Genomic DNA, 57671 nt, shown 5'->3' on the forward strand with positions numbered 1-57671 from the left:
GCATTAGATGATATCATAACTTCACCTGCCTTTGCTGAAATGAAGTTTGTTCTCGCATCAAATACCTTTCTTGGTCTATGTATTGACTTGAACTCATCTTTATCGGGTATTATCAAGGATTCATAGAGTCCGTTTCTATTTCCCATATACAAATGCATTCCATGTGCTTTTATATCAAAAACTGGTGCATCTGGAATTTGGAAATGTCTCTTAGTATTGTTGTCTATTCTAATGGTAAACTCATTGTTCGATGCTTTTTTCCAAAAAGCATCGAATTTGCTTTTTATTCCATTTAAGTTTATTGTGGTTTTGCTTTGTTCATTCAAAAGCCAGTCGTTTCTTAAAAAAGCTAATTTTAAGAGGTTGTAATATTCTGAATTAGAAAAGGGCTTAATAAGGTCATCCATTAATACCGAGCATACATCTCCTTCTCTGTTGATCAAAAATAGTCTTCCTAGATAGATGTATCCATCTACAAATTTGTTGTCTATTTGTAACGTCAAAGGTTTCATAAGACTGATTTTTCTATGCGAATTCTAGTTGCGTAATCAATTATATTGTTTTGTTCCCATAAATCTAGTAGATCTGAGCTAGGTCTTTTATTAGAGGAGAGTACTGGAAATCCATGCCAAACGTCGAATAAGTTTTGTGGTCCATCAAAGTAACTCAATACTTCGTCATCTTTGCCAACTATATACGTGCCATTTTCCACTATTGAGAAAAGTGCTTCGTTTTCTTGGCAAAACCACCATCCTTCATCTGCTAACTTAAATACGCCGTATTGTTCATATTCTTTTATTGACCAAATGGATTTTATTTCGTGTGCGCGCTCTTCCTTTTTTCTATTCGTTTTCCTGCTTTTGTTGTGTCTATGTACAGCTGTGTAAAAGTGTCTATTGCTCGTTGGGCCAAAATTGCCATTTTTGTCCCTCGCTAATTTTGGAAAATTAGGCATTTGAGAAAAACTTGATTTGTGGACGTGCTAGCTTATGAAAGTGAGTTTGAATAAGCAGTGTTTGCAATCTATAGCATTTCAAATGAAAAAGCCGCCCCGCCGGAGCCTCCTTTACCTAGAGGCCCCAGCGGGGCGGCGTCAGTTTCAGTAGCTGCTAGCGCCACTTACCCCTCGTCCTCGTCATCCGACACGGTAGCCGCGGCTACCACCGGCGGCATGGATTCCACGGCCAACTCGTTCATCAGCTCGCGGGCGGGCAGCACGCCCTGCACCTCGGCGATGGTGACGGCGTATTTTTACGGGGAATATCCCTGACATCGTATGAAGCAATTCATTTTTCTAGCACTACTAAGCGTGTCAGTGGCTAGCTATGGGCAGAAGACCAAGAAAGTCACCGAGCAGCAGGGCAGCTCCAAGGAGCAGTACCACGTCTTAAGCACGGATCCGAAAGTCAAGCACGGAGCCTATGCCAGATACGATGGGCGGTCCGGTCACCTGGTGGAGCGGGGGCAGTACCGCAACGGCGTGCGGGACAGCGTGTGGACCGAATACCAGTGGGGCGGCCGCAAGGTGCAAGCCCGCGGCAAGTACCGCAACAACGAGAAAGTCGGAGAATGGGAAGCCTACGGCTACGAGGGTGAACTGGTCCAGCGTTTCGATTATACCAAGCGCCAATTGCTGTTTGAAAAATCCGGCAAATGGGCGGAAAAAGTCACCGCCAAAGCGTTGGAAGCCGACGTGTCCCTTGATGCCAAACCAACCTATCTAGGCGGTTGGGATGCGGTTTTTCGAACGGTCGGGATGAATATCCGATACCCGGCACTGGCATTACGGAGCCAAGTCGAGGGTTATGTGTGGATTGCCTTTACGATTGATGCCGCCGGTAAGGCATCGAACTTCCGGGTGGCCAAGGGCATTGGAGCGGGCTGCGACGAAGAAGCGTTGCGGGTGATGCAACTGGTTCCGGCTAGTTGGTTTCCGGCTCAGGCTGGAGGTCGTTCGGTAGCAGCGGAAGTAGAAGTACCGGTACTATTTGCTATCCGCTAAGCGCAGCAACGACGAGGCCCGTCCCATTGGAGCGGGCCTCGTCGTTGCGGTGCCTGACGTTTGTGCTAACCGCTAGTCTTCGTCATCATCCGACACCGTCGCCGCGGCTACCACCGGCGGCATGGATTCCACGGCCAGCTCGTTCATCAGCTCGCGGGCGCGGAGCACGCCCTGCACCTCGGCGATGGTGATGATGAGCTGCTCCTTGCGCTCCTTCATGCTGGCGCGGCGGGGGTGGGTCTGCACGAAGTTCAGGATCTGGCCGAACTGCTCGCCCTGGAAGTAGGGCTCGTGGCCTTCGCCCGCGTCGAGGTAGCCCTTGAGGGTGTCCTTCTTGAGCGAGACTTTGCTGAAGCCCACGCGGCAGGCCTGCCAGCGCAGGCGCACGATGTCGGCCAGCTGCTCCACCTCGGGCGGCAGCGGGCCGAAGCGGTCCGTCATGCTGGCGAGCAGGCGGCGCAGCTCCTCGGGCTCCCGGGCGCGGTCCAGTTTGCTGTAGAGCTGCAGGCGCTCCGAGACGGAGGTGACGTAGGTATCGGGGATGAGGATTTGCAGGTCGGTTTCCACGTTGCACTCGCGGGGGCGGGCAAAGTCGGCGGCGTCCTTGAGGCGGCCGGTGGTGTCGCCCAGGAACAGGTCGCGGAACTCGGTTTCCTTGAGCTCCTGCACGGCTTCGTCGAGGATCTGGTGGTAGGTTTCGTAGCCCAGGTCGTTGATGAAGCCCGACTGCTCGCCGCCGAGCAGGTTGCCCGCGCCGCGGATGTCCAGGTCGCGCATGGCCACGTTGAAGCCCGCCCCGAGGTCCGAAAACTCTTCCAGGGTGCTCAGGCGCTTGCGGGCGTCGCTCGGGAGGCCGGCTACGGGCGGGGTGAGCAGGTAGCAGTAGGCTTTCTTGTTGGAGCGGCCCACGCGCCCGCGCATCTGGTGCAGGTCGGAGAGGCCGTGCATGTGGGCGCGGTTGATGATGATGGTGTTGGCGTTGGGAATGTCCAGGCCCGACTCGATGAGGTTGGTCGACACCAGCACGTCGTAGTCGTGCTCCACGAACTGCATCATGCGCTTTTCGAGCACGTCGCCCTCCATTTGGCCGTGGATGCTGGTGATGCGGGCGTCGGGCACCAGGCGCTGAATCAGGGCGGCCTGCTCGTCGAGGTCCTTCACGCGGTTGTGCACGTAGAACACCTGCCCGCCGCGCTTCAATTCGCGGGCAATGGCGTCGCGCACCAGGTGCTCGTCGAACACGGCCAGCTCCGTTTGCACCGGCTGGCGGTTGGGCGGCGGCGTGCTGATAACCGACAGGTCGCGGGCGCCCATCAGCGAGAAGTGCAGGGTGCGCGGAATGGGCGTGGCGGTGAGCGTGAGCGTGTCCACGTTCACCTTCAGCTCCTTGAGCTTGTCCTTGGTCTTGACGCCGAACTTCTGCTCCTCGTCGATGATGAGCAGGCCGAGGTTCTTGAACTGAATGTCCTTGTTGGTGAGCCGGTGCGTGCCGATGAGGATGTCGGTCTTGCCCTGGGCTACCTTTTCCAGGGTCGCCTTGGCCTGCTTGGTGGTCTTGAAGCGGTTGATGTAGTCGACGGTGACGGGCAGCTCGCCCAGCCGGTCGCGGAAGGTCTTGAAGTGCTGCATGGCCAGGATGGTGGTGGGCACCAGCACGGCCACCTGCTTGCCGTCGGCCACGGCCTTGAAGGCGGCCCGAATGGCCACTTCCGTCTTGCCGAAGCCCACGTCGCCGCACACCAGGCGGTCCATGGGGTGGGGCTGCTCCATGTCGTGCTTCACGTCCTCGGTGGCCTTGGCCTGGTCGGGCGTGTCCTCGTAGATAAAGCTGGATTCCAGCTCGGCCTGCATGAAGGAGTCCTTGGCGAAGGCATGGCCGGGCGCGGTTTTGCGCTTGGCGTAGAGGCGGATGAGGTCGGCGGCAATGTCCTTGACCTTCTTCTTGACCGCCTTCTTCTTGTTTTCCCACTCCGGCGAACCAAGCTTGCTCATGGTCGGCGGCGTGCCCTCGGCGCCCGAGTACTTGGCAATCTTGTGCAGGGCGTGGATGCTCACGGTCAGCACGTCGTCGTCGCGGTACACCAGGCGGATGGCTTCCTGCTGGTGCCCGTTGATTTCCACCTGCGTCAGGCCGGCGAAGCGGGCAATGCCGTGGTCCTGGTGCACCACGTAGTCGCCGGGCTGCAGGGTGCGCAGCTCCTTGAGGGTAAGCGCCTTTTTCTTGGAAAACTTGCGCTTTTCCTGGGCGCGGTAGTAGCGCTCAAAAATCTGGTGGTCGGTATACACCAGCAGCTTCCGCTCTTCGTCGATGTAGCCCTCGCGGAGGCCCAAAGCCAGGTGCTGAAAACGGATTTCGCGGCCCAGCTCGTCGAAGATGGTGCGCAGCCTATCGAGCTGCCGCATGGATTCGGCGGTGAGGATGGTGGTGAAGTCGCGCTGCTGGTTTTCGAGCAGGTTCTTCGTGAGGCGCGAGAAGTCCTTGTTGAACGAGGGCTGCGGCTTGGAGGTAAACTGCACCTGCTCGGCTTCCTTGTAGTAGAAGCGCTTGCCGAATTCCAGCACCGGAAACCGCTCCAGGTGCTTCTTGAGCGCCTTGGTCGTCTCGAACAGCTCCTCGGGCTTCGACACGATTTTGACGCCGTGGCCTTCTTCCAGCACGGTTTTGAAGTTCTGCTCGGCCTTGTCGAATTGCTCGCCTACCACGTCCAGCAGCTGGCGCACGTCCTTGGTCCAGATGGCGGTGTTGGCCGGCAAAAACTCCAGGAACCCCTCGCGCTTCTCCGTGAGCAGCTTCGTCTGCACGTTCGGCACGATGCTGATCTGCTCCTTGCGCTCCACCGACAGCTGCGACTCGGGGTTGAACGTGCGGATTGAGTCGATTTCGTCGCCGAACAGCTCGATGCGGTAGGGCAGCTCGTTGGCGTAGCTGAACACGTCGACGATGCCGCCGCGCACGGCGTACTGCCCCGCCTCGTACACGAAGTCGGTGCGCTCGAAGTCGTACTCGGCCAGCAGCTCGCCCAGAAAGTTCACGTCCAGCCGGTCCCCGACCTTGGTGGAGAAGGTGTTCTGCACGAGGCTCTGGCGGTTAATTACCTTCTCACTCAGCGCCTCGGGGTAGGTCACGATGAGGGCACCCTTGGGCAGCGGCTCCCCGTCCTGCTTGGCCTTGGCCTTGGCCTTTTCGTCCGCCGTCTTGCCCTTCTCGCCCGATTTGCCGGAGAGGCGGTTTAGCACCTCGGCGCGCATGAGCACGTTGGCGTTTTCCGTCTCGTCAAAGGAGTAGGAGCGTTTGTAGGAGCTGGGGAAGGTCAGCACTTCCTCCCGCTCACCCACCAGGTGCTGCAGGTCGGAGGCGAAGTAGGCGGCTTCTTCCCGGTCGTGCAGGATGAACACGAGGTGCTCATCGGGCCGCTCCAGGTGCAGGGTGGCGGCCACCACCGCATCCTGGCTGCCGACGAGGCCGCGCAGGTGGAAGCGTTGGCCGGCACCGCCTTCCACCCCGGGCTTGAGGTTCAGGGCCAGGGTCTGGATGTCGGTGTCGAGCGAGTAGAGGCGGAGGAATTCGGAGGTCTGCACGGTATAGCTGCTTCGGCGGGGAGCAAAGGTAGAAGCCCGGCCGGATGCAATTCCGGTCGGGCGCGTCTTACAATACCACGGCGGTGGGGCGAAAGTTTCCGCGGAAGGACGGTGGGCCGCAACATTGCCGGGGCCCCACCGTCGAAAGCCGCGCAACGACGCCGGCAGACTTACTTAACTCCGGCGGCCCAGGCGTCCAGGCGCTTTTCCAGCACGGTCAGCGGCATGCTGCCGCCCAGCAGAATTTCATCGTGAAAAGCGCGCAGGCTGAACTTCGGGCCGAGCTGCTTTTCGTAGCGGGCCCGCAGCTCGCTGAGTTTGAGCTGCCCGATTTTGTAGCTCAGCGCCTGCCCCGGCACGGCCATGTAGCGCTCCACCTCCGCCGTGGCCGCCTGCTCGCTGATGGGTTCGTTGGCCATCATGTAGGCAATGGCCTGCTCGCGGGTAAACGTGCCGGTGTGCAGGCCCGTGTCGATAACCAAGCGCAGGGCCCGGTGGATTTCGTTGCCCAGGTGGCCCATCAGCTGGTGCAGGTCGGTGAACAGGCCCAGCTCCGGGCCCAGGCTTTCGGCGTACAGCCCCCAGCCTTCGGCAAACACCGCATAGCCGCCCATGCGCCGGAAAGCCGACAGGTCGGGGTTTTCCTGCTGCAAGGACAGCTGGAAATGGTGCCCCGGAATGGCTTCGTGCAGAAACAGGGTTTCCATGGCCGGATTGGCGGCTACGTTGAACTGAAGCGGGTCCAGAATCGGGACGTAGAACACCCCTGGCCGCCCGCTGGCCAGGTCGCCCACGCTGTATTGGGGCGCGGCCGAGGCGGCACGGAAGGCTTCCGTCGCCCGCACTTCAAACCGGCTTTTGGGCACGCGGCCAAACATGCGGGGCAGCGCCGGCGCAATCCGGGCCTGCACCGCGCGGAAGGCCTCCAATACCTGCTCCTGGGTTTGGAAAGGCCGGAACTGCGGGTCGGTCCTGACGAATTCAAAGTAGGCATTCAGGTCGCCCGCGAAGCCGATGCGGGCTTTCACGCGCTCCATTTCCGCCCGGATGCGCGCTACTTCGGCCAGGCCGAGCCGGTGAATCTGCTCCGGCGTGAGGGTGGTCGTGGTATTGGTTTGCACGGCGTAGGCGTAGCGGGCCGCGCCCTGCGGCAGCGCGCCGTAGCCCGCGCTGCTACGGGCCCGGGGCAGGTATTCGGTTTCCAGAAAATCGGCCAGCTTCTGATAGGGCGCCACCACGTCGCGCCGGATGGCTTCCTGGTAAAGCGCCGTCAGGCGGGCCTGGTCGGCCGCTGAGAAATCGGCCGGAAAGGCGGCTATCGGGCCGTAAAACAGGCTCTTGGTCGGATCGGTCACCACCATGGCACGTAGCTGGGGCACCATCCGGGCCACCACGGCTTTGGGCAGCACCACGCCCGCCCGCATGCCCCGCCGGAAATTGCCGATGGCCGAATCGACCAGCACCGGGTAGTGGTGCAGCCGGGCCAGCCACCGGTCGTAGTCGGCCACCGTCTTAAAGGGTTGCGCGCCCTTGCCCGAGCCGTGAATGGGCAGGGTGTTGGTCAGCGACCAGACAAATTGGTTGAAGGGCATCATCCAGTTGTTGAATGCAAACCCCTGCAGGCGTTGCGTCAGCTCGTAGTCCAGGATGTCGTAGCTCACCTGGTCGGTGGCGCTGAGCCGGGCCCGGTCGAAACGGCGCAGCCGGGCGCGGTAGTGGCGGTAGAAGCTGCGCACCGTGTCGCGAAAGGCCTGGGTCTGGTCGTTGGGCAGCTGGTCGTCGAATTGATGGTCACCCCACGCGGTAGCGGTCAAGGGGTACAACTGAAACCGGCGGTGGTTGAACTGCTCCAGCAGCGCTGCGAGTGTTTCCGTCGTGCGCGCCGCCGCGGCCCCCGAAGCCTTGGCCCGGGGCGGTTGCGCGCCGGCCCCCAGGCTCCAGCACGCAGCGAAGACAATGAGCAGGTACTTCATACCAATAAGATCAGGCTATTTGTAACTAAATCAGTCGGTAATAGACTTATTTTTATCCAATATGTTGAGTACACCCCCAGGCGGTCCATGCCGGGACAACGTGTCCGATTGGGTGGGCCGCCGATGAAAAGCCAAATGCCGCCGATCCAGGCAGAATGCCATACCGGCTAGAGCCAGCGCATAGCGGCACTAGGCCGGTGGGCGTTGCAGACCGTCGCGCAAGACGTTGTTGGGCGACCATTCCGCCCCATCCGTATGGGAAACGCCGGAGTTGGTCGGAAATACTTGCGGCGGTAGCCTCACGCGGCCGTACCTTCGGGCTATACTTCACTTCCAGTTCAATTAGTGCGCGGTTCTTCTCACTTAGCTATTGGCCTGATTACCGGCGCCGGTATTGCGGCCGTCACCTCCGATGTGCGCTTTTCCCTGCCCGGCATTGCCCTGGCCGGCTTTTCCTCCCTCGCCCCCGACCTCGACCACCCCAACTCGCGCCTGAGCAAGCGCATGGGCTTTCTGCAGAGCTACGTGCGCTGGGCCTTTGCCATGATGGCGGCCATGCTCGCCATTTTCGCCTACCTGAACCTGCCGCCCGGCCCCAACCAGCGCGTGGCCTACACCGCCGCCCTGGCGACGTTTCTGATTGGCATGGCCATGCAAAACCAATCGGTGCGCAAGCTGGCGCTGCTCTTCACCGGCGCGGCCTCGGTGCTGATTGGCCTCTACGAGCAAATGATCTGGCTGAGCCTGCTCGGCGCCTTCGTGACGGTGGCCCCGTACACCTCGCACCGCTCCTACACCCACACCATTTGGGCCGCCGCGCTCTGGACCTACATCGGCCATCTGGCCAACGAAGACTTGGGCTGGCACGGAGTGGCCGCCTACGCCGGCGCGGGCTACCTCTCGCACCTGCTGGCCGATACGCTTACCAAGTCCGGAGTGCGGTATTTTTTGCCGCTATCGGACAAAGCATTGAAAGTGCCGCTGATTTCAACCGGCACGACCAGCGGCAACCTGCTGGAAGTGGGGATATGTGCCGGCTACGCCCTGCTGGTGGCGCTGCTGTGGTGGCAGCGGTACAATTTAAGCTAAACTAGTTTTTTTCCAAAAATGGGAATAACTCCATCATACCCACCTACAACAATATACACCTTAAGAAATATCGGTGTAAAGTGGGCGGGTATCGGCTGGGATTTGTAACATTGCAACCTCAGACGAAGCCATGAGGAGGGGCGCATCGTCGGCCGCTCTTGCTACTACCGGGTAGCAGGCCGCGGTTGCAACCTCTGCCCGGCGTAGTGAGTCAGTAGCTGCACGGACCGTTAGTCAGCTATTGCTTTTAGCACTATTATTGGGTAAATTATGGTATTAGTTTGAGGCATCTTGCACCCTTATTCCAGCCCACTTCCTTATGTCTTTGTACCTTTGGCCACTTCCGGCTACCGGGCCTGAAGCCTCCGCACCCTTCTCTTACCCTCTTGCACACCTCTCGCAATCATGAGTCACATCAATAGCCCGCTGATCCGGATAGGCGTCTTCTATGACGGCAACTATTTCCTCAAGATCAGTGATTACTACTACTTCCAGCACGACCGTAAGGCCCGCATCAGCCTGGAAGGTCTGCACGAGTTCATTCGCCACCAAGTGGCCGAGGACGAAGACGCCGACGTGCGTCTGTGCCAGATAACCGAACCCCACTTCTTCCGCGGCCGCCTCTCGGCCACCGAAGCCCGCGACAAGGACCGCCTGTTCCACGACCGTCTGCTCGACGACATTCTCATGAATATGTCGATCCAGACCCACTACATGCCCCTGAAGACGCGCGACGGCCGCCTGCAGGAAAAAGGCGTGGACGTGTGGCTGGCCCTGGAAGCGCTGGAACTCTCGATGACCAAGCACCTCGACGTAGTGGTGCTCATCGCCGGCGACTCCGATTACGTGCCCCTGATCAAGAAGCTCAACACCATCGGCACCCGCGTGATGCTGCTGAGCTGGGACTTCAAATACACCGACTTCAAAGGCGAAAACCGCGTAACGCGCCCCTCCCAGCTGCTGCTGGAGACGGTGAACTACGCCGTGGCCATGAACGAGGTCATCGACAACAACCGCGGCGGCGACCTGGTAGACAACCTGTTCGTGAGCCAGCCGGAGCCCTCGCCCTACCCGAACGTAGCTACGCCGAAGCCCTACGTGCCTTCGGCTGCCGGTCCGGAAGGCTCGATTGGCATCAGCACCATCAAGAACCTGAAGAACGGCTACGGCTTCGTGGTGATGCCGCCCAACAACCTCTTCTTCTCGTACGCCGACATGGCCGAAGGCCAGGACTTCAACGAGCTGCACGAAGGGGATTGGGTTGAATTCACCGTCGGCCGCAACCACCGCAACGAAGACTGCGCCCGCAACGTGCGCAAGGTAGAGGCACCCGCCGAAGGCGAGTACCAGCACGAGCCCGAAGGGGCCGAGTCGGAAAGCCTCTAACCGCTACTACCTACCCACTTCGGCCCGGAGCCTTCCGCCGCCGGACCGGTCGATTTCCGCCGCAGGAAACGGCCGCGTCCGGCGGCGGTGCGTTTGGGGCTCGGCTATTCCTCGGCGGGCTTCTCCAGGCCGAGCTGCCCGGCTACAGCCTGCACAAACTCGCGCTTGGTGGCCGGGTAGCGGTTGAAGGTGCCCAAGCCGCGGGCCACTACCAGATTGCGCGCCGGGCACTCGATGCGGCCGCCCACCACCACGAGGCTCTTGCCGTGGTGCTCCACCTCGGCGTGGGCCACGAGGGCGTCGTGCAGGTGCACGGGGTGCAGGAAGTTGAGCTTGAACTCGACGGTGGACACAAATTCCTGGTCGAGAAAGGCCTGGGTGAGGGCGGCGGCGCCGAGCACGGCGTCCATCAGCCCGGCGATAATGCCGCCGTGGGCGGTGCCGGGGGAGGAGAGGTGCTGCTCCTGCACCGTCATGGCGTAGCTCACGCGGCCCGGGGCGTGCACGCTGAGCTGCATGCCGTTGGTGCGGCCGTAGGTATTGATTTGGTCGTAGAGGGCCACCAGGGTGGCAACGTCGGGCAGGGCGGCCATAAGGCAACGATGGGCTTGGGAATGGCCGAAAAGTTAGGGTTCTTTCCTCAGACCCTAACCCCCTCGCCCGATGGACCCGCAGCCCCTGCCCACCCGCCCCACGTTTGCCGATTTCTACCCGTACTACCTGCGGGAGCACCGCCGCCCGGGGACCCGGGTGCTGCATTTTGTGGGTACCTCGCTGTTTTTGGCCGGCGTGGCCGGGGCCGTGGCCACGCGGCGGCCGGCGCTGCTGCCCGCGGGCATCGTGGCGGCGTACGGCTTTGCCTGGTTGGGGCACTTCTTCGTGGAGCACAACCGGCCGGCCACCTTCAAGCACCCGTTGCTCTCGTTGCGCGGCGACTTCCGCCTGTACTGGGACCTGCTGCGCGGACGGGAGCGGTTTCAGGAGTAGCGGCGGTTACAGCGCCTTGCGCATCAGAAAGTGCGGAACCGTGCCGAAGAGCGTGTGCGAAGGCTCTACCACAGCGTAGCCCAGCCGCTCGTAAAAGCCCACGGCCGACTGGCGGGCGTGCAGCACGATTTCCGTCAGGCCCTGCTGGCGGGCGGCGGCTTCGAGGTAATCGAGCAGCTGCCGGCCCACGTGGTGGCCCTGCCAGGCGGGGCTGACGGCCATGTAGCGCACCTGGCCCTGGCCGGGGCCACTGGGGTGCAGGCGGGCCACGCCGGCCACCGCGCCGTCGGGGGCGCGCCAGAGCACGTGGGTGGTGGTCGGCGCATCGTCGTCGGCGGCCCGCTCCGAGCCGGGGGGCTGCTGCCAGGGCTGGCGCAGCACTTGGTAGCGCAGTTGATAGTAGGCAGCCCAGTCGGCGGGGGTGCGGGGTGTATCGAGGGAGGCGGTCATGCGTAGAAGGCCGGAGGCGCGGCGGGGCGCAACGGAGTAAGGGTTGTGCTTCGGCCCAAATTAGCCAACTTTGGCCTCCCGAACGGCCCCGCGCCGCGCAGTACCCATTCCCCACCATCCGACCATGGCTTCCTTCGACATCGTCAGCAAAATAGATCCGCAAACCCTCGAAAACGCAGTCAACAACGCCAAAAAGGAACTGCTGACGCGCTACGACTTCCGCGACACCAAGGGCGGCATCGAGCTGGACAAGGCCAACAACATCATCACCGTTTCGTCGGAAAACTCGATGAAGGTGAAGTCCCTGGAGGATATCCTGATGACGCGCATGGTCAAGCAAAACATCGACCCGACCAGCCTCGACTTCACGGCCGAGGAGGAGCCGAGCGGGGCGCTGATCAAGAAAAAGCTGAAGGTGCGCGCCGGCATCGACAAGGACCTGAGTCGCAAGATTCAGAAGCTCATCAAGGACTCCAAGCTGAAGGTGGAAGCCCAGATTCAGGGCGAGCAGCTGCGCGTGACGGCCAAGAAAATCGACGAGCTGCAGGCCGTCATTGCCCTGCTGCGCCAGAACGCGGCCACCATCGGCCAGCCCCTGCAGTTCGTGAACATGAAATCCTAAATGTGGAAAATGTGGGGAAACGTGAATAATGCGGAAAGGCTCTGGCCTGAGCGCATCAAGTCATGTTCCGCATTCCGCACATTCTGACACATTTCGCACATCCAATCCAGTGTTTGACTTCTCCGTTTTTGCCAGTGCCCAGGCGTGGGTGAGCTTGCTGACCCTCACGTTCATGGAAATCGTGCTGGGCATCGACAACATCATTTTCATCTCCATCGTCGTCAATCGGCTTGACCCGGCCCAGCAGAAGCGGGGCCGCACCATCGGCCTGCTGCTGGCCCTGCTGATTCGCATCGGGCTGCTGATGAGCATTTCGTGGATTGTGGGGCTGAAGAACCCGCTGTTTCACGTGGATGTGCCCTGGGCCGAGCACGACTTCGGCGTGACCGGCCGCGACATTATTCTCTTCATCGGCGGCCTGTTTCTGATCGGCAAGAGCACCACCGAAATCCACACCAAGCTGCAGGGCGAGGAAGAAGTCGACGGCCCGGGCAAGACCTATAGCTCCATGGGACGCATCATCGTTCAGATCGTGCTCATCGACATCGTGTTCAGCTTCGATTCCATCCTGACGGCCGTGGGGCTGGTGGACAACGTGCTGATCATGATCCTGGCCGTTATCCTCTCCATGTGCGTGATGCTGGCCTTTTCGGGCGTGGTGGCTGGCTTCGTCAACCGCAACCCCACCATCAAGATGCTGGCCCTGTCCTTCCTTATTATGATTGGGGTGATGCTGGTGATGGAGAGCTTCCACAAGGAAATCGAAAAGGGCTACATCTACTTCGCCATGTTCTTCTCCTTGGTGGTGGAGCTGCTGAACATGCGCCTGCGCAAGCAAGCCGAGCCCGTGCAGCTGCGCGACTCGCGCTTCGACTAGCACGCCGGCCCTATCCGCGGTATGCAAACGCCCGCTGCAGTCATGCTGCAGCGGGCGTTTGGCTTTGGTGCGGGGCCTAGAGTCGTACCAGCAGGTACACGGCCATGATGGCAATGATGGCGGCAACGGCGGCCGCGTCGCAGGTGGTTTTGGCCGAGCTATGGCGGCGGTTGCCCCAGGCCGCAATAGCGCCCACCACCCCGGCAATCAGGGCCAGAGCGCGGGAAAACCAGTCGTCGGCGTAGCTCAGGGCGCGCTCGGGGTCGGTGCCGCTGAGGTAGTAGGCCCGCACCCGCCCGAACAGCGCGCTGCGGCGCAGGTGCAGGTCGGTGCCCGGCGGGTAGGTGTAGTCGGCCCGAAACGACACGCTGGGCGTGACAATGTGGTAGTACGAGTCGATGACGCCGCGGCGGTCTTCCACCTGCCGCAGCTCGATGCGCTGCACCACTTCGTGCGGGTAGTCGCGCAGCCACACAAAATCCAGCAGCAGCGCCGCGGCAAACGCTAAGAGCAGCCGGCAGATCAGCCGGGCCTGGGGCGCATAGCGGGCGTAGAAAGCCGCTTCGCGGTCGAGCCCGCTCGGCGGTTGCTGCTGGAGCCGAATTAAGTGTTGACGGCGTAGCTCAGCCGACGTAAGCGTGGCGTAGGCGTGCTCCAAGTCGGCGCGCTGGCGCTGCATGGCCGGGTCGGCGGCTGGGGCCATGTGGAGCACACGGTACCAGTGCCGGTAAGCCCGCTCGATCTGGGCCGGCGTAGCCGAGTAGGGCACGCGCAGCACCTGGAAGGCATTGCCGCCGAATGGCTGCGCGTACACCGGGCGCGCCGGTTGGCGCCGGGCCTGCAGCTGGGCGTCGTAGCGGGCGCGCAGGGAGGGCTGGCGCAGCGTGTCGTAGGCTTCGTTGACGAGCAGGTAGCGGCGGTGCGCCGCCGGGTCGGGCGTGCGGTCGGGGTGGGTCAGGCGCACCAGCCGCAGGTAAGCCCGGCGAATGTCTTCGGCCGAAGCCTGCTCGGGCAGCTCCAGCACCTGGTACAGCGTGGTCACGGGGTGGCGTCGGTGGCTAGGGCCACCACGGCCGGTACCTGCGTGGCCACGCGCTGGCGCAGCAGCTCCAGCAGGCGGCGGTTTATTTCGGGGCGGTGCCGGCGGTAGTAGGCGTATTCGGGGGCGGTCAGCAGAGCCGTCACCAGGCCCACGGCCGTGTGCTGCAGGCGCTGGTTGCGGCGCAGCAGCTCGTCGAGCAGGCGGGCTTGGTCGGCGGGGGCGGCGCTAGGCAGCGGCAGGCGGTAGTCGCGGGCAAAATCGGCCGTCAGCTGCAGCAGGCGCAGGTTGAGCAGCTTCAAGATGGGGCGCAGCGCCCCGTGCAGCAGCGCGTCGGCGGTAAGCTCGGGCGTAGCGGCGGGCTGGGCGTCCACGGCCGGGCGCAGGCCGCGCAGCACCGCGTCGGTGCGGTCAGAATCGGTCATAACGGGCATAAATCGGGGGAATGTAAACAACAAACGCCCGACCCACCAGGGGCCGGGCGTTTGCCTAACACTGCGGCGGGCCGATTAGTGGCGCACCACCAATTTCTGGCTTGTGGTGCCGGCCGAACCGGTCAGGCGTACCACGTAGATGCCGGCCGGCAGCGCGGCCGTGCTTAGCTCCACGCCTTCGGTCTGCAGCTGGGTGGCGGGCACCGTCTGGCGCTGCACCACCTGACCGAGGTTGTTCACCAGCTCCAGCTGCACCGGGCGCTGCGAGGCGGCGTACTGGCGCACCGTCACGCGGTCCTGGGCGGGGTTGGGGTACACGGCCAGGGTTTCGGTGGCCTGCTTGGGCTTGCTGGCCAGCACGGTGGTGGGCAGGTCGTAGGCCACCGTCTGGTCAGTGAGGACGGCCGAGGAGCCCTGGCTGGCGCTGGCGCCCATGCCGCGGCGGGCAAACACCTGCCAGATCAGGGCCGCGTTGGCGGCGTTGTTGTTGATGGAATCCGCCTTCAGAATGCCGTTGCGGCCGGCAATGAAGCCGGGCGAGCAGCCCTGGTACTTGCAGCCGTCTATGACGAGCTTCAGGGCAATGTTGTTGCCGCCGGTGCTGCCGTAGAGGTCCGTGTTGTAGCCGTAGCGCTGAATCAGGGCCCAGTTCAGGTCCCAGAGCGTGGCGCACCAGATTTCCCCGTTGTTGTGCGACTCGGTGTAGGGCGACACGCCCAGGTTGGCGTAGGTCAGGTTGTTCACCGTCATGTCGGTGGAGTAGGGCTTGGTGCGGATGCCGGCGCCGGTGGCCGGCTCCGAGCCGGCGTAGGTCCCAATGCCGCGGGCCGTGGTGCCCACGTCGGTGGGTTTGGTAGTCATCCACAGGGCGAAAAAGTCGCTCCAGCCTTCGCCCATCTGCTCGGCGTTGCTCAAGCAGCCCGAGCCGGTGCCGGTCAGGCGGTTGGTAATGCCGTGGCCGTATTCGTGGGCGATGATGCCGTTGTCCAGGTCGCCGTCGCGGTCAATCATCGAGGCCGTGGCCGACACTGCGCCGGAGTTCAGGTAAGCCAGCAGCTGCTCGCCGTTGGCGCGCGTGATGAAGATGGCCGGGATGTGAATACCGTTCGAGTCGGGGGCAGCGCCGCTCATCGTCACCAGCTGCGTGGTATTCTGGATGCTGTCCATCACGATGACCATGCGGGCCCCGGCGGCTTCGGCGGCCTTCACCTTGGCGGTGAAGTTGCAGCCGCCGCGCTTCATCAGCGCGATTTTGCCGCTCACGGCCGCCGCGTTGGGCAGCGGCGTGGTGCAGCCCGGGCCGGCGTACACGAGCGGTGCGCTCAGCGGCGACACCATGGCCAAGCGGCGGCCAAACCCGGCCGGCGCGAAGGTGAACGGCCCGATGGTGGTGCCGCCCGGCACCGCAAACGTGAGTGACTGTTCGTTCGTCTCCCACAGGTACATCTGCATGCGCGGCTGGTTGCCTTCGCGCGGCGAGGCAAAGTTGGCGTTGTTCAGCCCGCCGCCGTCCTGGGCTTCGGCCTGCACAAAGTCGTTGCCCAGGCCCGAGCCCGAGTAGTTGGTCATCTGGAAGTTGCGGGCCGCCTCGGTGAAGCCGTGGCGGGCCGTCACGTCGTGCATGACGTTGTTCCAGTAGAAGAGGTTGGTGACGGCCACGGCCTCGTTGGAGTTGGCCGAGTTGGTAGCCGTGTACGGGAAGTCGAAGGTGAGCTGCGCGGTACCGTCGGGGTTGAAACCGGGCGTGTAGGTGTTGCTGGTCGAGCCGGAATTGCGCGAACGGCGGTCCTCGTAGGCGTGCGCGTTGTTGCCGCGGGTAATGGTGTATTCCGCGCCGGCTACGCCGTTGGTGTCGTGCCAGCCGAAGGGCGAGGCCGCGGCGTTAGCCGGGTCCACCACCAGCTGCCGGGTGCCGTGAATGGGGCTTTCCACGGTTAGCGGCCACACGTTGTAGCTGTTGGGCACGTTGGTGCGGCCAGCCGTGGCGGGCGTTGCGGCGGCCACCGTTGCCGGGCGCTGGGCGCTGCTGGGCAGGGCCTGCCGCTGCCGGCGCTGCACCATGGCCGCAAACGAGGCTTCCTCGCTCACCACGAAGTCAGTGCGGTCGAGCAGCTGGCCGGTCGTCGCGTCGATGCGCGCGTCCCAGTAGTGCTGGGCGTCGAGCGGGTAGAGCGTCACGTTCCACACCAGAGCCAGGCGGCCGTCGGGGCGCAGGGAGTACATCAGCTGCACCGGAATCTTTTCCAGCGAAATGCCGCCGTCCGAAAACGTCAGGCCTTCCGTGATGCTGCCGTCCTTTTCCACGCGCAGGCCCTGCGGAGCGGGCATGTTCAGGGCGCGGGCGGCGGCGGCCACGGCCTGCACCGGCGAGAGGCCGGGCGTGGCCGCGTTGGCCACGGCGGCCGCGTTCGGCACGAAGGTGTTGTGCGACTGCACCACCTTGCCGTTGCGGTCGAAGTGCACCTCAATCACGGCGCCGTATACCTCCACGCCCTGCACGCGCTGGCGCAGGTAGAGGTGGGTCACGCCGTTGTCGGCGTCGGTGTACTCGGAGGCCACGGCCGGGTTGCGCAGGTCGGCTTCGCTCAGGCCGAGCTTGACGCGGCGGGCGTTGAGGTATTCCAGGCCGCGCGTCAGCGACGAGGAGGTGACTTGCTGAGCCAGGCCCAAGCTCGGCAATGCCAACAAGGTGGCCAGCGTGAGCGTCCGGCCAAGGTGCGTAAACGTGTGTTTCATGCAGGAAAATGAAGGGGCAAAAGATCAACGTGCCTCTCGTCTGCGGAAAAGCAGATTAAAGGCCCGTTAAAAATACCATTTTGCCGGGTGATTTCCGCATGAAGACGCGCGCTGCCCGGCAATTATGTCGCCGAGGTCACGCCCCACTTCGTGAGCACGTCCCACACGAGCACGCCCACCGTCACCGACACGTTCAACGAATGCTTGGTGCCGAACTGCGGAATTTCCACCGCCGCGTCGCAGTGCGGGAGCACTGCGTCGTCCACGCCGAACACCTCGTTGCCGAACACCAGGGCCAGCGGCCGGTCGGGGGCGGGCTGAAACGCGGGCAGCGGCACCGAGCCGGTCGTCTGTTCCACGGCCACCACCTGCCAGCCCTCGGCCCGCAGCCGCGCCACCAGGGCCGGCACGTCGGGCGCGTGCTCCCAGGGCACCGACTCGTCGGAGCCCAGCGCGGTCTTGGTGATTTCGCGGTGCGGCGGCCGGCCGGTGATGCCGCCGAGCCAGAGCTTGCTGACCGCAAAGGCGTCGCAGGTGCGGAAGGCGGCGCCCACGTTGTGCAGGCTGCGCACGTTGTCGAGCACCACGCACAAGGGGAATTTCTCCGTATTTTTGAAGTCCTCGACCGTGAGCCGGTTCAGCTCGTGGATGGTTAGTTTCCGCATGAGAAAGGGCGTAGGCTTCGCCGAAATCCTGTTTTGCAGCCGCCCGCGCAGCTAATAGAACGATACCGCCCGAACCCGTTGTTCCGACGAAAGCGCAAGCTACGGCTCACCGCTCTTTTTTGCCCGATCCGCCGGGCCGCGCGCCGGCCCGCTCATTACCTATTGCCGCTCCTCCGCCGTGAAGACTGCTACCGATAAGCCCGATAAGAAAGCCGTGCGCACCCACGGCACCCTCGGCCCCGCCCCCGTGGCCGATACCCCGCTGATGAAGCAGTACCACCAGCTCAAGCAGCAGCACCCCGGCGCGCTGCTCCTGTTTCGGGTGGGCGACTTCTACGAAACCTTCGGCGAGGACGCCGTGACGGCCGCCCGCATCCTGGGCATCGTCGAAACCAAGCGCGGCGCCGGCACCTCGGCCGAAACCGCCCTGGCCGGCTTCCCGCACCACTCGCTCGATACCTACTTGCCCAAGCTGGTGCGCGCCGGCCAGCGCGTAGCCATCTGCGACCAACTCGAAGACCCCAAGCAGGCCAAAGGACTCGTCAAACGCGGCATTACCGAGCTGGTGACGCCCGGCGTGAGCTTGCACGACAACGTGCTGGAGCGCCGTTCAAACAACTACCTGGCTGCCGTGTACTTCGGCCGCGGGCAGCAGGCGGGCATCTCCTTCCTCGACATCAGCACCGGCGAATTCCTCGTGGCCCAGGGCGACATGGGCTACCTCGGCAAGCTGCTGCAAAACTTTGCGCCCTCGGAGGTGCTGCTCTGCAAAAACAGCCGCCGCGACTTCGAAACCGCCTTTGGCCCCGATTTCTGCACCTACGCCCTCGACGAGTGGGTGTTCGGCGGCGACTACGCCCACGAAACGCTCACGCGCCACTTCAAGACCACCAGTCTCAAGGGCTTCGGCGTCGATAACCTGACCGACGGCATCATCGCCGCCGGCTGCATCCTGCACTACCTGGCCGAAACCAAGCACAACGACATCGGCCACATCAACGGCATCGGGCGCCTGGAGGAAGACAAGTACGTGTGGCTGGACCGCTTTACCGTGCGCAACCTGGAGCTGCTTTCGGCCCAGCACGCCGGCGGCGTCCCGCTCATCGACGTACTCGACCAGACCCTCACGCCCATGGGCGCCCGCCTGCTGCGCAAGTGGGTGGTGTTGCCGCTGAAGGAGCCCGCCCAGATTCAGCGCCGCCTCGACACGGTGCAGGCCCTGCACGAGCAATCCGAGCTGCTGGAAGCCATCCGCGACCAGCTGCGCCAGATCAACGATTTGGAGCGCCTGATTTCCAAAGTCGCCGTGCGCCGCGTGAATCCGCGGGAGCTGCTGCAGCTCAGCCGTGCCCTCGAAGCCCTGGCGCCCATGCGCGAGCTGCTGCACGCCAGCGGCGTGCGCGCCCTGCAGAAGCTGGCCGATCAGCTCAACCCCTGCGACACCTTGCGCCGCGAAATCCAAAGCAAGATCCGCCCCGACGCCGGCGTGCTCACCAACCAGGGCAACCTCATCCTCGACGGCATCGACGCGGAGCTGGACGAGCTGCGCGCCATTGCCTACACCGGCAAGGATTACCTACTGCAACTGCAGCAGCGGGAGCAGCGCAACACCGGCATCAGCTCGCTGAAAGTGGCCTACAACAAGGTGTTCGGCTACTACCTCGAAGTCACCAACGCCCACAAGGACAAGGTGCCCACGGAGTGGATTCGCAAGCAGACCTTGGTGAATGCCGAGCGCTACATCACCGAGGAGCTGAAAACCTACGAGGAGAAAATCCTGCACGCGGAGGAGCGCCTGTTCGTCATCGAGCAGCGCATCTACGACGAGCTGGTGCTGACCGCCAACGAGTTTGTGAGCCAGGTGCAGCAGAACGCCCGTACCGTGGCCGTGCTCGACTGCCTGGCCTCCTTCGCCAGCACCGCCCGCCAGCACCGCTACGTGCGCCCCACCGTCGACGACGGCAGCCTGCTCGACATCCGCCAGGGCCGCCACCCGGTTATCGAGCGGCAGCTGCCCCCCGGCGAGCAGTACATCCCGAACGACATCCGCCTCGACCGCGACGAGCAGCAAATCGTCGTTATCACCGGTCCGAACATGGCCGGCAAATCGGCCCTGCTGCGCCAGACGGCCCTCATTGCCCTATTGGCCCAGATCGGCTCCTTCGTGCCCGCCCAGGCCGCCCATGTCGGCGTCATCGACAAGATTTTCACCCGCGTCGGCGCCTCCGACAACCTCTCCAAGGGCGAGAGTACCTTCATGGTGGAAATGACCGAAACGGCCTCCATCCTGAACAACCTCTCCGACCGCAGCCTGGTGCTGATGGACGAAATCGGCCGCGGCACCAGCACCTACGACGGCATCAGCATTGCCTGGGCCATCGTGGAGCACCTGCACAATCACCCCAAGGCCCGGGCCAAAACGCTGTTCGCCACCCACTACCACGAGCTGAACGAACTGGCCGAGCAGTGCCCGCGCGTGCGCAACTACAACGTGGCCGTGAAGGAAGCCGACGGCCGCATCCTGTTCCTGCGCAAGCTGCAAGAAGGCGGCTCCGAGCACAGTTTCGGCATTCACGTGGCCCGCATGGCCGGCATGCCGCCCGCCGTGGTGCTGCGCGCCAACGAAATCATGCACCATTTGGAGCAGGAGCGCACCAGCGTCGGCGCCGAAGAAGGGGTAGGGGAGGAGGCCGAGTTGATCGATGCCGATGCAACGGCAAAGCCAAGCCGCAACGGCAAGGCCCAGCCCCACGCCCGCCCGGTCGCCACGGCCAGCGCCCCGCGCCCCACGCTGCAACTCAGCATGTTCGAGCCCGCCGACCCGGTTTTGGAAGGCATCCGCGACTTGTTGCAGCACCTCGATGTAAACACGCTCACGCCTATCGAAGCCCTGCTAAAGCTCAACGAACTAAAGCTGGCCCTCAGTCGCAAAAGCTAGCGCCCAACATTGGGCTTTCGTCGGTGACCTTAACTGCGCACCGCAGCACTATTTCCAGTCAACTGACTTCTGGATGCCTCCCAGAACGGTTAAGTTTGCTGCTCTTTTTAGAGAATGATTTGAAAAAAAGTGCCTGAGAATGAAAAGGAAGCGGTTTTGCTGCGGAAAAAATGAGCGCCGGGGCTTGACTTCAGAAATTCTTGCGTTACCTTTGTGTCATCAATTCGCCAGCACGGTGAATGATGACCTCAAGCGAGAGTAGCTCAGTTGGTAGAGCGCGACCTTGCCAAGGTCGAGGTCGCGAGTTCGAACCTCGTCTCCCGCTCAAGAAAGGATGCTGCTTCGGCAACATCCTTTTTTATTTTTGTGCAAGCCCTTTGCACAGGCCAGAGTGGTGTAATGGTAGCCACGAGGGACTTAAAATCCCTTTTCCGCAAGGAAGTACGGGTTCGAGTCCCGTCTCTGGTACGACATAAGTGCGGCCCCTCTGCCACCGGCGGAGGGGCCGCGCTCGTTTGGTGGTTGCCGTAGCTGCCACCTACTCCGGCCCGTCTGGGGCGGCGGGCTGAGCAGCCGCGTAGTGCCAGCGTAGCAGCGGCACCAAGGCAATAACCGGCAAGGGCGACACGATAAAGTCGATGAGGCGCCGGCCCAGCTGGTACGCCCAGGCGACGTCGCCGGCAAGCTTGCCCCCAAGCAGCAGCAGTGCGCTCAGCGCGAATACAGCGAGGTAAAGGCCAAGAGCGGTGCGCACGGCGCGACGCGGCACTAGCAGGGCCAGTATCAGCAGGCAGATACCGGTGTAGGCCAGGCCGTAGGTGAGCATAGCCGGCAGGCTACGGGTGGTCACTTGGCCGCTGATACCTTGTTGGATGTGCTGGACTAGGTCGCTCAGGCCGATGGCGGCCAAGATACGCTGCCAGCCGGCGGTGAGCCAGGTAAAGACAGTGACGTCGTACGTGCCGACCCAGAAGAGCAGGGCCGCCAGCAGGCCCGCCAGCAGCAGCCGCGTGCCCCAGGGCAGCGCGCGGGGGCGGGACAACTCAGGCAGCTGCATGGGGTTGCACGGCGTAGCGGCGCACCCACAGCATCCAGAGCAGGAAAATGCAGCCGTACACGACAAAGGTGAACGTGTAGTGGTGGTTGAAATCGACGGTGCTGCGCGAGTAGAGGTGATTCAGCGCCAGCGCCCCAACGCGCAGAATGTTGAGCAGGTAAATCAGCAGGACCCCGCCGGCCATGAACGGCACCTTGCGGCGCCAGCCGCCGCCCGGAAACGCCACGATAAACCCCACGAACAGGGCGTACAGCACCAGCCCGTTGCAGGCGTCGAAGACCAATACGGCCTCCTGTCCATCGACCGACACGGTGCGCCCGGCGGCCGCGCCGGCCCAGCCCAGCAGGCGCAGGGTGGCGGCACTGGCGGCGGCAATGTTGAGCGAAAGGGCTTGATCGAGGTGGCCGAGGGGGCGCAGCCACTGCTCATAGCCGAAAAACCAGAGCAGGTAAAGGCCAGTGGCGGTGAGCAGGAAGCGGCGCAGCAGCCGGGGATTGGTCGCGTAAGCTTGCATGAGGTAAAGCTAGCACCGGAAACGCGGCACTTGCTAGCGCGCCCGGCCACATAATCATGGGAGCGGTCCGGTCGATTCGGGGCTGCGGCTAGTCGGGTAAAGTTGAACGTTAGGCGAATTTCAATATAAACTACGGGGAAATATAAAACCATTGTGTAGCTTTCCAGGAAATTCCCCCCGCCCAATCCGATTAGTCGGATAATCTCTCTTTCAGTGCTTTACATTACTGGCTAGCTGCCCGCCTGCGTAGTCGACCGTCACCTGACCTATGGTCCGGCGCGGCCTGCTTGCGGGTGGAGGGCTGGCTTTTCGCTTTTCCCTCTTTTTTACCACCTAACCCTTTTTTCATGCACACACCTTTACGTGCTGCGCAGCCTGCTGGGCTGCGCCGGTTCGCGGGGGCTGGCGCCGGAAACTGGTTGCCGCGGGTATTGGCAGCGCTGCTGCTAACCCTGCTGGGCAGCTCGTCGGCGTGGGCCCAGCTCACGGGAACCAAGGCCATTCCTGGTGACTACGCCTCGCTGAGCGCGGCCATCACCGACCTGAACACGGCCGGCGTTGGCGCGGGCGGCGTCACGTTTAACGTGGCCGCGGGCTACACCGAAACGGCAGCCAACCTGACCATCACCGCCACCGGCACGGCAGCTAACCCGATTGTCTTCCAGAAATCGGGGACGGGCGCCAACCCGCTGCTGACGGCCGGCGTGGGCACCAGCACCAGCCTCGACGGCGTCATCCGCCTCTCGGGCGCGGACTACGTGACCTTCGACGGCATTGACGTGGCGGAAAACGCGGCCAATACCACGGCCACCACGCAGATGGAGTTTGGCTACGCGCTGATGCGCGCCTCGGCCACCGACGGCAGCCAAAACAACATCATCCGCAACTGCGTGGTGACGCTGAACAAAACCAACACGGCCACCATCGGCATTGCGGGCGTGTCGTTCACGACGGCCAGCAGCACGGCCGTGGCGGCCACCAGCCCGGCCGGCGCCAACTCCAACAACCTGGTGTACGGCAACGTGGTGAGCAACGCCGCGAAAGGCATCGACTTCTCGGCTTCGTCCTCGTCGACCACCGGCAACTACGACACCAACAACCAAGTGGGCCTGACGCCCGCGGGCGCCGCGGCCGGCAACACCATCGGCAACTTCGGTAGCCTGACGACTTCGGCCTGGGGCATCGGGGCCAACTACCAGACGGGCTTCAAGGCCTCGGACAACACCGTCAACAGCACGCTGAACTACACGTCGGCCACGGCCTCGACGCCGGTGGCGGCCTCGACGGTGACGGCGACCATCCGCGGCATCTACGCCAACGCGGGCTCGGCGGCCACCAGCATCGACATCACCAACAACACCATCACGCTGGCCAGCGGCGCTACCACGTCGCAGATGTCGGGCATCGAGAACGGCATTGGCTCGTCGACGGCTACGGTGAACATCACCGGCAACACGGTGACGAACTGCACCTACGCCACGGCCACGGCCGCTACGTTCTACGGCATCTACAACTCGGCCGCGGCGGGCACGGTGACGATTTCGGGCAACACGGTGAGCAACAACACCGTGCCGGGCACCAGCTCGTTCTACATGATTTCGGGCGGCAGCCCCGCCACGCTGAACATCACCAACAACCAGCTGACGGGCAACACCAAAGGCGGGTCGACGGCCAGCACCAGCGGCACGATGTACGGCATCCAGGCCCTGACGGCGGCGGTGACGGTGACGGGCAACACCATCAACAACAACACCATTGCCTCGTCGGGCACGAGCAGCGCCTCGCTCTACGGCTACACGGATACCAGCTCGCCGACCTCGGAAGTGGTGACGGGTAACACCATCACCAACCTGAGCATCACGGGCACGACCACCTCGACCTCGTCGGTGGTGTACGGCATCTACTCCAACCCCATTGCAACTACCACCAAGACCTACGCCCAGAACGTCATCGGCGGGCTGAGCAGCAGCGTGGCGGGTACGGTGTACGGCATCTATACCCTGACCGGTGCCACGGTGGGCGTATCGCGCAACAAGATTTACGGCCTGACGGTATCGGGCACGGGCGGCACGGCCTACGGCCTCTACATCAGCTCGGGCACCACGGTAACGGCCAGCAACAACCTGATCGGGGACGTGACGGCGCCGGCTGCCACCGGCACCGCCGCTCTGGGCGGCGTGTACGTGGGCGGGGCTACCACCGTGAACCTGTACTATAACACGGTGTACCTGAACGCCGCGTCGACCTCGACGACCACCTTCGGCAGCTCGGGCATCTACGTAGCCTCGACCACGCCCGTGGTGGACCTGCGCAACAACGTGGTGGTGAACAACTCCACGCCCGGCGCTACCGGCGCCACCGCGGCCCTGCGCTACACCAGCGCCCCGGGCAGCAGCTTGGCTAGCACCACCAACAACAACCTCTACTACGCCGGCACGCCGGCCGCCAACCGCGTGATTTACGTGGAGGGCACCACCACGCTGGCCAACGCCCAGCAGACGCTGGCGGCCTACAAGACCTACATCGGCTCGCGCGAGCAGCAGTCGGTAACCGAAAACCCGCCCTTCGTGAGCACCACGGGCACGGCCACCACCTTCCTGCACATCAGCCCGAACACGGCTACGCAGATTGAAAGCGGCGGCACGCCCATCAGCGGCATCACGGTGGACTTCGACGGCGACACGCGCAATACCACCACGCCCGACCTGGGCGCCGACGAAGGCACGTTTACGCCGCAGGACCTGAGCGGCCCGAGCATCACCTTTACCCCGCTGGGCAACACCCCGAGCACGACCAACCGCACGCTGGTGGTGACCATCGTGGATCCGAGCGGCGTGGCTACCGGCACCAATGCCCCGCGCCTGTACTTCCGCAAGGGTACGACCGGCGCCTTCGTATTCGTCAATGCCACCACGGTGAGCGGCAACAGCTACACCTTCACCTTCGATTACTCGCTGGTGGGCGGCGTGACGGGCTTCGACCCGGTTCAGTACTACGTGGCGGCGCAGGACGTGCCGGGCAACGTATCGACCAACCCGGCGGGGGGCAGCGGCGCCACGCCGCCCGGCACCACCACGCCGAACACGGTGTACCAGTTCCTGATTCAGGGCGCGCTGTCGGGCACCTACTACGTGGGCACGGGCACCTCGCCCGACCCCACGCGCACCTACGCCACGCTGACGGCCGCTTTTACTGCCTACAACAACAACACCCTGGGCGGCGCCGTCACCTTCGCGCTGCTGGACGCCAGCTACTCGACGGGTGAAACCTTCCCGCTGGTACTCGGCAACAACGCCGACGCCAGCGCCACGAACACGCTGACCATCAAGCCGAACACGGGGGTGACGAGCACCATCACCTCGACTACCTCGGTGCTGGCCCTCTCGAACGCGCGCTACATCATCATCGACGGCTCGAACACGGCCGGCGGCACCACGCGCGACCTGACGCTGACCACCACCGGTACCGCCACCGGCACCTACAACGTGGGCCTGATCAGCACGGCCACCACCGGCCCGGGCAACCAGAACATCACGGTGCGCAACCTGAACACGGTGGGCGCGCTGAACACGAATACCAGCTTCGGTATCTACGTGGGCAACGGTCCGGACAACGACAACGTGACCATTCAGAACAACTACGTGCGCGGCGTGTACTACGGCATCTACACCTTCGGCTCGGCCGTGGTGTCGGCCGGCGGCATGGACAACCTTGTCATTGCCGACAACGTGGTGGGCCCGGTGACGGCCGCTACGGCCAGCAACATCGGCCAGTGGGGCATCTACGTCTCGAACGCGGTGTCGCCCTCGGTGACGCGCAACGAGGTGCAGAACGTCATCAGCGCCAGCAGCACCAACGTCTACGCCATTTACGTGGCCGACAGCCGCAGCGCCGTGGTGAGCCGCAATTCGGTGCACAACATCTCGTACACGGGCACGAGCACCACCAAGGTATGGGCCATCAACACGCTGATGACCAACCTCTCGACGGCGGCCAACCCCAGCGCCCTGCGCCTAGACAACAACCTGGTCTACAACATCAACTCCACGGCTACCAGCTCGACCTGGAATACGGCCGGTATCAACCTGAACGCCGGCTACGGCGACAAGGTGTACTTCAACACGGTGTACCTGAGCGGGCAGCTGAGCGCCGCCAGCGGCACGGCCGGTTCGGCCGCGTTTAGCAACGGCAACCCGAGCGTGACGTCCACGTCGACCAACCTCGACGTGCGCAACAACATCTTCAGCATCATCGACGCGACGGGCGGCACGACCACCACGCCGTTCTACGCCCACTACGAGCAGGGCGCCAACGTTACCGGCAGCACGCTGGACAACAACGACCTGTTCGTGGCGCCCGGGGCCACCGGCGCGGCCCGCATCGGCCGCCTCAACGGCACCGACTACGCCACCCTGGCCGACTGGCGCACCGCCACCGGGCAGGAAGCCAACTCGGTGAGCGTGAACCCGGACTTTGCGCAGACCACGACCGTGCCGTACGACCTGAAGCCGACGGCAGTAGCCCTCAACAGCGCGGGCAGCACCACCACGGGCATAACGGTGGACTACACCGGCACCACCCGCGGCACCACGCCCGACATCGGCGCCTACGAGTTTACGCCGGCCACCATCGACGTGGCAACCACGGCCCTGGCTAGCCCGGCTACCGCCGGCTGCTACGGCGCCACCGAAACCGTGTCGGTGACCATCAGCAACAACGCCACCAACGCGCTGAACTTTGCGGTCAACCCGGCCACGGTAACCGTGACCGTGACCAAGCCCGACGCCACCACGCAGACCTTCACCACGACGGTGAACACCGGTACGCTGGCGGCCGCGGCAACCCAAACGGTGACCCTGCCCGGCACGCTGAACATGACGGCTGCCGGCACGTACTCGTTTGCGGTGCTCACCACCACGGTGGGCGACGCCAACACCGGCAACAACGACCTGACGGCCACGCGGACCGTGACGGCCACGGCCGTGCAAGGCCAGGTGGTGACCTTCACCGGCTTCACCGGCTCGAACCTGAGCACGGTATTCCCGGGCTGGACGGAAGCCACCGGCGCCACGGTGCCCACCGGCACGACGGCGGCCTGGACCAGCGGCACTATTCCGACTGGCAACACCACGGCCAAGATCAATCTGTACGATCTGGGTAAAAACGACTGGATTGTGTCGCCGAAATTCCTGGCCACCAGCTCGACGGTGCTGACCTTCGACGCGGGCCTGTCGGACTACAACTCGTCCAGCGCCGACCCGGCCGGCATGACCGGTACCGACGACTTCGCGGAAGTGCGCATTTCCACGGACTGCGGCCTGACCTTCACCCGCATTCCGGGCTTTGCCCAGTTCAACGCCGCGAACCAGCCCTCCAACGGCTCGCTGACCAGCTACAGCATCAACCTGGGCGCCTACGCCGGCCAGCAGATCATCGTGGCCTTCTTCGCTTCGGAAGGCACCGTGAACGATACGCCGGACTACGACTTCCACGTGGACAACGTGCGCGTGAACAGCCCGGTGGCCATCGACCTGGCGGCTACCGCCCTGGCGGCCCCCACGGCTACCCAAGGCTGCTACTCGACCGCGGAAGCCGTGACGGTGACCGTGCGCAACGAAGGCACCCAAGCCCTGGACTTCGCCGTGAACCCCGCGACGGTAACGGCCGTGGTGACCACGCCGGCCGGCTCGCAGACGCTGACCGGCACCGTGTCGACGGGCACGCTGGCCGTGGGTGCTACCCAGAACGTGACCCTGACCGGCACGCTGGACATGAGCGCCGCCGGCACCTACTCCTTCGCCCTGACGGCGACAGTAACCGGTGACCTGAACACGAGCAACGACGCCCTGACGCCCGCCGTGACCCGCACGGTGGCCGCGCCGGTGGCCGGCACCGCCACGGCTTCGCGCCGCAACGTGTGCGTAAGCGGCACGACCACGCTAACCCTGGCCGGTGCCGCCAACGGCAGCGTGCAGTGGCAGCAGTCGACCGACAACACGACCTTCACCGACATCAGCGGCGCTACGTCGGCTTCCTTCACCACCCCGGTGCTGACGGCCACGACCTACTACCGCGCCCAGGTGCGCTGCTCCGCCCAAACGGCGGCTACCAGCAACGTACTCACCATCACGGTGACGAACCCGACGGTGACGACCACCAACACCCCGGTGGCCGTGTGCTCGGGCAATACGGCGACGCTGACGGCCACGGCCCCCACGGGCACCAGCCTGCGCTTCTTCGACGCCGCTACCGGCGGCACGGCCCTGGCCACGGGCAGCTCGTTCACCACGCCGGCCCTGACGGCTTCGCGCCAGTACTTCGTGGAAGCCTTTGCGGGCGTTAACGAAACGACCGGCCGCCCGGCCCCGACGTCGACGTCGAACACCACGGCCTCGAACTATGGCCTCGTGTTTGACGCCACCAGCGACTTTACGCTGACTTCGGTGGACGTGTACCCGACGAGCACCGCCGGCAGCATGGTGGTGCAGGTGCAGGACAACACCGGTACGCTGATTCCGGGCCTGACGGCTACGGTGGCCGTGCCGGCGGGCAACAGCACCACGCCGGTGGCCTTCACCGTACCGCTGAACTTCAACATCCCGGCGGGCACGGGCATGCGCCTGATTGCCGTAAGCAGCCCCTCGCTGGTGCGTGAGTCGGCGGTAGGCGGCTTCCCGTACACCTCGCCGAGCGGGTTGGTGAGCATCACCAACGGTTACATCAGCGGTACGTCGACGACTTACTACTTCTTCTACAACTGGCGCGTAACGAGCGAATGCGCCAGCGCCACGCGCACGGCCATTCAGGTGGACGTGAACACTCCGGCCACCGCCACGTTTAGCTACCCGGCTACGGGCAGCAACTGCGCCGGCGCCACCGGCAGCATTGCCGCTACGCTGGGCACCGGCGCTACGGCCGGCACGTTCTCGTCGACCACGGGCCTGACCCTGAACGCCACGACGGGCGCCATCAACCTGGCTACCTCGACGGCGGGCACCTACACCGTGACCAACACGGTGGCGGCGGCCGGTGGCTGCGGCCCGGTAACGGCTACGGCCACGGTGACCATCAACCCCACCCCGGCCCAGCCGACGGTGACGGTACGCTACGCCGCGCCCGGCACGGCCGTGCTCACGGCCAGCGCCGCTCCCACGGGCGGTAGCTACCAGTGGTACCTGGGCACCACGGCCATTACGGGCGCCACGAGCCAGACCTACACCGCCAACGGCACGACGAGCCCCGGTGCCTACACCGTGGTGGTGACCTCGGCCCAGGGTTGCGCTTCGCCGGCCTCGGCCGCGCTGACGGTAACGGCCAACAGCAAGCCGCTGGCCGGCTCTTCGCTGACGCTGTTCCCGAACCCGACGCCCAACGGCCAGCTCACGCTGCAGCTGAGCGGCTACACCAAGGCGGTGGAGCTGACGGTGCTCGACGCTACCGGCCGCGTGGTGTACACCCACAAGGTGGCCGCCGGCCAGACCCAGCAGGTTATCGACCTGAGCCAAGTGGCCCGGGGCGTGTACTTGCTGCGCGCCGTGACCGAAGGGGGCACCGACACCCGCCGCATCGTGCGCGAGTAACGGGCCCTGACGCCTACTGCCAAAAGCCCCGCCGGTCCTACCGGCGGGGCTTTTTGTTTGGCCGCGCCGCCCGAACTCCCGCGCGGTCCAGAGGACCCGTTCGGTAGGGCAGGCGAGGCGAAAAATCCAGGGCTGCGGGCTTTTTTGCGGGCCGGGCAGGCCGTGGCGCGGCGTCAATCACGTATTTTAGCCGTCTGCCTAGCGTTTTTCCCATGCCCGAGCCTCTTGCCCCCGCCGACCTTACCCAGCACTACCAGCAGAAAATCCGGCAGGTCACGGCCGAGGTTGGCAAGGTGGTGGTCGGGCAGCAGTACATGCTCAACCGCCTGCTCATCGGCCTCTTCACCGGAGGGCACATCCTGCTCGAAGGCGTGCCGGGCCTGGCCAAGACGCTTACCATCAGCACGCTGGCCCGGGTGCTGCACCTGCATTTTCAGCGCGTGCAGTTCACCCCCGACCTGCTGCCCTCCGACCTGGTGGGCACCATGATTTACAACCAGGCCAAGTCGGACTTTGAGGTGAAGAAAGGCCCCATCTTCTCCAACCTGGTGCTGGCCGATGAGGTGAACCGCTCCCCGGCCAAGGTGCAGTCGGCGCTGTTAGAGGCCATGCAGGAAAAGCAGGTGACCATCGGCGAAACCACGTTTCCGCTGGATCTGCCCTTTTTGGTGCTGGCCACCCAGAACCCGGTGGAGCAGGAGGGCACGTACCCGCTGCCCGAGGCGCAGGTCGACCGGTTCATGATGAAGGTGTTTGTCGACTACCTCAAGAAGGCCGAGGAGCTGGAGGTGATGCGCCGCATGGCCAACCTCTCGTATTCCAGCGACGTGCAGGCCGTGCTCACCAAGGAGGACATCTTCGGCATCCGCGGGCTGATCAACCAGGTGCAGATTTCCGATACGCTAGAGAAGTACATCATCGAGTTGGTCTTCGCCACGCGCAAGCCCGCCGAGTACGATCTGGCCGAATTTGCCCAGTACGTGCAGTACGGCGTGAGTCCGCGCGCCAGCATTGCCCTGCACCGGGCCGCCCGCGCCGTGGCCTTCTTCGATGAGCGCGACTACGTGCTGCCCGAGGACATCAAGGACGTGGCCGCCGACGTGCTCAACCACCGCATCATGCTCACCTACGAGGCCGAAGCCGACGGCGTGCGCACCCAGGACCTCATCGAGGCCATGCTGCGCAAAGTGCCCATCAGCTAGGGCGCTGAATTTCAAACGACATTTCGCCGACGTGCTCATAAAAAAGCCCGCGCCATACCGGTGGCGCGGGCTTTTGGCAGTAGATAAGAACAGCGCGTAAAGAATAAACCGGGTAGCTAAAAGTGGAAGTATCGGCTACTGGCGCACCACCGAGCGGGAAGTGGACAGGCCCTGCGCCGTGCGCAGGCGCAGCAGGTACAGGCCCGCGGGCAGCTCGTGCACGTCTAGCGTGTGGCGCAGCGCCCCGCTGGGCACGGCCACCGGCTGCTGCCGTACCGGGCGGCCGAGGGCATCGAGCAGCTCCACGGTGACGCGGCTGCCAGCGGGCAGGTCGGCGCTGATGGTCAACGCATCGGCTACGGGGTTAGGGTAGGCTTCCCACGCCAGAGCCAACTGGCCCGAGCGGGCAGCCGTGGGCAGCAGCACGGTGGTGGTGGCCGTGTTGGTGCGCACCGGGGCGTTGTAGTCGAAGAGGATGCGGGCTGAGTTGGGAATGATGGCCCCGGCGGTCAGCGTGGCTTGGGGCCGCACCCGGAAGCGCACGAAGCCCTGCGAGGCAATGACGTTGGTGGCCCGCGGCGGCAGCTTGATGTTGGGGAAGCGCACCGCCAGCACGCCGCGGCCGCTCAGCGTCCACTGGCAGTTGTGCGACTGGGCAATGAGCTGCACCGAGCCGGCCATCAGGTGCGAGGCCAGCAGCGTGTCTTCCAGCACGGCGGTGAAGGCCGTGTCGGTGCCCATGTTCTGGAAACGGATGGTGTAGTCGAGCGGCTGGCCGGCGGCAATCTGCTGGGCCGACAGCTGGGTGAAGTTGACGGCAATGTCGTTCGGATCAAACGAGCTGGTAACCGTCTGCGGCGTCGTGGCCGTGTTGTCGTCCGGGACTAGGTCACCGGGAAGCAGGGCCTCGGCCGAGCTGCTGAGCACGGTGCCCGCCGCCACGTTCAGGGCCACGCTGAACTGCACGTCGAAGATTTGCCGGCCGAACGGGGGCAGGCTGGCGTAGTTCCAAGTGAGGGTGCGGCCGGCCACGGTGGCCGCCGGGCTGCTGCCCACGTAGCTGGCGCGGGCGTCGAGCGTAACGCTGGCCGTACCAGCGGCCACGGTGGTAGTGCCCACGTTTTCCACCGTCAGGCGGTACTTGGTCACGAAGCCCGGCCGGGCGTTGCCGTAGGGCGTCAGGCTCACGCGCAGGTCGGGGTGGTTGGCCAGGGGGCGCAGGCCGAAATCGAGGTTGTTGACGACCTGCCCGCCCGTCGGGAACGTGCCGGTGTGGGTAGCGGCCGCGGGCTGGCTCACGGCGTAGTGCGGCGAGAAGCCACCCAGCGCCAGCGCGTAGGCGCCGGGCTGCCCGAAGGTGTAGTACTGCCCGGTCGTGGCGTTGGTGTTGTAGTGCAGCTGCTGGCCGGTTTCGCTCACCACCACGCTCTGCGGAAACGGCCCTTCGCCCGCGTCGCGCACGCCGTTGCCGTTCTGGTCGAGGTACACGGTGCCGCCCACGCTGGCCAGGTTCGGGTCGAGGCGGATGAGGGTGTGGCCGGTCAGCAGGGCCGTTTGCTGATCAAACGCGGCGCCCGCCTGGGCCCGGCCCAGGATGTACAGAGCCCCGTTGTTCAGGGTGATGGGCTGTACGCCGAAACCATTGAGGGCGGTATGGGTCACATTCAGCCGCCGCGCCCAGCGCAGCGTACCGGCGGCATCGAACCCCGCCACGTACTGCTGGCCGGTGCCCGGCACGGCCGTACCACCGATGGTTAGCGTGCTGGCGGGGCTGGCGCCGTTCAGGTAGCAGTTGCCGGCTGCATCGACGGCCAGGCCAAACTGTGCTCCTGCGCAGCCGCCCGTGCCGCAGGTGCCGTTCACGCCCCGCGCCCACTGGGGCTGACCCGCCGCCGAGATTTTGGCCACGAAGGCGCTGTTGGCGTCTGTCAGGCTCAGGGAGCCCAGCTGCACCGCGCTGACTCGCTGGAACGCATACGCCATAATGTACGCGTCGCCGGCCGCATCGACGCCAATGGCCATGCCCAAGTGGCCCTGCGTGGCCGTGGTAACGGCCCAGCGCACGGTGCCGGCGGGGCTGATGCGAAACGCCAGCACCGAGCCCGAGCTGGCGGAGCTTTGGCCCGACACCGGCACGCTGGTCGTCCCGTTGTCGATGGTCATCGTGCCGGACAATCTGCCCACCCCGTAGATGTCGCCCTGCGGGCCTATCGTCAGGTCGTACACGGTCACGTAGGTGATAGGGCCCGAGGAAAGATTGGTGCCCCGGAAAGCCACAACCGGGCTCAACGTCCCGTCGGGCGCCATTTTCACGATGAGCGAGTCCTGCGAGAAGTAATACTTGTTGAATTGCGCATCCACGGCCGGGTCGGAGCCGGGCCAGCTGGAATAAAACCCAGCCGGCAGCGGCCGACTGGCAACGGAAAGCACGTGACCAGCCGGGCTGATTTCGAGCAGGTAGCGCCCGAAGCCCGGTATCACGTGCCCGTCCAGCGTGATGCCAACGCCCGTGGTGGGGCCCTGGGCGCTTTGCTGCAGGGTAAGGATGGCTGTAATGTTGCCCGCCGGGTTGAGGGTCAGCTCGCTGAAGTCTTCGTTGGCGGTGCCGTTGGCGGTCAGCACCCAGGCCACGTCGCCGTTGGCGTCGAAGCGGGTGAGCAGAGCGTCGTAGTCGTTCTGGTTGTTGGGGCTGCCGTCGCAGTTGTGGCCCCAAAAGTGAACGGTATTCTCGTACTGCGAGCAAGTGTACACGTTGCCGTTGGCATCGGAAGCGACGCCCTGGCCGAAGTTGACGAAGTTGGGAATCTGGCGCACCCAGTTGACTTGCTGCGCGCGCCCGGCCCGGCCTCCGCCGGTCAGCACCAGCAGCAATAAGCTAATTCGGAGTAGTAGTTTCATCACCAAAAGGAGAATAGCGCCCCGCCGCGCGGAGCCGGATGGAGAAGCAAGCCGCGCCGGCCGGTCGCCGCTTGCTCCGTTCGGTTAGCCAGACCGGGGCCGCCCGTCAAAGGCTTCCCAGGTCGGCGAAAAAAGTTTTAGAACTGCCAGCGCGCCCCGATTTGCAGGCCCGTGGCCGTGCTGCGCTGCCGCAGCCCCGTCTCGGGTTTGTACACCGACAGTGCCTGCCAGCGCAGCGTCGGCGCCAGGCTCAGGCTCAGGCGCGGCAGCAGGGCGTAGTTCACCCCCAGGCTGCCGGTCAGCGACAGGTTCAGCGGCCGGAACGGGCCTTCGGCCACGCGCACGCGCTCAGTGCGGAACGTGCGCCCGTCCTCAGTCACCAGCTGAGAGCCGCCCAAGAAGAACTGAAACTGCCCGCCCACGGCCACGTCGGCCCACCAGCGCGAGTCAGGCGCCGCGGTCAGGCGGTAGCGCAGCAAGAAGGGCAAGGTGGCGAAGTGATACGTCGGCGTAAGGGTTTTGTAGGTGGTGGTAGTGCGCTTGTCGAGCAGGGGTGTCACGGTTTTGTTGGTGGTGCGCACCGTGTCGTTTTGCACGATGGTGGTGAAGACCGTGTCGGGGCGGGTGATGAACACGGTGTCGTAGCGAATCACCTGCCCGCTCGGGTTGAACACCGGGTTGAGCTGCGGAATCTGCTCCAGGCGGATGGAATAGGTTTGGTTGATGCTCGTAAACACGCTCACCGTGTGCGTCAGCGTCGTATCGTAGCGCACGCCGATGTCGGTGCGGCGCTCGGCCACGCGCAGCTCGGTGCCGGTGCGGTTGTAGCCCAGCCCGAAGCCCACGCTCAGGCGGTTGTCGAGGCGGTATTCGGCCAGCAACATGGCATTCACGCCGCGGCGGCCGCGTTCCTGGCTGCGGCGCAGGGCCTGCAGCGTGTCGGTGCCCGCGGCCTGAAACTGTTGGTAGTTCTGCTCGGGCGTGGCCGCGAGCAGCAGGCTCCAGCGGCGCCGCGGCTGGAGTTGCACGGTATCGGGCGCCGGTAGCAGCGGCGCGGCGGCCTGGGCTTGCGGGTTGGCCAGCGGCACGGCCCCCAAGGCCAGCAGCAGACTATCCACGCGGCGCTGCAGGCGCAGCAACTCGCTCTTTTCGGCCCGCAAGGAGCGCACCAGCGCCAGCTGCCGCGACTCGGCCGGTGCCGCCGTATCGTGCAGCTGCGCCAGCGAAGCGCGCGTCAGCGCCACCAGGGGCCGCACCACGCCCGGCACCGAATCGGTAGCCAGACCTCGCGCAGTAACCACCAAACCAGTGGGCTGGGTTTCGGCGGGCTGCGCGCTGCGCACCGAATCGTGGGCCGTCCCGAGCAGTATGGTCGGCAACGGGGACCCCGCTGGCGAGCCTGCCGAGGGCACTATGGCGCCGCGAACCAGCTGCGAGGCGCTCAGGTGGTGCTGCGTCGTGGCCTGCGCCAACGGCGCCGGTTGCGCCGCAGCCGTAGCGGCCGGCACCGCCGCCCCGAGCGTGGGCGCAGCCGAGGCGGGCAGGGGTTGCGCCGCCTGGCGCTGGCCCAGGGCAGCAGACGAGCTACCCACCACCGAGGACCGCCCCGCCGAAGACGCTACCTGCGCGGTGCGGAACGTGGTGCCGGGGCGCGGCAGCAGCCAGCCGCCCACCAAGCCCAGCAGCAGAGCCAGCGGCAGCAGCAGGGGCAGCGGCAGCGGCCGGCGGCGCTTGCGCGGCGGCTCCGCGGGTCCGTCGCCCAGCTGCTGCTCGATGTCGCCCCACACGCCTTCGCCGGGCGGCAGGTGAAAGTCGCTGAACACGTGGCGCAGCGACTCGTCCAGGTGGCTATTTTCCTCTTCCTCGATCATGGCCGGATGTAGTTGATTTGCCGCTGGTGCAGCAGCAGCAGTTGTTTGCGCGCCTTGCTGAGCTGCGCTTTGGACGTGCTTTCCTGAATGCCGAGCATTTCCCCGATTTCGGCGTGCGTGTACCCGTCGATGGCGTAGAGCATGAGCACCAGCCGGCAGCCGTCGGGCAGCTGCTCCAGCAAGGCCAGCACCTCGGCCACGCTCAGGCGGTCCAGCGACGTGGCCTCGGGGGCGGCGGGCTCGGCCACGTCTTCCAGCAGCAGGTGCTGGCGGCGCAGCTTGCCGCTCTGCCAGTGGTTGATGGCCGTCGTCACAACGATGCGGCGAATCCAGCCTTCCAGCGAGCCTTCGCCCCGAAACTCGGCCAGCCGCGTGAACACCTTCACGAAGCTGTCCTGCAGAATGTCCTCGGCCTCGGCCACCGAGCGGGCGTAGCGGCGCGCCACGCCCAGCATCTTGCTGGCGTAGCGGGCGTACAGCGCCCGTTGGGCCGCCGGCTCGTGGCGCAGGCAGCGCCGGAGCAGGTCGTCGAGGTCGTCGGGAGAAACCGGCATTGAAAACACGCGCCCCGGGCGGGGCGTCCGGGGCGCAGACAAGCCGCCGCGGCAAAAGGCTGCCGGTGCGGGTCGAAAATTTTTAAAAATACGCCGTGGCCTCGCTCGGGCCACGCGCCGCGCTACAATTAGTTGCCGGTCGGCCGTGCCCGCAAATGCCCCGGGCCGTTAGCTTTGCAGTTCGTTATTAGCCTAATCCGAAGCGTGTCCCGTCTTTCCAAAACCCTGCGCGCCCTCGGCAGCCTCGTGCGCAACCCCTGGCTGCTCAACGTGGTGCTCACCGCCGACGAAGCCCAGTGGCAACAGCGGGCCCTGCGCCACGCCGCCCGCTGGCAGCTCACGCCCGAGGGCGGCCTGCCCGTCACGCCGCTGCGGCCGCTGCTGCCGCCGGGCGGCGACGTGCTGCGGCCCTTTGCCTTCGGCGAAGGCGGCTCCCTGCCCACCGATTTGCTGTTGCTGCGCGCCCTGGTGCGCCGCGCCGGCCCGGCGGCCACGTACTTCGAAATCGGTACCTGGCGGGGCGAAAGCGCCGCCGCCGTGGCCGAGGTGGCCGCCTCGGTGCACACGCTCAACCTCTCCGACGAGGAGCTGCGCCGCCTCAAGCTGCCCGAGGCCTACATCGGCCTGCACGGGCATTTCTCGCGGCCGTTGCCCAACGTGACGCACCTGCACGGCAATTCCGCCACCTTCGACTACCGCGGCCTCGGCCCCTTCGACGTGGTGTTTATCGACGGTGACCACAGCTACGAAGCCGTGCGCGAAGACACCGCCCGCGTGTTTCAAGAGCTGCTGCACCCCCAATCGGTGGTGGTGTGGCACGACGCGGCCCGGCAGCCCGGCGTGCCCCGCTGGGAGGTACTCAGCGGCATCCTCGACGGGCTGCCCGCCACCGCGCCCGGGCAGCTCTATGCCGTCGGCAATTCGCTTTGCGCCCTCTACAGCCCCTCGCTCCTGCCCGCTAGCACCCCGAACCGCTTTGCCGAGCCCGCCGCCTTCGAAGTCAGCGTGCGGCCCTTGGAGCAATAGCGCCCTGCCGTAGCACGCATCGGCTATGCGCGTTGCATTCGGATTCTGGCGGCGGTTCAGCGTAACGCGAGAGTGGACCTTCACCAACATAGGTACAGCGCAAGTCGGCGCTACGTTCGGCCCTTACGCCCCGGTTTTCAGCAGCTGCGGCAAGCCGGCCAGGTCGGCGCGGCCCGGCAGCAGCTGGCCCAGGCCGATGCCGGTGTGGCGTCGGAAGGCCAGCAGCAGCCAAGCGGTGGAGGTGAAATAGGATAGGGTGGAGCTAAGGGCTGCCCCGGCCGCCCCGAAGCGCGGAATGAGCAGGGCGCTGGCCAGTAGCGTGACGATCAAGCCGGCACCGGTAGCCAGGTTGTTGGTGCGGTAAGCGGCCAGGCCGGCGAAGTAGCTGCTCAGCAGCATGTTCAGGCTGAAGGCCAGCACGCCCGGCGCCAGCAGGGCCAGCAGCGGCCGTGCCGCTCCAAATTCCGGCCCGAACACGGCCACCAGCAGGGCCGGGGGCAGCAAGGCCAGCACCAGCACCGCCGCGCCCGTGGCCAGCAGCGTGAGGCGGGCCGTGCGGGCCAGGGCCCCGGCCTGCGCCTGCTTGTCGTCGGCGTGCACCACGTCGACGTACTGCAGCTGGGCGGCCGAACGCGGAATCAGCCAGATGGCCTCGGCCAGCGCCACACTCACCGACAGCACGCCCAGAGCGGTGGTGCCGGCCAACGCCGCCAGGAAATAGTAGCTCAGGCGGTAGTTGAGAAAGGAAAGAATATTGGCCAGGTGCGCGCCACGGCTGTTTTCGGCCAACTCGCGCGTCACTTCGCGCAGCTCTCCCGGGCGGCGCTGCCACCGGTCGGGCTGGCGCGCGAGCAGCAGCAGGGCCGCCAGCAGGGGCAGGCCGTAGGCCAGGTAGCTGGCCCACCAGTACACGGCCAGCTGCCGCACTTGCAAGCCCAGGAAGCCCGCCGCCAGCGCCGCCGTTAGCAGCGCGGCCTGGCCCAGGTTCAGGTAGTTGTAGCTGTGTTCCTGGCGGCGGCCCAGCAGCAGCAGCGTCACGATGGAAAACGCCGCCTGCAGCCACGACACCCCGAACAGGTGCGCCGCATATACCCCGCCGGTGCTGCGCCACAGCCAGATGCCCGCGCTGCCCGCCGCGCACACCACCGTCGCCCAGGCCAGGGCGGGCAGCAGCAGGTGCCACACGCTGCGCCGGGGCGCGAGGTAAATCAGCGAGGAGCCGCCGAGCAGGCCGATGAAAAGCAGGCTCAGGGCCATATCCGTCACGAACAGGCTAACCTGCCCCCGCCCGGCTGCGCCGAGGTAGCGCGCCGTCAGCCACACCACCCCGAAGTTGAGCAGCGCCACGCCCAGCCGGGCCCCGAACGTATGCAGCAGGCGGGGCAGGTTCATCGGGCAGCGGCGGGCGCGCCCAGAACGGCCCGGTACAAGTCGGCAAAGGCCCGGCCCACGGCGGCGGGGCTGCAGCGCGCGTCGGCGTCGGCGCGCAGCTGCTGGGGGCTGAGCGGCAGCTGCCCGGTGAGCACCCGGCGCAAAGCGGCGGTGAGGGCGGCTTCGTCGTCGGGCGCCACGAGCAAGCCGAAGGCGCCAACGGGCTCGAACAGCTCGGGCACCCCGCCGGTGCGGGTGGCCACCACCGGGCAGCCGCAGGCCCGGGCCTCCAGCAGCACGCAGCCGAAGGTTTCGGCCCGACTGAACGACACCAGCGCGGCGGCCTGCTGCATTTGGCGGGCCACCGCGGGGTGGGGGAGCTTGCCCAAAAACGTCACGGTGCCGTCGGCCAGCAGGCCCAGCTCGGCGGCGTAGGCGCGCAGCGGGGCTTCGTCGGGACCGTAGCCGGCCACGCACAGGCGCAGGCCGGGCAGCTCCCGCCGCAAGGCGGCCACCACGCGCAGCACGCCGGACAGGTTTTTCACGGAGTCGTGGAAAGCCGACACGTGCAGCAGCGGGCGTTGCGGGTCCGGCAGGGCGGCCTCCGCTTCTGCCGGCCGGAACAGCTCGGTATCGACCACGTTGGCAATGACTACCTCGCGCCGGTTGCTGAAGCCGAGCCCCGTCATGGCCGCGCCCAGCGCCTGCGACACGGTGTGCCGCGCCGCCGCGCCGCGCACCACCAGCCGCGTCAGCCAGCGGCGGGCGGGGCCAATGAGGTGGCTGCGCTCGGGCAGGTATAGCGTCCAGTGCTCCGTCACGAGGTAGGGAATGCCCGTCAGCTGCCGCAGCAGCCAGGCCGCCACGCCGGTGCGCAGCAGCACGTGCACGTGCACCAGCGCCGGGCGGCCCCAGCGGCGGCTCAGCTGCCGGTAGCCGTGGGCCACGCAGGCAAAGTACAGCAGCAGCTTCAGCAGCTTATCGAGCGGGGCCAAGCCGGTGATACGGGCGCGGTAGTAGTAGCGCAGCGTTGGCCAGGGCCCGTCCCAGTCGGCCTCGCACACGGCCAGGCGGGGCAACGGGCCGCGGGCCACCGTGGCCAGCAGCACCGCCACCGGCGCGTGCCCGGCAATGGCCGCCACGTGCCGCGCCACGAAGTCGCCATCCTGGTCGTCGTAGCGGTGGGGGTACCACTTGGGCAGCATGAGCACGCGGGGCAGCGGCGGGTCGGGCATGGGGTGGGCGGGGCCGCGAGAAGGCGGCGAAGAAGCAAGTTCGGCAATCAGCGGCGGAATCGGCGCGGCGCCCGGCCGCGCGGGCCCGAAAACGACGGCGGCCCGCCTCCTTTCGGAAGCGGACCGCCGCGCTGGTGGATAACGATACTAGGTAAGCGTAGGCGGTAAGCAGCGGTTATTTCGACACCACGAAGCGCACGGCCTGGCTCGACTCCTCGGTCTGTACCTGAGCGGTGTAGAGGCCGTTTTTCAGCGTCGAGGGCAGCGCCAGCTCCTGCTGGCCGGTGCTCAGGCGCTGGCCTTGCGTGAGCACGGCCACGGTGCGGCCGGTCACGTCGAGCACGCGCACCGTCACGGCGGCGGGGCGCAGCAGCTCGAAGGCGAGGGTGGCGGCGCCGGCCGTCGGGTTCGGGTACACGCCCAGGCGGTTCAGCTGCGGCACCTCGTCCTTGGCCGAGAGCACGGCGCCGGGGGCGCTGTAGCAGGAGTTTTGCGGGTCGAAGTTGGTCCAGCCGGTGGCCCAGTTGGCCGTGCCGGTGCCGGTGGCGCCGGCCGGGGCAAAGGCCCCGCGGAAGCTCACGCGGTCGAAGAAGGTGTCACCCGAAAACTTGGCGTTGGTGAAGGCGGCACCGCTGGCCAGCGGCGAGCCGGCCTGGGGCTGGAAGTTGGTGTTCCAGGCCATGGAGAAGTTGTTCGCGCCCAGCAGCAGGCCGGCCACCGACAGCGTCGTGTCGTTGGTGGCGCCCAAGAACTGCTTGGCGTTGTAGGTGGCACCGCTGTTCACGCGGGCCTTGCGGTTGGTGGCGAAGCCCGCCAGCACGTTGTTCTGCAGGGCCAGGGTGCCGGCCGCGGCGTTGGCCTGGGTGGTCGAGCCGTCGAGCAGCAGGCCCCAGGGGTGACCGGCAAACACCGAGTTGAAGATGCTAATCGACGAGTTGCGTCGGATGTGCATGGCGTTGGCGTAGGGCGTGGCCAGCGTGCCCGAGGGCACGAATACGCTCATGTTGGAGAAGACGGCCGAGGTCTGCGGCGTGGCCGTCGAGCTGTTCACGTCGTTGTCCGACTCAAAGCCGTTCGAGGCGCCGCCCGAGGCAAAGTCGGCCACGGCGGGGTCGCGCAGGGATACGCCGAACTGCACCTTGCCCGAGTAGCCGTTATCGGTGTCGAAGTCGTCGTCGGTGCCGCGGAAGGCAATCAGGTACTTGGCATTCACCGTGCCGCCAAACCACTCGAAAGAGTCGTCGCCGGAGTAGGATACCTGCACGTGGTCGATGGTGGTGCCCGAGCCCACGGCGCCCAAGGTCAGGCCGTTGATTTCGTTGTTGGGCAGGAAGGCCACGCCCGGAAACTCGATGCGCACGTACTGCAGGAAGCCCGAGTTGTCCGCGGGGTTGTTGCCGCCGAAGTTGGCCACCACGCCGCCCTCAATGGTCGGGTCGCCGGCCAGGTTTTGCGGCGCCGCACCGCAGATGATCAGCCCGCCCCAGTCGCCGGCGGCGCGCTGTCCGGCCGGTTGGTTCGAGGTGAACACGATGGGCTGGGCGGCCGTGCCGCGGGCGTCAATCTTGGCGCCGCGGCGGATGATGAGCGAGCCTTTCGTGGCCAGGTTGCCCTTGATGATGGTGCCGGGCTGAATGGTGAGCGTGGCGCCGTTGTCCACGTACACGAAGCCGTCGAGCACGTAAATTTTGTCGTTGGTCCAGGTGGTGTTGGTCGTGATGGTGCTGGCTGGTACCGTAACGATGGCGCTGGCGGGCGTGGACGTGCAGGTCTGGGCCAGGGCCGCGGGGGCAAAGCCGGCAGCAGCAGTCAGGGCCAGCAGAACGGGGAGTACAAGCTTTTTCATAACAAGCGGAATGGAAGTCGGATTTGACGCTGCGAAGGTCCGACACAGCCCGCCCCGCCCCGGTAGAAAAAGCGTTATCGTTTCATTGCCGCCGTGTTACGTTTTTGTGTAGCGCCCCATTGATGCAGTGCCGGTTAGCCCACAGAACGACCAACTCGTTCGTCATCCTGAGCGCAGCGAAGGACCTTCCTCTAGCCCCGCACCGCCGCTGCCGACGAAGTGCAGACGCTTTCCCGGTAACGCCGAAGCGCAGCCACCGCGGCCCGGATGAAGGGGCGTTGGTGGCTGCGCTTTTCAGTTGGTGCGGGGTGCGAGCTAGGGCCTTCGCTCTGCTCAGGATGACGTTCTGAGTATCCCTGCGGCTTAAAACCGGTAGGTCAGGCCCAGCGTGGAGTAGGTGCCGGGCTGGTAGCGGGCAAACGAGCCGGTTTCGCCGCGGTCAATCTTGCCGTTGCGGTTGAAGTCGTAGTACTGGCGGGTGAGCTGGTTGAGCAGGTTCTGCACCCCGGCCTTGAGCTCCAGGTGCTGGCCCACGCCCTTGGTCACCGAGAGGTCCACCACATGGCGCGGCAGCTCCAGCACCGAGAAGTTCAGCTTCTTGTCGCCCACGAAGGCAATGCGCGGGCCCACCACGTTGTACTGCACTGAGAATTGCAGCTTCCGGTCGTCGTCCTGGTAGAAGGTGCCCACGTTCACCACGTAGGGCGACTGGCCCTGCAGGGCGCGGTCGGTGAGGGCGAAGTCCGTGTTCTGCTTATCCGTTTCGTCCAGCTGCACCCGGCTCTTCACCAGCGCCGCGTTCAGCACGAAGGACACCCGCTGCCAGAACGAGTTGTCCGTCAGGCCCACCAGCGACTTGCGGGCTTCCAGCTCCACGCCCAAGTCGTAGGCCTGCGAGGCGTTCTGGTAGGTAAGCAGCAGGTCCGAGCCGGTCGTGGAGCGCGTGGTCTGCTCGATGGCGTTGCGGAAGTGCTTGTAGAACACGCCCACCGACACCATTTCCGATTTCGTGGGGTAGAATTCGTAGCGCAGGTCGCCGTTGTAGATGGTGGCCGTGCGCAGGCTGTCGTTGCCGCGGATGTAGTAGTTGTTGGCGAAGTCGTAGTAGGTGTACGAGGCCACCTCGCGGAACTCGGGCCGGTTGGCCGTGATGCTGCCGCCCAGGCGCAGCAGGCTGCGCTCCGAGAGGTTGTAGGTCGCGTTCAGCGAGGGCAGCACCAGCGTCTTCTTCTCCTCGTAGGGCGGGCGCGTGTCGTCGCCTGACTTCACGTACTTGCGGTTGTATTCCACGCGCACCCCGCCCGAGAGGTTGAACTTGGGCGAAATCGGGGCCACGGCGCTCAGGTAGCTGGCGTACAGCTCGTTTTCGGCCGTGTAGCGGTACTCCGGCAGGGTGTTGTCCTCCAGCACGAGGCCGTTTCGCGCGTCCAGGTTTTCGTTGGCAAACAGCTGGTCGGGCTGCATCAGCTGCAGCTCCTGCCGGCGCTGGGCCGGGGTCAGGCGGGCAAATACGTAGTTGAAGAGGCGGCTGTCGTAGCTGCGCTTCTTCTGCTCGTTGTAGAAGCCGACGCGCAGCTTGTACTGGTTGGCGCTGGTCGTGTCGCGGCCCATAAAGCGCTTTTCCCACTGCCCGCTGGCCATGTAGGTGTCCTCGCTGAGCTTGGAGAAAAAGCGCGAGCTGTTGGCAAAGTCGGCGTTGACCACCGTATGAAACACGTCCGGCGTCTCGTCCGGCACGTTGTCGCGCGACCGGTCCCGCTCGCGCTGCACCTGCCGGTAGTCCGGCTCGTTGCGGCTCACGTAGTTGTAGCCGGCGGCCCAGGTCAGCGTGCTCAGGCTGCGCGGGCCCACCTCGTGGCTGCCGCTGAGCTGGCCCGAGTAGATGCTGCGGCTCTGGTAGTGCAGCGAGTAACTGTCGCGGTCGTAGCCGTCAGAGCTGGCTTCGTAGCCGATGCCCTGGCGGTGCGTCACCTCGTCGGTGCCGTACTGGTTGAAGAAGTTGCGGAATTCCAGGCGGTTGCGGTTGTTCAGGCGGGCCTGCCAGTTGTGAATCACCCCGAGGCGCACGGCCGCAATGGAGCGCTCATCCTCGTAGTCGTAGAACATGCCCTCGCCCTTCAGCGGGTTGGCCGGGTTGTACGACGACTGGAAGCGCTGGCGCTTCGAGCGGTACTGCTGCTGGGTGTTCGAGTACGAAATGGAGGTAACGTTGCTTAGGTACACGCTGCCGAGCTCGTAGCGCCGGTTCAGGCCCAACGACAGGCGCAAGTCGGGGCGCGAGGTGCGCAGCATGGGGCGCCACTCGTTGCGCAGGGAGCCGTCGTTGCGGATCTGCTGCAGCTGCTCGGAGCTGGGGACGTCGGTGCCCAGGCTGGCCACCGAGCCCGGCAGGCTGCGCTGCCCGCTGTCGAAACCCAGCCAGTCAGTCGAGCTGTGGTTGCTGGTCTGAAAGCCCCCCCGGAAGGTGTTGGTGCTCCGCGCCCAGCCCGACACCGACAGCGACGTCGAGTTGTCGAGCACCGAGTTCTTGGTGTACACCTTCACCACGCCGCCGCCAAACTCGCCCGGCAGCTCCGGCGCGCCCGATTTGAAAATCAGCACCCGGTCGATAACCGAGGAAGGCAGGATGTCAAATGAAAACGAGCGGGTGTCCACCTCGGCCGAGGGCGTCAGCGCGTCGTTGAGCAGCACCGTGTTGTAGCGCTCCGCCAAGCCGCGAATCACGATGAAGTTGTTGCTCTGCACCGTCACGCCCGGAATGCGCTTCACCACTTCGGCCGCGTCGCGGTCCAAAGACTTCACAATCTGGTCGTTCGACATGCCGCTGACCACCACCTCGCTTTTGCGCAGGTCCTGAATCAGCGCCACCTCGGTGCCGGTCTGCTTCTGCCCCGTGATGGTCACTTCCTTCAGGGCCAGCGCACTTTCCTCCAGCGTGCTGTTCAGGGTCGTTTTCTGCCCGTCCTTTACCTCGATGCCGGTGAAGTTGACGGGCTTATAGCCGATGTTCTGAATGGTGATGCCGTAGGTGCCGGGCTTCAGGCGCAACTCGTAGTTGCCCTCCACGTCCACCGGAGCCGCCTGCGTCGTGCCGGTCACCACCACGGTGGCCCCGATGACGGCCTCGCCGGTTTTCTTGTCAAGGACTTTTCCGACGATGGAGCCCTGTTGTGCTACGGCTAAGGTGCTGACAGTCAGAAGTGGGGCGAGTAAAAAAGAACGGCGCATGAACATGTGCTAGTTGGCGCCGCAAAAGTATTTTGACCCTGTTACGCCAGTGTGACGCCCCCGTTATGCTTATGTTATTCCCCATGTAACTAGCTGAATATCTGAATTAGCAGTACTTTTGTCGCCCCCTTCACCCATCTGCCCGCATGCTGCTGTCCATGACCGGCTACGGCGTCGCCCAGCGCGAAGCCGAGCATTACACCGTCGTTGTTGAAATCAAGTCGTTGAATTCCAAAGGGCTGGACCTGAGCCTGCGCATGCCGCGCTCCTTGGCCGCCAGCGAGCTGGAGCTTCGCAATCTGATTGGCCGCCACCTCGTGCGCGGCAAAGTCAACGTCAGCATCGACCTGAACCGGCCGGCCGCTGTTCGCTCGCGCGCCACGCTCCACCGCGAAACGCTGACCGCCGCCTACCAGGAGCTGCTCAGCGTGGCGCAGGAGCTGGGCGCCCCCACCGATAACCTGCTGGAGCTGGCCCTGCGCCTGCCCGGGGTGGTGCAGTCGCCCAACGAGGGCAGCGCCCCCGCCGACGACGAGCCCCAGCTCACCTGGGCCGAGCTGCAGCCCATCGTGCAGGAAGCCCTCGACCGCACCACCGAATTCCGGCGCACCGAAGGCCAGGCGCTGACTACTGAAATTCTGAGCTACATCGACCGCATCCGCATTCAGCTCGCCGACGTGGACCGCCACGACCCCACCCGCCTGGAGAACGTGCGCCGCCGCATGCACGACGGCTTGGCCGAGCTGTCCCAGAGCGACCAGTTCAACCCCAGCCGGTTCGAGCAGGAGCTGCTGTACTACATCGAGAAACTTGACATCGCCGAGGAAAAGGTGCGGTTGGTCAGCCATCTTCACTACTTCACCGAAACCGTGCACCTGCCCGAATACAGCGGCAAGAAATTAGCCTTTATTTCGCAGGAAATTGGTCGGGAAATCAACACTATCGGCTCCAAAGCCAACGATTCGACCATCCAACACCTCGTTGTCGGAATGAAAGAAGAGCTGGAAAAGATCAAGGAACAGCTCAATAATATTCTCTGAGCCCAAAACCATGTTTCTACATCGTTCGTAAGTCCAATTGAACAATCTCAATACAATTCTGCATAGCACTACTTAGATGCTTGCGCCCCCGTTTCTAGGCTTTGCTGAGGCTGGGGAACTTTGAGAAAACTCGCTTTCCGACTTACCAACCGCGTTTTTGACCCCTGAGCTGCCCGCCATTTCTTTTGTACTAAATTATTTTTGTATAAAGTCCTTGTGCTGACGGCTTTTCTTCCTAAATTGTGTTATCCAAACAGACTGCCCCCGCACTGTTCGGTAGTTTACCCAGAAAGAATGTTCACCATTTTTTGGTCCAAGCCATGAAGAAAGTTCTACTCGCCCCGTTGCTCTGCCTGGCAGTGCTGCTAATGGCCGCTAAGCCGTTTGCCGAAGTGGAGCTGATCCGGAAGCGCGTTCTGAGCGAACGGGTCGAAATCCTGATTCCGAAAGGTTTCGAGGTGATGAGCGAACAGCAGATGGACTTCCTCTACGCCAAAGCGCAGAGCCGTCCGAGCGTCATCTACACCAATACCTCGCACGCCAGCCTCGCCTTTTCGTACACCGACAACACGGCCGATCAGGACATGGTGGACATGTACGCGGCTAACTTCATGAAGACCTACCGCAAGCAGTACTCCGACGCGCAGTTCTTCTCGGACGGCGTGAAGGAAGTGAACGGCCGCAAGGTGGGCTACATCGAAATGATGAAGCCGGAACTGGGGCACCAGGTATACCAGCTGATTTTCTTTACCGACATCGAAGGCCGTCTGCTGATGTGCACCTTCTCTTGCCCCGACCGCCAGAAGCCCGAATGGGAATCGGTGGCCAAACAAGTGATGAGCTCGTTGCGCAGCAATAGCTAAACAGCGCGGCGCCACCCGCCTGTTTTTCTTCCATCCCGGAATCAGCCGCCTCCACCGCGGACGATTCCGGGATGCTTGCTTTACGGCTGGTTGGTTGTCGTATGGAGAACTGGGAAAAGATGTAGTCGACGCCTTTACCTCATGTTGGCTCTACTGCCTATCAGGCCAGCTAGGACGGCTATAGGCTATTATATATAGGAGTAGAGGAGCAAGCTCTGCCGGCGCAGTGTGTCGATCAGGCGGGCCAACGCTGCCTGCAAAGCGCCGGCCCGGTGAGTCGCTATGCTGGAGAAGCGGCGCGGTCTTACCTAAGCTCTTTCTATGTCTTCTTCCCCAGCCACGTATGAAAATTGTCTTAACCGGTAGCTCCGGCCGCGTGGGACGCGCCATCTACAACCAACTGGCGCCCCAGCACGAAATCATCGGCATCGACCGTACTCCGTTCGCTACCACGCGCCTCGTCGCGGATTTCGCGGACGCGGCCCTGCTGGCCGATGCCCTGCAAGGAGCGGATGCCGTCATTCATGCGGCGGCTCTGCATGCGCCCCACGTCGGCATTGTGCCCGACAGCGAATTTGAACGCGTCAACGTCGATGGCACCCGCCTCGTGGTGGAGGCAGCCCGGCAAGCCGGCGTACCCCGGCTGGTGTTGACCAGTACCACCGCATTGTTCGGGCACGCCATAGCCGAGGGCCGCGCCGCCTGGGTGACCGACGACACGCCGCCCCGGCCCCGCAGCATTTATCACCGCACCAAGCTGGCCGCCGAAGCCCTCGTCGCAGCAGCGGCTGGGCCCGACCTGGCGGTGCGGGTCCTGCGCATGTCGCGTTGCTATCCCGAACCCGCAGATCAGATGGCGCTGTACCGTATTTCCCGGGGCGTCGATGTGCGGGACGTGGCCCGGGCCCACGCCGCCGCGCTGCACAACGACGGTCCGGCTTACCAGTGCTACATCATTTCCGGGCAGGTGCCCTTTACCGAAGCCGAATGCGCAGTAGTAGCCACGGCGTTGGAGCAGGCGCTGCAACTGCGGGCACCGGCTCTGCTGGCTGCGTTCCGGGTGCGCGGTTGGCAGGTGCCGGCGTCGCTGGATCGGCTATACGTTGCTACGCGGGCAGAGCAAGGGTTGGGTTGGGTGCCGCAGTACGGTTTCGAGGAAGTACTGGCCCAGCTTGACCGGCACAGCCTAGAAGTACTCCCGGTGGTGCCTTGACCCAACCAATGGCCTTGCTCTTGGCTGTTACCCAAGTGCGCAAACACACGAAAGATTTGCGCGGGGGCTATTAGAGCGGGTGTTCCAACCGCTGACAGTAAGCCACCACCAGCTTAAATAAGCCCGCGAAGCCCGAAAGCGGGAGCGTTTCGGCCCGGTCAAATACATCGTGGTAGTAGGTGGGCGTGCCGCGCAGATACAGGAAAAAAGCGGGCACCCCGGCTTCCGAAAACGGATAGTGGTCGGAATTGGCGGCCCGGCCCCGCGGGGCCAGCGCGGGCAGGTGGCCGCCGGCCGCATTCAGGCGTTCGAGTAGCTGGTATTCCCGCTCGTGCACCTTGCCGTTGACGACGGTAGCGCCGGCTTGCCCGGTGCCCTCTAAATCGAGGTTGATGAGAAAACGGATGCGGTCGAGCGGAAGCAGGGGATGAGCCACAAAATAGCGCGAACCGACGAGCCCGGCCTCCTCGGCCCCGAAAGCCAGAAACGCCACGGAGTACCGCGGGCGGTTGGCGGGCTGCGCGTAGTGCGCCGCCAGCTCCAGCAGCAGGGCCGTGCCGCTGGCGTTGTCGTTGGCGCCGGGAAAATACGCCCGGCGGCCCATCCGACCGAGGTGGTCGTAGTGGGCCGTCACGACTACAAAGGAATCAGGTTGCACGGCCCCGCGCACCACGCCCACGACGTTTTGCGTCGGGTAAGCCGGCTGCAGTCGGGCTTCCACGGCCAGCTCAACCGGGGCCGGCGTGGCGGGCCAGCGGGCTGCCAGCACCTGTACCTGCACCTGCTCGGCTTGCTCGGGCGCCAGCGAAGCAGTGAGCTTGGCGGGCACCAACTCGATGCGGGCCGCCGCTTCGGCTACGCGCTGGGCAAACACATCGGGTAAGGTGCGCAGGCGCTCTGCGTCGCGCTGGCGCAATACTACGATTCGGCCCTCAAGCGGGGCGCTCAGGAACCGTTGGCCGGCTGCCTCATCGGTAAAGATGAGGGTGTCGAGCTGAATCGGCTGGCCGCGCAGCTGGCCCGGTCCGGAGCCGGGAGCGGCAATGAAGTCGGCGCCCGGCCGAAGCTGCTGCCGCCCAACGCGCAGGCGGAGCCGCCCAGGAAAGGTGTTGACGTCGAGCGTGAACGGCTGAAAATACCCCAGCGCCAGCGGCTGTAGGCCCAAGGCCGCAAAGCGCTGACGCAGGTAGTCGGCGGCGCGCCGTTCGCCTTGCTGCACGTAGCCGCGGCCGTGCAGGCGGGGGCTGGCCAGAAAAGTCACGGTTTTGCGGGCGCGGGCCATGTCCTGTGCCTGCGCGGGAAGCAGCGCTGGTAACAGGCAGCCCAGGGCTACTGCGGCAATACGATGGGGGAGAGGCATGGCGACGAACAAACGGTGCGCAACTACGGGTAGCACCACTTTACGCAGCCGCCGGCAGCACGTCCCACCAACGGCGCGTCCAGTGCATGAAGGCCAAGCCGGCCACAGTGCCCAGGGCGTCGCTAATCATATCGGTCCACTCGCCGAGGCGGCCCAGGTCCATGAGCGTTTGGGTTAGCTCGATGAAGGCGCCCAGCAGCAGGCACACCACAAGCGTCCACAAGAAAGCCCGGTGGCGCAGGCTCGGAAAGAGCCGCTGCCACCGGGCCGTCAGGACGTAGAGGACCGCCGTTACCACGAAGATGCCGGCGTGCGCGGCCGTGTCGAACGAGAGCAGCTCCCACTCGGGCAGGGGCGGCAGTTGGTCGAGCGGGCTGAGGGTGCCCCAGAGCATGAAGGCCGTCCAAGCCAGGGCGACCAACGCCGTCAGCACGCGCAGCATGAGGGGCAGCGCAGCTTAAGCGCCTACCAGCTCGCCGTAGGCCTCTGCCGACAGCAGCCCTTCGAGCTCGGTCTGGTTGCCGACGCTCATCTTGATCATCCACCCGTCGCCGTAGGGGTCGGAGTTGACGGTTTCGGGCGCGTCGTTGAGCTTGGGGTTCACTTCCAGCACGGTACCGCTGAGGGGGCTGAACAGGTCCGAAACGGTCTTTACAGCTTCCACCGTGCCGAACACTTCGTCTTTGCTGACGTCCTTGTCGGCCGAATCAATGTCCACGTACACGATGTCGCCCAGTTCTTTCTGCGCAAAATCGGTGATGCCCACGTAGGCTACGTCGCCTTCGATGCGGACCCACTCGTGTTCTTTGGTGTACTTCAGGTTAGCCGGGAGGTTCATATTGGGCAAGCTGGGAAATGGAGTGTATGCCCGCCACCGCGGGCGGTCAAAGGTAAGAAAAGGTGAAATGGTGAGATAGGGAAATGGTGAGTTTGATGTTCATCCAATTTCAAATACGCAAACGGCCCCGGTAGCTGCTGCTACCGGGGCCGTTTAGGGCCACGCTATTGGGACGACGGGGCCGTCAACTCTCTCCGCTGCGTGACTACTGCGACAGGCTGTAGCGCAGCTGAATGCCGCCTTCGGTGGCCGCGTTCTTGAAGGAGGTGGTGCCGCCGCGGGGCTGCGACACGTTGCGGGTGAAGAAGAACTGCAGGTTCAGGCGCTGGTTGATAACGTAGTCGATGGTCGGGCGCAGCTGCACCTGGCGGTTGCCGTTGGTGACCTGCTGGGTGGCGGTGCCCGGGGCGCCCTCCGAGCCGGGGGTGGTGGGAGTGCCCAAGGTGGGCGCCACCACGTCCACGATGCTGCGCTGAATGGTCACGTTGTCGCGGATGGAGAGGTCCAGGCGCATGTTCAACTCGTTGCGCAGGATGCGCTGCTCCCCACCGATGCGGAACGGAATGCGGAAGCGGTTGGTGGTGTAGCCAAAGCCGATGGTCAGCGTTTTGTTGCGCAGCTCGGTAATCTGGGCGTTGGTGGTGTTCAGCGCCAGCATGCGGTCCAGGCCGTAGTCCACGCTGCCGTTGATTTTCTCCAGCGTCTGGAAGTTCACGCCCACCAGCGGAGCCAGGCGCTCCGACACCGTCACCTGGTTGATGATGTAGTACGGAATGTACTGGTTCTGCTCGTTCACCTTCTCGGCCAAGCCTGCGGGTTCGGCGTTGTACTGGGTGGATGTGGTGTAGCCCAGCACCTGGTAGTCGGCCGCGTAGGAGTGGCGGATGGCCACCGAGCGGAAGTACTTCTGCACCAGCGGCAGGTTCGAGAGGCCGTTGTAGTCGACGCGCCAGTTCGGGAGCGGAATCACGCTGAACGGGTCGAATTTCTTAGTCGACACATTCGCCGACGACTTGCCGCGGTACGCGTCGAGGAAGGCCGGGATGAGCACGTCCTGCGAGTTGTAGCCGTAGAGGCCGCCGTTGGGGTTTTCGCTCTGCAAGCGGTTGCGGGCCAAGCGGCGGTTTTCCACGAACCGGTCGAAGGCCGCCGAAGTGTTGTTCTTGCGCAGGTCGCCAAACAGGGTGTTGACGGCAATGAAGGTAGTGCTGAACGAACCGGACCCCAGCGGAATCAGCGTGTTGGGGTCGACCACCGTCGAGGTCGGCTGCAGCGTCGTCGTGTCGACCGGCACGCGGTAGAAGGTTTCGCGGTTGCGCACCTTCTGCTGCCGGGCTTCCACCTGGATGTTGAAGTCGCGAATCGGCTCTAGCGAGGTGCGCAGCTGCAGGTTTTCGGTGCGCAGCGAGCTGAGCGGGGTGTTCAGCAGGTCGCTGCGCTGGGTGTACCAACCGCGGGTGCTGGCTAGGTCGTAGAGGTCCTGCAGCTCGTACTGCTGGCCCAGGATGAAAGGCACGCCCGGGGCCGTGAAGTCGCTGTTCAGGCCGAACAGGCGCGTTTTGGGCAGGTAGCCCGGCAGCAGCATGCCGGCCGTGCGGGTGTAGGTAAAGTTCAGCGAGCGGGCCGTCATCAACGAGCGGAGCACCGCCTTGAGCACGCGCAGTTCGGGGCCCTTGGCCGTGTCGGCCGCGGCGGTGCCCTGGTCTTTGCCTTTGGTTTCCGGGGCTTCGTTGCCGCGGCGCAGGCGGTCCATGGTGCTCTGCCCGGCCGCGGCGCCCTGGCCCTTGGCCCCGCCGGCCGGGGCGTTGTTAATGATGTTGAGGAACTTGACCTTGTTGTAGAGCTTCACCAGGTCGATGCGGCCGTTGACGTTGATGTCGCGGCTGTTCTGAATGGTGTTGCCGATGTTGACGCGCTGCGTGGCCGTGTCGCCCAGGCCGCCCAAGGGGGCGCGGATGGCCGTCGAGGCCGCCTGCCAGCTGTAGTTGGCCGAGTAACGGGTGTCGGCCGACAGCCAGTCGGTGAGCGGGAACTTGTCGAGCGGCAGGCGGTAGGTCAGCGCTACGGTCTGGTTGAAGTTGGTGGTGCGGCCGCCCTTCTGCAGGTTTTTCTTGAGCAGGTCACGGTTGTCCTGGGCCACTTGCGAGTTGCCGATGGTGGGGCCGGTGCCTTCGTCGACGCTGCTGCGGTTGGTGGCGGTGTAGTCCAGGATCAGGCTCCGAGTCAAATCCCATTTCAGGTCGTAGATGCGGTTAATGAAGAAGCTTTTCTGGAACACGCCCGGAATGCCTTCGGTCGAAGGAATCTGGCCCTGGGCCTGGGTGCGCTGCAGGAACCGCTCGTTGTAGCGGCGGTCCAGGTCGGCGCGGAAGGCAAAGCGCGAGGGCAGGGGCGTAAAGTTCAGTTCCTTCAGCAGCTTCAGGTAGGGCGAGTCGAACAGCTTCACCTTGCTCAGCGGCTCGAAGGCCTTGGGCGTGGGCTGGTAGGTGTAGGCCACCGCCCCGGTGTAGGTGCGGGTGAAGTCGCGGTCGGTCTGGATATCGGTGTGCGTGCGCTCGGTGAGCGAGTAGCTCAGCGCCAGGTTCTCGATATCGTAGGGCTTGGGCTTGCGGTCGGGGTTGGTGCGCTCCTTGCGCACGTTGAGCAAGCTGATGGACTTGCTCTTGGTCTGGTCGGTGACTTCCCGGCGGTAAGCGGTGCGGTCCTGGTCGGAGCCGAACTTGCTGTTCAGCGACTGCGTCAGCGTCATGTCCGGGTCGAGCGGGTCGTACTTCGGCGAGCGAATCTCGGCGCCCGCCTGCAGCAGCACCGGCACGCGCAGGCCCAGCTTCTCGGGCAGGAATTTCTCGGCGGCCACGGCGGCATTCACGTCGGCGCGGGCCACGTTGTCGAGCGAGCGTTGCGAGGGGCGGTCCTGCAGCGAGCCGAAGCCCACCGAGGTAAAGGCGCCCGTGGCCGTGATGTTGGCCACGTCCGCCAGGCGGGTGTTGAAGCGGGCCGTGGCGGCCCAGCCGTCGGTCTGGTCGAAGTCGCGCACCCGCAGCTCGTCGGCCCAGAGGCACAGCGACTGGTCGGGGCCCTGCCCGCCGTCCGACGGGTTCTGCACCCCGATCATCAGGCCCTGCAGGGCGCTCAGGTCGGGGTTGCCGAGCACGGTGATTTTGCCTTCGGCAATTTCCCCGTTGTCGAGCTTCATCTGGTAGGTGATGGTGTAGGGCACCAGCAGGCTACGGCCCTCGGCGGCGCGGCGGGCCTTGGCATCGACGAAGGCCTGCAGGGGCACGTCCACGCGGTTGGCCATAGGCCAGATGTTGTCTTCGCTCGCGTCGGTGGTCTTGGTGATGACCAGCGGCAGCGTGTACTGGTAATAGTTCTGGGTGTAGTCGGTGCCGAAGCGGATGAAGCCTTGCACCGTGCCGTCGCGCAGGTTGCGGTCCTGCGACTCGGCGTGCAGGAACATCTTCAGGCGCTTGTAGCGCAGCAGGTTCAGGCTCACGTTCTTGTAAGCCGCCTTGGCGTAGCCGTCCTTCAGGCCGTCCACGCACAGGCGCAGCGACTGTTCGTTCTGGTCGCGCACGCTCGTGGTCGAGCCGTACTCCCGGTCGCGGCGGATGCCGGGGGGCGCCACGTACGGAATGGCCGTGCCCTGGCCGTTGGTTTGGCCGTTTTCCTCGATGCCCACCGTCGAAATGGCGAAGGCATCGGCGTCGTTGATGCAGTTGAAGCATTGGGGCGCGCCGGGCTCGGGCAGCACCGCCAAGTAGCGGCGCCACTGGTTGGCCACGAACTGCATCTGCACGAAGCGCAGCACCGCCGGCTGGCTCCAGCCGGTCATGTACATGCGCAGGAAGCGGATGGACTTAAAGCCAAATTCCTGCTGCGCGCCCTGAATGCCGGTGTACTGGCGGATCGGAATGCGGAACTGGTACCACGTCACGTCGTCGTTGTTGACGCGGTTGGTCACCTTGTCCACGATGAAGTTGCGGCCCACTTCCAGCTGCCCGGTCGTGCCCAGCGGAATGCGGTACTCGTAGTACTGCTCCGTGTCGTTGATGACGTTGTCGCGGTTCAGGTCTTCCTTGTCGGGGAAGGCCGTGGAGCTCTGCGTGCCGCTGGTGGCGCGCGAGTTGCCCTCCATGCCGTTGTAGTACTTGTAGCGGCCCAGAATCTTGGTGTTGTTCTGGTCGTAGAAGCCGTCGAGGTGGTGGCGGAAGTTATCGGCCGAGGGGTCCTCGAAGTTGCCGTAGTTGCCGATGCTGCGGAAGAAGTCCTGTTCGTCGCTGCCCGTCAGCCCGTCGAGGCCGATGTCCTGCCGGTCGCGGCCGCCGGGAGCGTTGCTGAACGCGTCGGTGAGGAACTGCAGGCGCGTGGCGCGGCCCCAGATGGTGTTCTGCAGGTTGTTCTGGTCGTCGGTGTCGGGCAGGCCGTTTTCAAACTCGTACACCCCGTCGCTCAGGATGTCCTCCGAGATGGTGCCGAGGTTGAAGTACAGCTCGCCCCCGGTGGTGTTGGCCGTCTTGGGCGTGTTCGGGTCCGAGTCGTCAATAACACCGTTGGCCGAGTTGATGAACGGGTCCATCAGCCAGAACTCCAGGTACTCCACGTTGGCGTTGTCGAAATCGGTATCGAAGGTGATTTCGCGCGAGATGCCGCCGTAGTTGTTGCGGTTCAGGATGGGGTTGCTCGGATTCAGGAAGCGCCCGTCCCCCGACACGTTGGGGTTGTAGTTGTACTGCCCCCGCTCGGTGGGGTAGTAGGCCAGGTCGAAGGTGTTTTCGTAGGTGTTGCCCAGCGGCCCGTTGTCGCGGTTGGGGAATATCTCCGAGCGCGGCACGCCCCGCACGTAGTGGTTGCGCAGGTCCTCGGTGCCGATGTTGTTGGGCTTGGAGGGGCCGTTGGTGTAGTAGGTCTGGTCGATGGTGTACCAGGCAATGCGGGCCCGGGTGCTCGACACGCCCAAGCTGCGCTCGGGCAGCTGCTGTTCGCTGATGATGCGGCGCGGCGTGGCCGCCAGGCGCCAGGGGTTGGTCGTGGTGTTGTTGCCGAGGGTGTAGGGCGTGCGGGCGTTTTCGAAGTCGTCGAGGTAGGACACGCCGTCTTCGCCGCGGCCCAGCTGCGACTTGCCGGGAATAAACTGCGCAAACTCCCCGCTGAAGGCCACCGACGAGGGCGCCTTGGTGTTCACGAAGGGCAGCGCGTCGATGTACTTGGTGAGCACCCGCGACTCGCGCCGCAGGTTCATGTCCAGGCCCACGATGGTGTTGTTGCTCGGCTCGTCGCCCACGTTCACGCGGTTGATGCCGGCGGCCTGGTTTTCCAGCAGGTGCATCACCGTGCCGCCGAAGTTCAGGTCGTCCGACACTTTGTAGTCCAGGCGCGTGCCCAGCAGCTTGCGGGGCAGCACCTGCACCACGGCGTCGCGCTCAAACTCCACCCGCAGCTCGTTGGCCGAGTTCAGGTAGCTCGCGTTGAGGATTTTAACCTTGGCCTGGTCGTAAAATACCTGGTAATCCTGGCCTTCGGTCAGCAGCGTGGCCCCCGAGTACACCCGTACCGAGCCTTCCGGAATGCGGATGCCGGGCAGCGTAATTTCGTCGGTAGCGGTGGCCGAGTAGCGGCCTTTCAGGTAGAATTTGTCCTTTTCCTGGCGCTGCTGGGCGTCGCTCTGCACCTGCACGTACAGCTCCGGAAACACGTATTTCTGGATCAGCGCCGCCTCGGTGGTGGCGTTGAACTGCCCCCGCAAGTAGCTGCCGAAGGGCTCCACCACCGGGAAGATGATCTTGCCCAGCTCCGGGTCGATGGTCAGGCCCGGTAGGAAGTCGAAGTTGCCGTCGGAGGGCCGGTCGTTGTTGGGGTTGACGTTGTCCAGGTTCAGCACCTGGGTCAGCGGCCGGTTGACCACCCGCTCGCCTTCCTTCAGCGAGATGATGTCCACGCCCGTCGCGTCGTCCTTGTAAATCACATCCAGGCGGAACTGGTCGCGGCTGAGCTGCGAGGCGTTCAGGGCGTAGATGTTCTTCATCATCAGGTCGAACACCGGCAGGTTGTTGGTCTGCAGCCGGTCGTTCTGCGGGTTTTCGGTGGCCGTGGCCCGCCCCACGCCGGGGTTGGTGGCGCGCAGCAGCTTCAAGAACACCGAGCCGTCGTCGGGCACGTTGGAGTAGTCGTCCTGCAGCTCGCCCACTTTGTAGGTTTTGCCGTTGAAGAAGTACTCGTACGACACGGCCAGCACCTGCTCCGGCAGCAGCGGCGTGTTAAGCGAGACGTAGCCCAGCTGCGGGTTGAAGGTGTACTCGCGCGGGTCGAGCTTGCGCGCCCGCACCCGTTCGTAGTCCACGGTCTTTTCCAGTTGCAGCGTGTTCTGCAAGAAGCCGTCGATGCCCTGCGCGTCGCGGGTGGCGCCGGCGCCCGTCGTCACCGCGTCGAAGAGGTTGTTGACGTCGTTGTAGGCGGGTTGCGACTGGCGCCCGGGCCGCAGAAAGCGGCCGCGGTAGGTGCGCAGCGGCTCGCCCACGTCTTGCAGGGCCACCACGTTGCGCAGCGTCTCGGTGGTGCGGTTGTCGTTGGTCACGTACACCTCCAGGCGCCGAATTTCCACCCCGCTCTGCACCGTGGGCAGGTTGCGGAGCACGGCGTCGTACCGGTCGCGGAAAAACTGCGAGAGGAAAAAGTGGCGGTTGGCTTCGTACTGCGAGGCCTTGATTTCAAAGTTGCGCGACTGCGCCCCGTTCTGCACCGTCACCTCGTCGGCGGTGCCGCGCAGCTGGGCGGCCACGCTGGTCACGCTCAGGCGCCCAAACTGCATCTGGGTTTTCACCCCGAACAGGTTCTGCCCGCCCTGCACCAGGGTGTTGTTCAGCGGCAACGACACGTTGCCCATCTCCACCTTGCGGATGATGTCGGTGTCGTAGCCCGTGAAGTCGGCTTTGATCTGGTTTTCAAAGTCGAAGGCCGCCCGGGTGTCGTAGTTGAACAGAATCTTCAGCTTGTCCCCGATCTGCCCGGAGAGGTTCAAATTGAAGTTCTGCTGGAAGTTGAAGTCGCCGTTGCGGCGCTGGCGCAGGGTCAGCGAGGGGTTGTCGTTGAAGTTCTGCCGCCAGCCCAGCGCAATGGTGGCCGAGCCGTTGGGCCGGATGTCGATGAACTCCCCGCCGAAGATGCGGCCCAGCGTCGGGGCCAAGTAGATTTTCGGAAT

The 57671-nt window shown here is 64.5% G+C and carries 36 protein-coding genes and 2 tRNA genes (1 of these 38 running past the window's edge); 15 read left to right on the forward strand and 23 right to left on the reverse strand.

Translation table 11 applies throughout. From position 1 onward, the window contains the following. Together LJ737_RS21885 and LJ737_RS21890 are read right to left on the reverse strand one after the other, a co-directional pair. Positions 1–512, reverse strand: a 512-nt coding sequence (locus LJ737_RS21885) for a hypothetical protein (protein ID WP_227768895.1), incomplete at its 3' end; no start/stop codon positions are given. Next, positions 509–955 carry a hypothetical protein gene (locus LJ737_RS21890; RefSeq protein WP_227768896.1) on the reverse strand — a complete coding sequence of 149 codons (447 nt, stop codon included), beginning with the start codon at positions 953–955 and terminating at the stop codon, positions 509–511. The genes LJ737_RS21890 and LJ737_RS21885, both read right to left, overlap by 4 nt. Positions 956–1276: 321 nt before the next feature. Here LJ737_RS21890 and LJ737_RS21895 point away from each other — a divergent pair, with 321 nt between their 5' ends. Next, positions 1277–2002 (forward strand): energy transducer TonB, encoded by a 726-nt coding sequence (locus tag LJ737_RS21895; protein ID WP_227768897.1) that lies wholly within the window; start codon positions 1277–1279, stop codon positions 2000–2002. A gap of 72 nt (positions 2003–2074) precedes the next feature. On the opposite strand, the gene mfd is transcribed toward LJ737_RS21895, so the two are convergent. Together mfd and LJ737_RS21905 are read right to left on the reverse strand one after the other, a co-directional pair. Then, complete coding sequence (gene mfd / locus LJ737_RS21900) at positions 2075–5581, reverse strand: transcription-repair coupling factor (RefSeq protein ID WP_227768898.1); 3507 nt, start codon at positions 5579–5581, stop codon at positions 2075–2077. A 170-nt stretch (positions 5582–5751) separates the two neighbouring features. Further along, a complete protein-coding gene (locus LJ737_RS21905; protein WP_227768899.1) occupies positions 5752–7554 on the reverse strand; it encodes a DUF885 domain-containing protein in 1803 nt (600 codons plus the stop codon). 345 nt (positions 7555–7899) lie between these two features. On the opposite strand from LJ737_RS21905, the gene LJ737_RS21910 reads away from it, so the two are divergent. Then, positions 7900–8643 (forward strand): metal-dependent hydrolase, encoded by a 744-nt coding sequence (locus LJ737_RS21910; RefSeq protein ID WP_227768900.1) that lies wholly within the window; start codon positions 7900–7902, stop codon positions 8641–8643. Positions 8644–9048: 405 nt separating this feature from the next. Then, positions 9049–10029 (forward strand): NYN domain-containing protein, encoded by a 981-nt coding sequence (locus LJ737_RS21915; protein ID WP_227768901.1) that lies wholly within the window; start codon positions 9049–9051, stop codon positions 10027–10029. Positions 10030–10133: 104 nt separating this feature from the next. On the opposite strand, the gene LJ737_RS21920 is transcribed toward LJ737_RS21915, so the two are convergent. Next, complete coding sequence (locus tag LJ737_RS21920) at positions 10134–10622, reverse strand: PaaI family thioesterase (protein ID WP_227768902.1); 489 nt, start codon at positions 10620–10622, stop codon at positions 10134–10136. A 70-nt stretch (positions 10623–10692) separates the two neighbouring features. On the opposite strand from LJ737_RS21920, the gene LJ737_RS21925 reads away from it, so the two are divergent. Next, the gene (locus LJ737_RS21925) at positions 10693–11016 is read left to right on the forward strand and encodes an Mpo1-like protein (protein ID WP_227768903.1); all 324 of its coding nucleotides are present in this window, start codon (positions 10693–10695) and stop codon (positions 11014–11016) included. Positions 11017–11022: 6 nt separating this feature from the next. On the opposite strand, the gene LJ737_RS21930 is transcribed toward LJ737_RS21925, so the two are convergent. Then, positions 11023–11466, reverse strand: a complete 444-nt coding sequence (locus LJ737_RS21930; RefSeq protein ID WP_227768904.1) for a GNAT family N-acetyltransferase — start codon at positions 11464–11466, stop codon at positions 11023–11025. A gap of 124 nt (positions 11467–11590) precedes the next feature. Between LJ737_RS21930 and LJ737_RS21935 the strand changes: the two genes are divergently transcribed. Both LJ737_RS21935 and LJ737_RS21940 read left to right on the forward strand, forming a co-directional pair. After that, positions 11591–12088, forward strand: coding sequence for a YajQ family cyclic di-GMP-binding protein (locus LJ737_RS21935; protein WP_227768905.1), 498 nt, complete (start codon positions 11591–11593; stop codon positions 12086–12088). A 109-nt stretch (positions 12089–12197) separates the two neighbouring features. Then, positions 12198–12965 (forward strand): TerC family protein, encoded by a 768-nt coding sequence (locus LJ737_RS21940; RefSeq protein WP_227768906.1) that lies wholly within the window; start codon positions 12198–12200, stop codon positions 12963–12965. 76 nt (positions 12966–13041) lie between these two features. Here the strand turns inward: LJ737_RS21940 and LJ737_RS21945 are convergent, their stop codons facing one another. From LJ737_RS21945 to LJ737_RS21960, 4 genes are all read right to left on the reverse strand, one after another. Then, positions 13042–14007: a J domain-containing protein gene (locus tag LJ737_RS21945; RefSeq protein WP_227768907.1), complete on the reverse strand. Its 966-nt coding sequence runs from the start codon at positions 14005–14007 to the stop codon at positions 13042–13044. Further along, positions 14004–14429, reverse strand: coding sequence for a hypothetical protein (locus LJ737_RS21950; protein ID WP_227768908.1), 426 nt, complete (start codon positions 14427–14429; stop codon positions 14004–14006). Before LJ737_RS21950 ends, LJ737_RS21945 begins: the two co-directional genes overlap by 4 nt. Before the next feature lie 84 nt (positions 14430–14513). Next, on the reverse strand, positions 14514–17174 hold the full coding sequence (locus LJ737_RS21955; protein ID WP_227768909.1) for a T9SS-dependent M36 family metallopeptidase: 2661 nt from the start codon (positions 17172–17174) through the stop codon (positions 14514–14516). A gap of 122 nt (positions 17175–17296) precedes the next feature. Continuing rightward, positions 17297–17839: an RNA methyltransferase gene (locus LJ737_RS21960; protein WP_227768910.1), complete on the reverse strand. Its 543-nt coding sequence runs from the start codon at positions 17837–17839 to the stop codon at positions 17297–17299. Between the two features lie 265 nt (positions 17840–18104). Between LJ737_RS21960 and mutS the strand changes: the two genes are divergently transcribed. The 3 genes from mutS to LJ737_RS21975 all read left to right on the forward strand — a co-directional run bounded on the left by mutS (position 18105) and on the right by LJ737_RS21975 (position 21245). Next, positions 18105–20777, forward strand: a complete 2673-nt coding sequence (mutS, locus tag LJ737_RS21965) for a DNA mismatch repair protein MutS (RefSeq protein ID WP_227768992.1) — start codon at positions 18105–18107, stop codon at positions 20775–20777. Between the two features lie 252 nt (positions 20778–21029). Then, positions 21030–21102, forward strand: a tRNA-Gly gene (locus tag LJ737_RS21970). Between the two features lie 60 nt (positions 21103–21162). Next, positions 21163–21245 (forward strand) — tRNA-Leu (locus LJ737_RS21975). A 70-nt stretch (positions 21246–21315) separates the two neighbouring features. On the opposite strand, the gene LJ737_RS21980 is transcribed toward LJ737_RS21975, so the two are convergent. After that, entirely contained in the window at positions 21316–21834 is a 519-nt protein-coding gene (locus LJ737_RS21980; protein WP_227768994.1) for an XrtX-associated membrane protein, read from the reverse strand. Next, complete coding sequence (gene xrtX, locus LJ737_RS21985) at positions 21821–22348, reverse strand: exosortase X (RefSeq protein ID WP_227768911.1); 528 nt, start codon at positions 22346–22348, stop codon at positions 21821–21823. The genes LJ737_RS21980 and xrtX overlap by 14 nt, the downstream gene beginning before the upstream one ends. 431 nt (positions 22349–22779) lie before the next feature. Between xrtX and LJ737_RS21990 the strand changes: the two genes are divergently transcribed. Together LJ737_RS21990 and LJ737_RS21995 are read left to right on the forward strand one after the other, a co-directional pair. Next, positions 22780–29928, forward strand: coding sequence for a T9SS type A sorting domain-containing protein (locus LJ737_RS21990; protein WP_227768912.1), 7149 nt, complete (start codon positions 22780–22782; stop codon positions 29926–29928). A gap of 212 nt (positions 29929–30140) precedes the next feature. Then, positions 30141–31130 (forward strand): AAA family ATPase, encoded by a 990-nt coding sequence (locus LJ737_RS21995; RefSeq protein ID WP_227768913.1) that lies wholly within the window; start codon positions 30141–30143, stop codon positions 31128–31130. A gap of 135 nt (positions 31131–31265) precedes the next feature. On the opposite strand, the gene LJ737_RS22000 is transcribed toward LJ737_RS21995, so the two are convergent. The 3 genes from LJ737_RS22000 to LJ737_RS22010 all read right to left on the reverse strand — a co-directional run bounded on the left by LJ737_RS22000 (position 31266) and on the right by LJ737_RS22010 (position 36453). Next, positions 31266–34028, reverse strand: coding sequence for a T9SS type A sorting domain-containing protein (locus LJ737_RS22000; protein ID WP_227768914.1), 2763 nt, complete (start codon positions 34026–34028; stop codon positions 31266–31268). A 137-nt stretch (positions 34029–34165) separates the two neighbouring features. Beyond that, the gene (locus LJ737_RS22005) at positions 34166–35899 is read right to left on the reverse strand and encodes a porin family protein (protein WP_227768915.1); all 1734 of its coding nucleotides are present in this window, start codon (positions 35897–35899) and stop codon (positions 34166–34168) included. Further along, entirely contained in the window at positions 35896–36453 is a 558-nt protein-coding gene (locus LJ737_RS22010; RefSeq protein ID WP_227768916.1) for an RNA polymerase sigma factor, read from the reverse strand. The genes LJ737_RS22005 and LJ737_RS22010 overlap by 4 nt, the downstream gene beginning before the upstream one ends. A 204-nt stretch (positions 36454–36657) precedes the next feature. Here LJ737_RS22010 and LJ737_RS22015 point away from each other — a divergent pair, with 204 nt between their 5' ends. Continuing rightward, positions 36658–37479 carry a class I SAM-dependent methyltransferase gene (locus tag LJ737_RS22015; RefSeq protein WP_227768917.1) on the forward strand — a complete coding sequence of 274 codons (822 nt, stop codon included), beginning with the start codon at positions 36658–36660 and terminating at the stop codon, positions 37477–37479. Between the two features lie 123 nt (positions 37480–37602). Here LJ737_RS22015 and LJ737_RS22020 read toward each other — a convergent pair whose 3' ends face one another. The 4 genes from LJ737_RS22020 to LJ737_RS22035 all read right to left on the reverse strand — a co-directional run bounded on the left by LJ737_RS22020 (position 37603) and on the right by LJ737_RS22035 (position 45159). Further along, on the reverse strand, positions 37603–38871 hold the full coding sequence (locus LJ737_RS22020; protein ID WP_227768918.1) for a lipopolysaccharide biosynthesis protein: 1269 nt from the start codon (positions 38869–38871) through the stop codon (positions 37603–37605). Continuing rightward, entirely contained in the window at positions 38868–40085 is a 1218-nt protein-coding gene (locus LJ737_RS22025; protein ID WP_227768919.1) for a glycosyltransferase, read from the reverse strand. Before LJ737_RS22025 ends, LJ737_RS22020 begins: the two co-directional genes overlap by 4 nt. 175 nt (positions 40086–40260) lie before the next feature. Then, entirely contained in the window at positions 40261–41931 is a 1671-nt protein-coding gene (locus tag LJ737_RS22030; protein ID WP_227768920.1) for a beta-helix domain-containing protein, read from the reverse strand. A 363-nt stretch (positions 41932–42294) separates the two neighbouring features. Beyond that, complete coding sequence (locus LJ737_RS22035; protein ID WP_227768921.1) at positions 42295–45159, reverse strand: TonB-dependent receptor; 2865 nt, start codon at positions 45157–45159, stop codon at positions 42295–42297. A gap of 146 nt (positions 45160–45305) precedes the next feature. Here LJ737_RS22035 and LJ737_RS22040 point away from each other — a divergent pair, with 146 nt between their 5' ends. From LJ737_RS22040 to LJ737_RS22050, 3 genes are all read left to right on the forward strand, one after another. Beyond that, the gene (locus LJ737_RS22040; RefSeq protein WP_227768922.1) at positions 45306–46199 is read left to right on the forward strand and encodes a YicC/YloC family endoribonuclease; all 894 of its coding nucleotides are present in this window, start codon (positions 45306–45308) and stop codon (positions 46197–46199) included. Between the two features lie 320 nt (positions 46200–46519). Beyond that, positions 46520–47062, forward strand: coding sequence for a DUF1795 domain-containing protein (locus LJ737_RS22045; protein WP_227768923.1), 543 nt, complete (start codon positions 46520–46522; stop codon positions 47060–47062). A gap of 343 nt (positions 47063–47405) precedes the next feature. Beyond that, entirely contained in the window at positions 47406–48275 is an 870-nt protein-coding gene (locus LJ737_RS22050; RefSeq protein ID WP_227768924.1) for an NAD-dependent epimerase/dehydratase family protein, read from the forward strand. A 70-nt stretch (positions 48276–48345) separates the two neighbouring features. Here the strand turns inward: LJ737_RS22050 and LJ737_RS22055 are convergent, their stop codons facing one another. The 4 genes from LJ737_RS22055 to sov form a co-directional block, all read right to left on the reverse strand. Then, the gene (locus tag LJ737_RS22055; RefSeq protein ID WP_227768925.1) at positions 48346–49635 is read right to left on the reverse strand and encodes a M28 family metallopeptidase; all 1290 of its coding nucleotides are present in this window, start codon (positions 49633–49635) and stop codon (positions 48346–48348) included. 40 nt (positions 49636–49675) lie between these two features. Beyond that, positions 49676–50077: a VanZ family protein gene (locus tag LJ737_RS22060; protein WP_227768926.1), complete on the reverse strand. Its 402-nt coding sequence runs from the start codon at positions 50075–50077 to the stop codon at positions 49676–49678. Between the two features lie 15 nt (positions 50078–50092). Further along, positions 50093–50473, reverse strand: coding sequence for a glycine cleavage system protein GcvH (gene gcvH / locus LJ737_RS22065; RefSeq protein WP_227768927.1), 381 nt, complete (start codon positions 50471–50473; stop codon positions 50093–50095). 205 nt (positions 50474–50678) lie between these two features. After that, positions 50679–57671, reverse strand: partial view of a T9SS outer membrane translocon Sov/SprA gene (gene sov, locus LJ737_RS22070; protein WP_227768928.1) — the 3' portion only. It continues 525 nt past the right edge of the window; the window shows 6993 of its 7518 coding nt (coding positions 526–7518); its start codon lies off the right edge, out of view; it ends in the stop codon at positions 50679–50681.

The organism is Hymenobacter sp. 15J16-1T3B (assembly GCF_020711235.1).
Lineage (GTDB): Bacteria > Bacteroidota > Bacteroidia > Cytophagales > Hymenobacteraceae > Solirubrum.

Coding starts and splice junctions, on each gene's coding strand:
- LJ737_RS21950 (WP_227768908.1), bottom strand. CDS start 14,429: ATGACCGATTCTGACCGCACCGACGCGGTGCTGCGCGGCCTGCGCCCG.
- xrtX (WP_227768911.1), bottom strand. CDS start 22,348: ATGCAAGCTTACGCGACCAATCCCCGGCTGCTGCGCCGCTTCCTGCTC.
- LJ737_RS21920 (WP_227768902.1), bottom strand. CDS start 10,622: ATGGCCGCCCTGCCCGACGTTGCCACCCTGGTGGCCCTCTACGACCAA.
- LJ737_RS21905 (WP_227768899.1), bottom strand. CDS start 7,554: ATGAAGTACCTGCTCATTGTCTTCGCTGCGTGCTGGAGCCTGGGGGCC.
- LJ737_RS21935 (WP_227768905.1), top strand. CDS start 11,591: ATGGCTTCCTTCGACATCGTCAGCAAAATAGATCCGCAAACCCTCGAA.
- LJ737_RS22060 (WP_227768926.1), bottom strand. CDS start 50,077: ATGCTGCGCGTGCTGACGGCGTTGGTCGCCCTGGCTTGGACGGCCTTC.
- LJ737_RS22020 (WP_227768918.1), bottom strand. CDS start 38,871: ATGAACCTGCCCCGCCTGCTGCATACGTTCGGGGCCCGGCTGGGCGTG.
- LJ737_RS21955 (WP_227768909.1), bottom strand. CDS start 17,174: ATGAAACACACGTTTACGCACCTTGGCCGGACGCTCACGCTGGCCACC.
- gcvH (WP_227768927.1), bottom strand. CDS start 50,473: ATGAACCTCCCGGCTAACCTGAAGTACACCAAAGAACACGAGTGGGTC.
- LJ737_RS22025 (WP_227768919.1), bottom strand. CDS start 40,085: ATGCCCGACCCGCCGCTGCCCCGCGTGCTCATGCTGCCCAAGTGGTAC.
- LJ737_RS21890 (WP_227768896.1), bottom strand. CDS start 955: ATGCCTAATTTTCCAAAATTAGCGAGGGACAAAAATGGCAATTTTGGC.
- LJ737_RS22005 (WP_227768915.1), bottom strand. CDS start 35,899: ATGATCGAGGAAGAGGAAAATAGCCACCTGGACGAGTCGCTGCGCCAC.
- LJ737_RS21930 (WP_227768904.1), bottom strand. CDS start 11,466: ATGACCGCCTCCCTCGATACACCCCGCACCCCCGCCGACTGGGCTGCC.
- LJ737_RS21960 (WP_227768910.1), bottom strand. CDS start 17,839: ATGCGGAAACTAACCATCCACGAGCTGAACCGGCTCACGGTCGAGGAC.
- LJ737_RS22035 (WP_227768921.1), bottom strand. CDS start 45,159: ATGCGCCGTTCTTTTTTACTCGCCCCACTTCTGACTGTCAGCACCTTA.
- LJ737_RS22040 (WP_227768922.1), top strand. CDS start 45,306: ATGCTGCTGTCCATGACCGGCTACGGCGTCGCCCAGCGCGAAGCCGAG.
- LJ737_RS21925 (WP_227768903.1), top strand. CDS start 10,693: ATGGACCCGCAGCCCCTGCCCACCCGCCCCACGTTTGCCGATTTCTAC.
- LJ737_RS22010 (WP_227768916.1), bottom strand. CDS start 36,453: ATGCCGGTTTCTCCCGACGACCTCGACGACCTGCTCCGGCGCTGCCTG.
- mutS (WP_227768992.1), top strand. CDS start 18,105: ATGAAGCAGTACCACCAGCTCAAGCAGCAGCACCCCGGCGCGCTGCTC.
- LJ737_RS21995 (WP_227768913.1), top strand. CDS start 30,141: ATGCCCGAGCCTCTTGCCCCCGCCGACCTTACCCAGCACTACCAGCAG.
- LJ737_RS22000 (WP_227768914.1), bottom strand. CDS start 34,028: ATGAAACTACTACTCCGAATTAGCTTATTGCTGCTGGTGCTGACCGGC.
- LJ737_RS22030 (WP_227768920.1), bottom strand. CDS start 41,931: ATGAAAAAGCTTGTACTCCCCGTTCTGCTGGCCCTGACTGCTGCTGCC.
- LJ737_RS22050 (WP_227768924.1), top strand. CDS start 47,406: ATGAAAATTGTCTTAACCGGTAGCTCCGGCCGCGTGGGACGCGCCATC.
- LJ737_RS21895 (WP_227768897.1), top strand. CDS start 1,277: ATGAAGCAATTCATTTTTCTAGCACTACTAAGCGTGTCAGTGGCTAGC.
- LJ737_RS22055 (WP_227768925.1), bottom strand. CDS start 49,635: ATGCCTCTCCCCCATCGTATTGCCGCAGTAGCCCTGGGCTGCCTGTTA.
- LJ737_RS22045 (WP_227768923.1), top strand. CDS start 46,520: ATGAAGAAAGTTCTACTCGCCCCGTTGCTCTGCCTGGCAGTGCTGCTA.
- LJ737_RS21915 (WP_227768901.1), top strand. CDS start 9,049: ATGAGTCACATCAATAGCCCGCTGATCCGGATAGGCGTCTTCTATGAC.
- LJ737_RS21980 (WP_227768994.1), bottom strand. CDS start 21,834: ATGCAGCTGCCTGAGTTGTCCCGCCCCCGCGCGCTGCCCTGGGGCACG.